At 44.6% G+C, this 43,987-nt stretch carries 41 protein-coding genes and 1 pseudogene; 37 read left to right on the top strand and 5 right to left on the bottom strand.

Annotated elements, in window-relative coordinates:
• Positions 1-93 precede the first annotated feature (93 nt).
• Entirely contained in the window at positions 94-1,308 is a 1,215-nt protein-coding gene (locus ACTO17_RS13640; protein WP_172535376.1) for an IS256 family transposase, read from the top strand.
• A gap of 520 nt (positions 1,309-1,828) precedes the next feature.
• On the opposite strand, the pseudogene ACTO17_RS13635 reads toward ACTO17_RS13640, so the two are convergent.
• Positions 1,829-1,954: pseudogene (locus ACTO17_RS13635) on the bottom strand (YgiT-type zinc finger protein); the annotation flags it as partial.
• 2 nt (positions 1,955-1,956) lie between these two features.
• Positions 1,957-2,220 (bottom strand): DUF4258 domain-containing protein, encoded by a 264-nt coding sequence (locus ACTO17_RS13630; RefSeq protein ID WP_172535653.1) that lies wholly within the window; start codon positions 2,218-2,220, stop codon positions 1,957-1,959.
• 582 nt (positions 2,221-2,802) lie between these two features.
• Between ACTO17_RS13630 and carB the strand changes: the two genes are divergently transcribed.
• From carB to ACTO17_RS13580, 10 genes are all read left to right on the top strand, one after another.
• Entirely contained in the window at positions 2,803-6,021 is a 3,219-nt protein-coding gene (gene carB / locus ACTO17_RS13625) for a carbamoyl-phosphate synthase large subunit (RefSeq protein ID WP_482558315.1), read from the top strand.
• Positions 6,022-6,096: 75 nt separating this feature from the next.
• Entirely contained in the window at positions 6,097-6,975 is an 879-nt protein-coding gene (locus ACTO17_RS13620) for a YicC/YloC family endoribonuclease (protein ID WP_482558314.1), read from the top strand.
• Between the two features lie 11 nt (positions 6,976-6,986).
• On the top strand, positions 6,987-7,625 hold the full coding sequence (gene gmk / locus ACTO17_RS13615; protein ID WP_482558313.1) for a guanylate kinase: 639 nt from the start codon (positions 6,987-6,989) through the stop codon (positions 7,623-7,625).
• A gap of 7 nt (positions 7,626-7,632) precedes the next feature.
• Positions 7,633-7,917 carry a DNA-directed RNA polymerase subunit omega gene (gene rpoZ, locus ACTO17_RS13610; protein WP_482558316.1) on the top strand — a complete coding sequence of 95 codons (285 nt, stop codon included), beginning with the start codon at positions 7,633-7,635 and terminating at the stop codon, positions 7,915-7,917.
• Positions 7,918-8,084: 167 nt separating this feature from the next.
• Entirely contained in the window at positions 8,085-9,410 is a 1,326-nt protein-coding gene (rimO, locus tag ACTO17_RS13605) for a 30S ribosomal protein S12 methylthiotransferase RimO (RefSeq protein WP_482558312.1), read from the top strand.
• Complete coding sequence (pgsA, locus tag ACTO17_RS13600; RefSeq protein WP_482558311.1) at positions 9,407-9,949, top strand: CDP-diacylglycerol--glycerol-3-phosphate 3-phosphatidyltransferase; 543 nt, start codon at positions 9,407-9,409, stop codon at positions 9,947-9,949. Before rimO ends, pgsA begins: the two co-directional genes overlap by 4 nt.
• Positions 9,950-9,981: 32 nt before the next feature.
• The gene (locus ACTO17_RS13595; RefSeq protein ID WP_482558310.1) at positions 9,982-11,229 is read left to right on the top strand and encodes a competence/damage-inducible protein A; all 1,248 of its coding nucleotides are present in this window, start codon (positions 9,982-9,984) and stop codon (positions 11,227-11,229) included.
• Between the two features lie 41 nt (positions 11,230-11,270).
• Positions 11,271-11,843, top strand: a complete 573-nt coding sequence (gene rsmD / locus ACTO17_RS13590) for a 16S rRNA (guanine(966)-N(2))-methyltransferase RsmD (protein WP_172535645.1) — start codon at positions 11,271-11,273, stop codon at positions 11,841-11,843.
• Positions 11,840-12,322, top strand: a complete 483-nt coding sequence (coaD, locus tag ACTO17_RS13585; RefSeq protein ID WP_172535644.1) for a pantetheine-phosphate adenylyltransferase — start codon at positions 11,840-11,842, stop codon at positions 12,320-12,322. Before rsmD ends, coaD begins: the two co-directional genes overlap by 4 nt.
• A 14-nt stretch (positions 12,323-12,336) precedes the next feature.
• Positions 12,337-12,948 (top strand): ATPase, encoded by a 612-nt coding sequence (locus ACTO17_RS13580; RefSeq protein WP_482558309.1) that lies wholly within the window; start codon positions 12,337-12,339, stop codon positions 12,946-12,948.
• Between the two features lie 7 nt (positions 12,949-12,955).
• Here the strand turns inward: ACTO17_RS13580 and ACTO17_RS13575 are convergent, their stop codons facing one another.
• On the bottom strand, positions 12,956-13,888 hold the full coding sequence (locus ACTO17_RS13575; protein ID WP_172535642.1) for a hypothetical protein: 933 nt from the start codon (positions 13,886-13,888) through the stop codon (positions 12,956-12,958).
• Positions 13,889-13,993: 105 nt separating this feature from the next.
• On the opposite strand from ACTO17_RS13575, the gene ACTO17_RS13570 reads away from it, so the two are divergent.
• From ACTO17_RS13570 to ACTO17_RS13535, 8 genes are all read left to right on the top strand, one after another.
• The gene (locus ACTO17_RS13570; RefSeq protein ID WP_482558308.1) at positions 13,994-15,442 is read left to right on the top strand and encodes an aminoacyl-histidine dipeptidase; all 1,449 of its coding nucleotides are present in this window, start codon (positions 13,994-13,996) and stop codon (positions 15,440-15,442) included.
• A gap of 138 nt (positions 15,443-15,580) precedes the next feature.
• A complete protein-coding gene (locus tag ACTO17_RS13565) occupies positions 15,581-16,420 on the top strand; it encodes a M23 family metallopeptidase (protein ID WP_482558307.1) in 840 nt (279 codons plus the stop codon).
• A 143-nt stretch (positions 16,421-16,563) separates the two neighbouring features.
• On the top strand, positions 16,564-17,862 hold the full coding sequence (locus ACTO17_RS13560) for an RNA-binding domain-containing protein (RefSeq protein ID WP_482558306.1): 1,299 nt from the start codon (positions 16,564-16,566) through the stop codon (positions 17,860-17,862).
• A 179-nt stretch (positions 17,863-18,041) separates the two neighbouring features.
• Positions 18,042-18,764: a pseudouridine synthase gene (locus ACTO17_RS13555; RefSeq protein WP_482558305.1), complete on the top strand. Its 723-nt coding sequence runs from the start codon at positions 18,042-18,044 to the stop codon at positions 18,762-18,764.
• Between the two features lie 32 nt (positions 18,765-18,796).
• Positions 18,797-19,525, top strand: coding sequence for a hypothetical protein (locus ACTO17_RS13550; RefSeq protein ID WP_482558304.1), 729 nt, complete (start codon positions 18,797-18,799; stop codon positions 19,523-19,525).
• The gene (locus ACTO17_RS13545) at positions 19,494-20,150 is read left to right on the top strand and encodes an HAD family hydrolase (RefSeq protein WP_172539296.1); all 657 of its coding nucleotides are present in this window, start codon (positions 19,494-19,496) and stop codon (positions 20,148-20,150) included. The genes ACTO17_RS13550 and ACTO17_RS13545 overlap by 32 nt, the downstream gene beginning before the upstream one ends.
• 9 nt (positions 20,151-20,159) lie before the next feature.
• Positions 20,160-22,040, top strand: a complete 1,881-nt coding sequence (locus tag ACTO17_RS13540) for a YgiQ family radical SAM protein (RefSeq protein ID WP_482558303.1) — start codon at positions 20,160-20,162, stop codon at positions 22,038-22,040.
• Between the two features lie 26 nt (positions 22,041-22,066).
• Positions 22,067-23,038, top strand: coding sequence for an RluA family pseudouridine synthase (locus ACTO17_RS13535; protein WP_482558302.1), 972 nt, complete (start codon positions 22,067-22,069; stop codon positions 23,036-23,038).
• A 98-nt stretch (positions 23,039-23,136) separates the two neighbouring features.
• Here ACTO17_RS13535 and ACTO17_RS13530 read toward each other — a convergent pair whose 3' ends face one another.
• Positions 23,137-23,520, bottom strand: coding sequence for a GntR family transcriptional regulator (locus ACTO17_RS13530; protein ID WP_482558301.1), 384 nt, complete (start codon positions 23,518-23,520; stop codon positions 23,137-23,139).
• A gap of 402 nt (positions 23,521-23,922) precedes the next feature.
• On the opposite strand from ACTO17_RS13530, the gene rhuM reads away from it, so the two are divergent.
• The 18 genes from rhuM to ACTO17_RS13440 all read left to right on the top strand — a co-directional run bounded on the left by rhuM (position 23,923) and on the right by ACTO17_RS13440 (position 43,522).
• Positions 23,923-24,705, top strand: a complete 783-nt coding sequence (gene rhuM / locus ACTO17_RS13525; protein WP_482558300.1) for a RhuM family protein — start codon at positions 23,923-23,925, stop codon at positions 24,703-24,705.
• A gap of 376 nt (positions 24,706-25,081) precedes the next feature.
• On the top strand, positions 25,082-25,786 hold the full coding sequence (locus ACTO17_RS13520) for a DUF4367 domain-containing protein (protein ID WP_482558299.1): 705 nt from the start codon (positions 25,082-25,084) through the stop codon (positions 25,784-25,786).
• Positions 25,787-26,258: 472 nt separating this feature from the next.
• Positions 26,259-26,693 carry a hypothetical protein gene (locus ACTO17_RS13515; RefSeq protein ID WP_172539303.1) on the top strand — a complete coding sequence of 145 codons (435 nt, stop codon included), beginning with the start codon at positions 26,259-26,261 and terminating at the stop codon, positions 26,691-26,693.
• A 406-nt stretch (positions 26,694-27,099) separates the two neighbouring features.
• Positions 27,100-27,828 (top strand): DUF4367 domain-containing protein, encoded by a 729-nt coding sequence (locus tag ACTO17_RS13510; RefSeq protein WP_482558298.1) that lies wholly within the window; start codon positions 27,100-27,102, stop codon positions 27,826-27,828.
• A gap of 855 nt (positions 27,829-28,683) precedes the next feature.
• On the top strand, positions 28,684-29,475 hold the full coding sequence (locus ACTO17_RS13505; protein ID WP_172539305.1) for a LytR/AlgR family response regulator transcription factor: 792 nt from the start codon (positions 28,684-28,686) through the stop codon (positions 29,473-29,475).
• A 103-nt stretch (positions 29,476-29,578) separates the two neighbouring features.
• Positions 29,579-30,826, top strand: coding sequence for a 6-phosphofructokinase (locus ACTO17_RS13500; protein ID WP_172539306.1), 1,248 nt, complete (start codon positions 29,579-29,581; stop codon positions 30,824-30,826).
• A 346-nt stretch (positions 30,827-31,172) separates the two neighbouring features.
• Positions 31,173-31,697: a hypothetical protein gene (locus ACTO17_RS13495; protein ID WP_482558297.1), complete on the top strand. Its 525-nt coding sequence runs from the start codon at positions 31,173-31,175 to the stop codon at positions 31,695-31,697.
• A gap of 68 nt (positions 31,698-31,765) precedes the next feature.
• On the top strand, positions 31,766-33,220 hold the full coding sequence (miaB, locus tag ACTO17_RS13490) for a tRNA (N6-isopentenyl adenosine(37)-C2)-methylthiotransferase MiaB (RefSeq protein ID WP_172539314.1): 1,455 nt from the start codon (positions 31,766-31,768) through the stop codon (positions 33,218-33,220).
• Positions 33,221-33,240: 20 nt separating this feature from the next.
• A complete protein-coding gene (gene ruvA, locus ACTO17_RS13485) occupies positions 33,241-33,846 on the top strand; it encodes a Holliday junction branch migration protein RuvA (protein ID WP_172539315.1) in 606 nt (201 codons plus the stop codon).
• Between the two features lie 25 nt (positions 33,847-33,871).
• Complete coding sequence (gene ruvB, locus ACTO17_RS13480) at positions 33,872-34,864, top strand: Holliday junction branch migration DNA helicase RuvB (protein WP_172539307.1); 993 nt, start codon at positions 33,872-33,874, stop codon at positions 34,862-34,864.
• Positions 34,865-34,935: 71 nt separating this feature from the next.
• Entirely contained in the window at positions 34,936-35,634 is a 699-nt protein-coding gene (locus ACTO17_RS13475) for a cell division protein ZapA (RefSeq protein WP_172539316.1), read from the top strand.
• Positions 35,635-35,695: 61 nt separating this feature from the next.
• Entirely contained in the window at positions 35,696-38,074 is a 2,379-nt protein-coding gene (locus ACTO17_RS13470; protein WP_482558296.1) for a peptidase U32 family protein, read from the top strand.
• Between the two features lie 3 nt (positions 38,075-38,077).
• The gene (locus tag ACTO17_RS13465) at positions 38,078-39,559 is read left to right on the top strand and encodes an FtsW/RodA/SpoVE family cell cycle protein (RefSeq protein ID WP_482558295.1); all 1,482 of its coding nucleotides are present in this window, start codon (positions 38,078-38,080) and stop codon (positions 39,557-39,559) included.
• A complete protein-coding gene (locus tag ACTO17_RS13460) occupies positions 39,516-40,979 on the top strand; it encodes a peptidoglycan D,D-transpeptidase FtsI family protein (RefSeq protein WP_482558294.1) in 1,464 nt (487 codons plus the stop codon). Before ACTO17_RS13465 ends, ACTO17_RS13460 begins: the two co-directional genes overlap by 44 nt.
• A gap of 100 nt (positions 40,980-41,079) precedes the next feature.
• Complete coding sequence (locus ACTO17_RS13455) at positions 41,080-41,532, top strand: NUDIX hydrolase (RefSeq protein ID WP_135989025.1); 453 nt, start codon at positions 41,080-41,082, stop codon at positions 41,530-41,532.
• A gap of 108 nt (positions 41,533-41,640) precedes the next feature.
• Entirely contained in the window at positions 41,641-42,003 is a 363-nt protein-coding gene (locus ACTO17_RS13450; RefSeq protein ID WP_172539311.1) for a hypothetical protein, read from the top strand.
• Entirely contained in the window at positions 41,979-43,085 is a 1,107-nt protein-coding gene (locus ACTO17_RS13445; RefSeq protein WP_482558293.1) for a hypothetical protein, read from the top strand. Before ACTO17_RS13450 ends, ACTO17_RS13445 begins: the two co-directional genes overlap by 25 nt.
• Before the next feature lie 14 nt (positions 43,086-43,099).
• On the top strand, positions 43,100-43,522 hold the full coding sequence (locus ACTO17_RS13440) for a GerW family sporulation protein (protein ID WP_172539317.1): 423 nt from the start codon (positions 43,100-43,102) through the stop codon (positions 43,520-43,522).
• Positions 43,523-43,695: 173 nt separating this feature from the next.
• Here ACTO17_RS13440 and ACTO17_RS13435 read toward each other — a convergent pair.
• On the bottom strand, positions 43,696-43,987 hold a 292-nt coding region (locus ACTO17_RS13435), incomplete at its 5' end, for a hypothetical protein (protein ID WP_482558292.1).

Below are 43,987 nucleotides of genomic sequence, written 5' to 3'. Positions count from 1 at the left end.
GGTAGTGTAAATAAGTTTGTGTTTTTGGAAATAAATGGCTCCTTTTTGGTAAGAATTAGGATATGGAAATTCTTATCGAAAAGGAGTGTTTTTATGCCAGTAGCAAAGGAACAAATTCGACAGATTATCTCAGAAAACAACTTAAGCAGCGTCACCGATGTCTATGCCCTCCTTCGGGACAGTTTCAAAGACATCTTGCAGGAACTCATGGAGGCAGAGCTGGACGCCACCCTCGGTTATGAGAAAAACCGTAAGGGGGATTTACAGACAGACAACAAACGCAATGGGCATTCCCCAAAGAACCTCAAGAGCCAGTATGGGGAGTTCCAGATTGACGTGCCTAGGGACCGGAATGGGGAGTTTGAGCCAAAGCTGATACCAAAATACCAGCGCGACATCTCCGGGATTGAAGAAAAGGTGATCTCCCTGTATGCGCGGGGGATGAGCACCAGGGACATCCACGACCAGCTGAATGACCTGTATGGAATCGAACTGTCTGCAGAAATGGTCAGCAAGATCACAGACAAAATCCTCCCGCAGGTCAAAGAATGGCAGTCACGCCCCCTGAACCCGGTATACCCGTTTGTATTCATGGACTGCATCCATTACAAAGTCCGGGAGGATGGGCGGATATTAAGCCGTGCAGCCTATGTTGTGCTGGGTGTGACGGCAGAGGGTTACAAGGAGATACTGAGCATTACTGTCGGGGCAAACGAAACGAGCAAGTTCTGGCTGGGAATGCTGAACGACCTGCATAACCGCGGAGTGAAAGATGTGCTGTTTTTCTGCGTGGACGGGCTGCCAGGGTTTAAAGAGGCAATACAGGCGGTATTCCCCAAAGCGGAGATACAAAGGTGCGTCATCCACATGCTGCGCAACTCATTCAAATATGTCAGTTACAAAGACCTGAAGAAATTTGCCTCTGATTTTAAAGCCGTCTACAATGCCCCGAACGAGTCGGCCGCCCTTTCAGAGCTGGAAAACATAAAAGAGATGTGGGGAAAGAAATACCCTTACGCCATCAGCAACTGGGAAAACAATTGGGAAGATGTCAGCTCTTTCTTCCAGTTCCCGGATGACATCCGCCGGATCATGTACACCACGAACATCATAGAAGGGCTGAACCGCCAGTACCGTAAAGTGACCAAGACAAAAAGCGTATTCCCCAGTGACACGTCCTTGGAGAAAATGCTGTACCTGGCGAGCCAGAATGTAACAAAGAAATGGACCCAGAGATACCGGAACTGGGATCAGGTCTTGAACCAGCTGATTGTCCTATATGGGGAACGTCTCACGGAATATCTGTAAAAAAGACCGGGATGGCAACATTTGAAAACCCTGCCATCCCAGCCTTATTCCATCGGCATTTATATTATTGCCAGAATATCCCATCCTTATTCCGGAGGCCGGGTGTGGGCAGAGCCCACGGAAAGGGCAATAATAAAATGCCTGTTTGCCATATAAAAAAACGAAAAAAATGTATAGGTTTCGTCTGAATGGTTATACTATAAATAGAAGAAATAATTCGACAGTCCCAAAAACATAAAACCGACAAAAACCTCTTACATATCTAATTCTTATCAGGAAAGTCTAAAATCCATAGACACAAGATTTTTTACAGCCTCCTGAATAAAAATTATAACAAACACATTCTAGAAGCTATAAACGAAAATGGGGAAGCTCCTGATTCGTTTTAATCGCCATGTTTTTATTTTTTGTACGTTCATGCAGCTTTAGTATAATCAATGATCATAACTTCACTAATAATCTTTTCGGCCTGTTTGCTTAATTTCTCAATCTCTTTCATGATTGCCATTGAAAAAAACTCCTCGCCACATTGGGAACACTTCTTGCATGGTACATTTTTTACAATCAGAATCCCATTCTCTAATTTTTCAACATAGATTGTAGTTGTTTCAATCATATAGTTGCTGCCACAAGTAAAACAATTCATATTTAACGCCCCTTTCTGGTTTTAAAGTCCGGTTCCCACTCGTCAACATTCGGATAGTATGCCGTTATTATATGCAAATTGATGGTATCACTTGCAACAACAACATGTAAGTATCTGTCATTTACTGACATTCCCAATAATAGACAACTGGGAAAGGGCTTATCATCTTCATACTGCTTTATAATTTCGCCATGTATAATAACATTTATTATACTATTTGAATCAATGTTTCTTTCTTTACACCGTTTTATTACATGTGCAGTCATTATAATAGCGTCGTCTGTACATAGCTTCCTTAATTCTTCAATATGTAGAGCCACTCTTTCACCTACTTTCTATATAAAAATTATACCATGAACCGGCAGAAATAGAAAGCAAAAGGGAATTTATTTTGTATCGGGCGGAAGGAAGGACCGGTCATCAGTATGCGGGGCTGCCCGATGCTAGAAGAGAAAGCAGGCGCTTGATGGGTTGCCGCAATGCGGGCAGTTCCGTTAAAATTTATATCAAAGCCAGCCAAAGAATATTGAAAAACTGGCTGCATACTTATATTTTACACCAACAGCCGGATGTTTCGAAGTCCGGCTGTATTTTTTCACAGAAAAGGAACTGCGCACTAATTGCTTAGTGCGACGGCCCCTGAACGGATCAAATTCAGTTTTTTGTGTCGGATTATAAATTTTCATTGCTACCGGAAGCATTTTCCTGTATAATGAAGCATTAGGAAGAAAGCAAAGCGAAGCATTTCTATCATGCTTTCTGACGATTTGCCGCCGAACCGAAAGGGAGGGGGCGATACCTTATCAAAGGAAGAAAGCAAATGCATTTTATTGACAGGAGGAACAAGAATGTCTCAAAGAAAAGATATCCATAAAGTGCTGATTATCGGTTCCGGTCCCATTGTGATTGGGCAGGCATGTGAATTTGATTATTCCGGTACACAGGCGTGCAAGGCGTTGAGAAGCCTTGGCTACGAGATCGTATTGGTGAATTCCAATCCTGCTACTATTATGACAGATCCGGAAACAGCGGATGTTACTTATATTGAACCTTTAAATGCAGAACGAATGGAGCAAATTATTGCAAAAGAAAGACCGGATGCATTGCTGCCGAATCTGGGCGGGCAGTCGGGTCTTAATTTATGCTCAGAACTTGCCAAAACAGGCGTTCTGGATAAGTACCAGGTACAGGTCATCGGCGTACAGGTGGACGCCATTGAGCGGGGCGAAGACCGGATTGAATTCAAGAAAACCATGGACAGCCTGGGAATTGAGATGGCAAGGAGCGAGGTGGCTTATTCTGTGGAGGAGGCCATGGAAATTGCAGACCGGCTGGGCTATCCGGTGGTGCTTCGTCCGGCCTATACCATGGGCGGCGCCGGAGGCGGACTTGTATATAATATAGAAGAACTGAAAACAGTCTGCGCAAGAGGGCTTCAGGCCAGTCTGGTGGGACAGGTGCTTGTGGAAGAATCCATTTTAGGATGGGAAGAGCTGGAGCTTGAAGTGGTGCGGGATGCAGACAATAACATGATTACCGTGTGCTTTATTGAAAATATCGATCCCCTGGGAGTGCACACCGGAGATTCCTTCTGCTCTGCCCCGATGCTGACAATTTCAGAAGAAGTGCAGAAACGGCTGCAGGAGAAATCCTACAAAATCGTAGAATCCATCCAGGTGATCGGCGGCACCAACGTACAGTGGGCGCACGATCCCAAGACCGATCGGGATATCGTCATCGAAATCAATCCAAGGACTTCCCGCTCCTCCGCACTGGCTTCCAAAGCCACCGGATTCCCCATTGCCCTGGTGTCGGCAATGCTTGCCACCGGGCTGACCCTTGCAGATATTCCCTGCGGAAAATACGGTACATTGGACAAATATGTGCCTGACGGAGATTACGTGGTAATTAAATTTGCCCGCTGGGCCTTTGAAAAATTCAAAGGAGTAGAGGACAAGCTGGGCACTCAGATGCGCGCGGTGGGAGAGGTCATGAGTATTGGAAAGACTTTTAAAGAAGCCTTCCAGAAAGCAATCCGTAGCCTGGAAACCGGACGGTACGGTCTGGGACATGCCAAAGATTTTGATGAAAAATCCAAAGAAGAGCTGCTGAAGCTGCTGATTACCCCATCCAGTGAGCGTTATTTTGTCATCTACGAGGCCCTGAGAAAAGGAGCTTCCGTAGAGGAAATCCATGAAATTACCAAGGTAAAACATTATTTCCTGGAGCAGATGAAAGAACTGGTGGAGGAAGAGGAAGAGCTGAGCTCCTCCAAAGGCAGCCTTCCGGCGGATGAAGCGCTGATTGCGGCTAAAAAGCATGGATTTTCTGATAAATACTTAAGTCAGATTTTAGAGATTACAGAGGATGAAATAAGAGATAAGCGGATTGCCCTGGGACTGGAAGAAGCCTGGGAGGGCGTTCATGTCAGCGCAACCAGGGACAATGCTTATTATTATTCCACCTATAATGCCGAAGATAAAAACCCGGTGTCAGAAGGAAAGCCCAAAATCATGATTTTAGGCGGAGGTCCCAACCGGATCGGACAGGGAATCGAGTTTGACTACTGCTGCGTCCATGCGTCTCTGGCATTGAAAAAGCTGGGCTTTGAAACCATTATTGTAAACTGCAATCCGGAAACAGTGTCCACAGATTACGATACCTCCGATAAACTTTACTTTGAGCCGCTGACTTTGGAGGATGTTTTAAGTATCTATAAAAAGGAAAAGCCGGTAGGCGTCATTGCCCAGTTCGGCGGGCAGACTCCTTTGAATCTGGCGGCGGATTTAGAGAAGAACGGAGTGAAAATCCTTGGAACTTCTCCTTCTGTCATTGATTTGGCAGAAGACAGGGATCTGTTCCGGGCCATGATGGAGAAGCTGGAGATTCCCATGCCGGAATCAGGCATGGCGGTCAATGTCAAAGAGGCGCTGAAAATTGCAGAAGAGATCGGCTATCCGGTGATGGTGCGTCCCTCCTATGTGCTGGGCGGAAGAGGAATGGAAGTGGTCTATGATGCAGAGAGCATGGAAGGCTATATGAATGCGGCAGTGGGCGTAACTCCGGATCGACCCATACTGATTGACCGTTTTCTGGGCCATGCCACGGAATGCGAGGCAGACGCCATCAGCGACGGAACCCATGCCTTTGTGCCGGCTGTGATGGAGCATATTGAACTTGCAGGGGTTCATTCCGGAGATTCCGCATGTATCATTCCTTCCAGGCATATTTCCGAAGAAAATGTGGCGACTATTAAGGAATATACCAGAAAGATTGCAGAGGAAATGCATGTGAAGGGCTTAATGAACATGCAGTATGCCATTGAAAAGGGCAAGGTGTTCGTATTAGAAGCCAATCCCCGGGCGTCCCGTACGGTGCCTTTGGTATCGAAGGTCTGCAACATCCGTATGGTGCCTCTGGCCATTGACATTGTAACTGCAGAACTGACAGGGAGACCTTCTCCGGTTCCGGCTCTGGAAGAGAAAGAGATTCCTTATTATGGAGTGAAAGAGTCAGTATTCCCCTTTAATATGTTCCAGGAGGTAGATCCGGTTTTAGGGCCGGAAATGCGTTCCACCGGGGAAGTGCTGGGACTCTCCCGGTCTTACGGAGAGGCGTTTTACAAAGCCCAGGAGGCAACTCAGATGAAGCTTCCCTTAGAGGGTACGGTATTGATTTCCGTCAGCGACAGGGATAAGCCGGAGGTTGTGGAAGTGGCAAAGGAATTTGCGAAAGCAGGCTTTCAGATTATCGCTTCCAAAAACACCTGCAGTCTGATTCAGGAAGCCGGCATTGAAGCGGAAATGGTGCATAAACTGAAAGAGGGAAGGCCGAATATGCTGGATCTGATCACCAACGGCAAAATTGATTTGATTATCAATACGCCGGTGGGGCAGGAACGCCATGCAGACGACAGCTATTTAAGAAAAGCGGCCATTAAGAAAAAAGTGCCCTATATGACAACCATGGCGGCGGCAAAGGCCACAGTCAGCGGAATTCTTTCCCTGAAAAAACACGGCAGCAGCGAAGTGCAGTCTTTGCAGAACCTGCACGGAGAGGTGAAATAAGAAAAATAGCAAGTTGACTAATCCGGACAACTGATTTATAATGTAAACATCTATGCAGTTCACCAGGAGGTTCTTATGATAAAAAGTATGACCGGCTTTGGATGCTGCGAGATTGCAGACGGAGCATACCGGGTTACCGTGGAGATGAAATCGGTCAACCACCGGTATCTGGATATTGCGGTGAAGATGCCAAGAAAGCTGAATTCTTTTGAACATGCCGTCCGTAATCTCCTGAAAACATACATCCAACGCGGAAAAGTAGATGTTTACATTAATTTTGAAGATTGTACGGAGAATCAAATCGATTTAAAATATAACGAAGCTCTGGCAGCAGAATATGTAAGATATATCCGGCAGATGGCAGAGACGTTTTCTCTGCCCTGTGAGCTGGATGCTGCGGAGCTTTCCAGATATCCGGAGATTCTGACCATGGAGGCCAGGGCCGTAGATGAAGAGGAGCTTTGGAACATTTTAGAGCAGGCAGTTTCCGGGGCTGCAGAGAAGTTTGTCAATGCCCGTATACAGGAAGGAGAACTGTTAAGGGAAGATTTGATGCGCAAGCTTACGGAGATGTCTGGGTATGTGGAACAGATCGAGGCGCGTTCACCGGAGATTATAGAAGAATACCGCCGGAAGCTGACAGACAAAGTGAATGAGCTTTTAGCGGACGCCAAGGCAGATGAGAACAGAATTATGATGGAAGCCGCAGTGTTTGCAGACAGAATCTGCACAGACGAAGAAACGGTGCGGTTGAAAAGCCATATCGCCAACACAAAAGATACGCTGACAGAAGGCGGAAGCGTAGGAAGGAAATTGGATTTTCTGGCGCAGGAGATGAACCGGGAGGCCAATACAATTCTTTCCAAAGCAAATGATCTTACCGTTTCCGATATTGCCATCAATTTGAAAACAGACATTGAGAAAGTGCGGGAGCAGATTCAGAATATTGAATAGGGGAAACACAGATGAATAAGAGAAAAGGTATCTTAAGCGTGGTTTCCGGATTCTCCGGTTCCGGCAAAGGGACCATTATGAAACAGCTTTTGAAGCAGTATCCGGATACGTATGCCCTCAGCATTTCAGCCACCACCAGATCTCCCAGATCAGGAGAAGTGCACGGAAGAGAATATTTTTTTGTGTCTCAGGAAGAATTTGAGGCAATGATAGAAAACAGCGCGCTGCTGGAATATGCCCAGTACGTCAATCATTATTATGGAACCCCCAGGGATTATGTGTTTCAGCAGTTAGAGGCGGGGAAAGACGTGATTCTGGAAATTGAGATCCAGGGAGCCCTGAAGGTGAAAGAGGCATATCCGGACACACTGCTGCTTTTTGTGACGCCGCCGGACGCGAAAGAACTGAAGAAACGCCTGACAGGGCGGGGGACAGAAGATGAGGCCACAATAGCTTCGCGGTTAAGCCGCGCCTGGCAGGAAGCCCAGGGCGTGGAACAGTACGATTATCTGGTTGTGAATGACAATCTGGAGGAATGCGTACAGGAAGTGCATGGGATTATCCAGAGCCGGCATGCCCGGATTGAAGAGAATTTCCCGCTGATTGAGACAATAAGGGCAGAGTTAAAGGACTTTGCGAAAGGAGAATGATATTATGATGCTTCATCCGTCTTATACAGATTTAATGAAAGTAGTAAACAGCGATGTTGAAATTGGAGAGGAGCCGGTGGTAAACAGCCGTTACTCCATCGTTCTTGCAACGGCCAAAAGAGCCAGGCAGATCATTGGAGGAGAAGAACCTCTGATTGACAACATTTCCAATAAAAAACCTTTTTCCATTGCAGTGGAGGAGCTGTACAGCAGCAAAGTGAAAATTGTCGGGGAAGAAGAAGTCCCGGAAGAGGAATTGGAAGAAGATTCAGAAGAGGATATGGAAATCTGAAAATAATAGTTTCAGGAAATAATTTACCACATTGTCTGCAGGGTGCAAACGGTGTGGTAATCTTTGGTTATACTAAAAGAGCAGCCTGATTTGCCGGAGGATTCCCGGGGCATGGGACTCTGCCGGCAGAATATCCGGCTTGCAGGCATTAATGGAATGGAGAGAATATGAAGATTTTATTTGTTTCACTGGGATGTGACAAGAACCTGGTGGATACGGAATTTATGATTGGGGCTTTGCGGGAACAGGGGCATACCTTTACCAATGAGGAAGCAGAGGCAGAGGCCATCATCATCAACAGCTGTTGTTTTATTAACGACGCCAAGGAAGAAAGCGTAAATACGATTCTGGAAATGGCGGAATACAAAGATGCCGGAAGCTGTAAGGCGCTGATTGTGGCCGGATGCCTGGCGGAGCGTTACCGGGAGGAAATCTGCAAAGAGATTCCCCAGGTGGATGCTGTAATCGGAACGAATTCCTTCAGTGAGATTGCAGCGGCGCTTGCGGAAGTAAGCCAGGGCAGGGATTACAGGCTCTTTCGGCCCTTAGAGGGGCTTCCGGAATTGAAATCCGGACGTTCTCTCACCACAGGCGGCCATTATGCCCATTTGAAAATAGCAGAAGGATGCAATAAGAACTGCCAGTACTGCATCATTCCGAAGATTCGGGGCAGATACCGGAGCGTGCCCATGGAGGAGCTTTTAGCGCAGGCGAAGGAGCTGGCAGCGCAGGGCGTCAGGGAACTGATCCTGGTGGCCCAGGAAACCACCCTATACGGCGTCGATCTGTACGGGGAGAAATCCCTGCACAAGCTGCTGGATGAGCTGAACCAAATTTCAGGCATCCGCTGGATACGCCTGATGTACTGTTATCCGGAAGAAATTTACGAAGAACTGATTCAGTCCATAAAGAGAAATCACAAGGTCTGCCATTATCTGGATATGCCCATTCAGCATATCAATAACGATATTTTAAAACGGATGGGGCGGCGCGCCACGAAAGAAGAATTGACGGAGCGCATCCGGCATCTGCGGGAGGAAATCCCGGATATTACCCTGCGTACTACATTAATCAGCGGTTTTCCGGGGGAAACCCAGGAAATGCATGAAGAACTGATGTATTTTCTCAATGAGACGGAGTTTGACCGTCTGGGGGCGTTTACCTATTCCCCGGAAGAAGGCACGCCGGCGGCAGAATTTCCGGATCAGATAGACGAATACCAGAAATCAGTCTGGCAGGAAGAAATCATGGAGCTGCAGCAGGAAATCATTTTCGATAAAAACGAAGAAATGAAAGGCCGCTGCCTGTGGGTGATGATTGAGGGAAAAGTCGACGGGGAACAGGCTTATGTGGGCAGAACAAGCCGGGACGCGCCGGATATTGACGGTTATATCTTTGTGAATACGGAGGAGACACTGATGACCGGCGATTTCGTGAAAGTAAAAGTAACCGGAGCATATGAATATGATTTGATTGGAGAGGTGATTGTATGAATTTACCAAATAAACTGACGATTCTCAGAATGATTTTAATTGTGCCTTTTGTGGCGTGCATGCTGATTCCGGGCCTTGGAGATACGGGAATGTATGCGTCCGTGGTTATTTTTATTATCGCAAGCCTTACGGATCTTCTGGACGGAAAAATTGCAAGAAAGTACAATCTGGTGACAAATTTCGGGAAATTTATGGACCCTCTGGCTGATAAACTTCTGGTAGCGGCTGCATTGATCTGTCTGACTGCCCAGGGAAGCCTGGCAGCCTGGATTTCCATCATTATTATCAGCAGGGAGTTTATTATCAGCGGATTCCGTCTGGTAGCTTCAGACAACGGGATCGTAATTGCTGCAAGTTACTGGGGGAAATTTAAGACCACCTTCCAGATGATTATGATTGTAATGCTGATTTTGAATTTCGACAATCAGGCGTACCAGATTTGTGCAGTGGTTATTACCTATGTTGCGTTGATTCTGACCCTTGTGTCCCTGATTGATTACATTATTAAGAATAAAGATGTGCTGAAAGAGCAAAAATAATATACTGTAAATCAGAGAAAAGGACGATAAAGATGACAGTAGAATTAATTTGTGTGGGAACAGAACTGCTGCTGGGGAATATTGTGAACACCAATGCGGCATTCATTTCAGAAAAATGCGCCATGCTTGGATTATCCATGTATTATCAGAGCGTGGTGGGGGATAATCCGGGACGTTTGGAGCATCTGCTGCGGACGGCAAAGGAGCGCTCCGATGTAATTATATTGTCCGGCGGCCTTGGCCCCACCCAGGATGATCTGACCAAGGAGACAGCCGCGGAAGTGATGGGCAAAAAACTGGTGGAGGACGCCAGGGCAAGAAATGAGATTCAGGAATTTATGGCGAAACGGGGACGGGGGATCACAGAAAATAACTGGAAGCAGGCGCTGGTGCCGGAAGGCTGCAGAGTACTGTACAATTCCAACGGCACCGCTCCCGGGATTATTATGGAGGATAAAGACAGCCGGATCATTCTTCTGCCGGGGCCTCCCAACGAACTGGTTCCCATGTTTGAGGAGCAGGTGTATCCTTATCTGCGCGGACTGCAGCCGGAAATTATCTGCTCTAAAATGGTAAAGCTCTGCGGAATCGGTGAAAGCTCGGCAGAGACGAAAATACTGGATTTAATCAGTGAGCAGAAAAATCCCACAGTGGCTCCTTATGCCAAGACAGGGGAGGTTCATCTGCGCATTACGGCAAAGGCGGAAGATGAGAAAACAGCGTTTGCCATGATTGAGCCTGTGGAGGAGATTTTAAAACAGCGGTTCGGGGACTGCGTTTACACGGATGATCCCCAGGTGACCCTGGAACTGGCAGTGGCAGAGCTTCTGAAAAAACATTGCCTTACTGTGACCACGGCGGAGTCCTGCACCGGCGGGCTTCTGGCCGGCAGACTGATTAATGCGCCCGGTATTTCCGGACAGTTTCGGGAAGGATATATCACCTATTCCAACGAGGCCAAAGAGAAGCTTCTGGGCGTTTCCCATAAAACACTGGAAACCTATGGGGCAGTCAGTCCCCAGACGGCCGCTGAGATGGCAGAAGGCGGGGCCGGGGCTGCCGGAGCTGATGTCTGCATTGCAGTAACCGGAATTGCCGGGCCTGACGGCGGCACAGAGGAAAAACCGGTGGGCCTTGTTTATCTGGGATGCTGCCTGCGGGGGAACGTTTACACAGAGAAAAATCTTTACAGCGGCAGCCGCAGTAAAATCAGGGAATATTCCGTGGCCAGCGCATTGACGTTTTTACGGCGGGTGGTTTTAAACGAACTGGGAGAATAGGAAACGGATTTTTCCGGGATGACTGAAAAAGAGGTAGAGAGATGAGAATTATAGCAGGAAGCGCCAGAAGTCTTCCGCTGAAAACAGTTCCGGGCATGGAGGTAAGGCCTACCACAGACCGGATTAAGGAGACGCTTTTTAACATTTTAAACCCTGAGCTTCCAGGATGCAGATTTCTGGATCTGTTCGCAGGCAGCGGACAGATGGGGTTAGAAGCGGTCAGCAGAGGGGCAGAAGCGGCAGTATTTGTGGAAAACAGCAGGAAAGCGGCGGCCTGCATTGAAGATAATATTAAATTTACGAAGTTTACAGACCGCTGCACACTGCTTGTAAAAGATGCGGTATCAGCCATTCGCTGGATGAACGGAAGAGAAAAATTTGACCTTGTGTTTTTAGATCCTCCTTACGGACAGAAATTGGAAACAGAGGTTTTGTCTGCATTGTCAGAGTCATCTCTTTTAGAAGAGGGGGCCCTGATCATAGCAGAGACAGCATTAGATACAGATCTTTCCCGGGCAGAAGAACTGGGATATCGGATTACAAGAGAAAAAACCTATAAAACCAACAAACATATATTTCTGCGGTTTGAATCAGGTGACGGGGGAAACAGATGAGAAGAGCAATTTATCCGGGCAGTTTTGATCCGGTGACTTTCGGACATATTGATATGATGGAACGTTCTGCGAAGGTTGTGGACGAGCTGGTGGTGGCAGTTTTGATTAATAGTGCAAAAAAGCCATTGTTTTCTGTAAAAGAACGTGTTAGTATGTTAGAAGAGATCGCAGGCCATATTCCAAATATCAGAATTACGTCTTTTCACGGACTATTAATTGACTATGCCAGGGAAGTGGATGCTTCCATTATTATTCGCGGACTTCGGGCGGTAACAGATTTTGAATATGAGCTTCAGATTGCCCAGACAAATCGAATTGTGAACTCAGAGATAGACACGCTTTTTTTAACTACAAGTCTGGAATATGCCTATCTGAGTTCTACAATAGTGAAAGAAGTTGCTTCTTATGGAGGAGATATTTCTCATTTTGTACCGGAGCAGCTCATAGAAAGAATTTATGCAAAATATAGCCGAATATAAGGAGCGTTACATATATGAGTAGCAGAATCGAGCAGATTATTGATGAGATCGAGGACTATATTGAAAGCTGTAAATATCAGCCCCTTTCTAATACAAAAATTGTAGTAAATAAAGATGAGTTGGAGGATTTGCTGTCGGAACTTCGGAGAAAAACACCAGATGAAATCAAGCGTTACCAGAAGATTATCAGCAACAAGGAGGCAATTCTGGCCGACGCCCAGGCCAAAGCGGACGCCATTATTGCCCAGGCGGAAGTGCAGACCACAGAGTTAGTCAGCGAGCATCAGATTATGCAGCAGGCGTATGCCCAGGCCAATGAAGTGGTAGTGATTGCCACCAATCAGGCCCAGGAAATTCTGGATAATGCCACCAATGATGCAAATAATATCCGTATGGGAGCCATTCAGTATACAGACGGCGTGCTGAAAACCTTAGAGGATATTATTGGACATGCCATGGACACCACCAAGGCCAGAACAGAGAATCTGTTAAGCTCCCTGCAGGGCTGCTATGAGCTGGTGAATGCCAACCGGGAGGAATTGTTCCCGGAGGGCCAGGAGCCGGAGGGAGCTTCCCGGGAAGGCGCCCAGGGCAAAGTGCAGGAGCTGCAGGTGACAGAGATTTAGTCCCTTTTCAGCAGACCAGTAACAGCGCCAGTAAGAAGGCAGCGGCTGTCTGGAAAACTTTCATGAAAAAATACGGCGTCATGGAGAAATGGCATTCTTTTACCATGGAGGCTGTCTGGGCGAACCCGGATAGGCCCCCGAAGGCAGTATATGCCATCATCAGCGGATAGGTAATCCGAAAATCCATATTCTGTCCTGCTGTGTAGGAAATCCCGTTGGTGATTTCGGTGAATCCAATCAAAAGGCATTTGAGAATTGGGTGCGGCAGAAAAAGCAGAGCCGTCATCTGAGCCAGAATCGCAAAGAGGATAATGTAACCGCCCAGTTTTGCCAATGTTTCAAATCCGTTCATAATACCGGCATCTATGATTTGAAAGCTCATGGATGTCGTTTTTTTTAGAGATTTTCCTGACAAAGCAGGAGTTTCCAAAGGCGTTGTAAATTTTCGCCGGCCATTTTGCAGCATGTAGAGAATCAGCGGCGGCATATAGAGAATCAGGCAGCTTTTCACCTGCAGATCCGGCCGGTTCAGGCAGTCGCTCAGAATATAGCTGCTGATAAACACAGGGCTGATATTATTGCAGATACAGAAAAGCCGCTGTCCCTCTTCACGGGTCATTTTTCCCGCCGTAACCAGATCGGCGGTAATCTTGCTGCCCATGGGAAACCCGAACAGCAGACCGGCAGTCAGCGGGTAAATGCCGACGCTGCTGACAGGAAAAACATGCTTCAGCAGGCGGTGAACGGCCCTGGCAAATCCATCCAGAATGCCGGAATGGATTAATATGTAAGAGAGAATGGAAAAGGGCAGCAGCGTTGGCAGCATTTTTTCATACCACAGATTCAGGCCCAGGGTAGCTGCGCTTACCGCTTCTTCTGGCATTATTAAAATATAAAGGAGAAATCCAACTAAAATAATGGGGTAAATGATCTTTTTCATAGTTCATTTTATGAAGAGGAGGAAAAAATATGCCAGAAGGAAGGCCGTTCCGGCTTCCCTGGACGAGGTATACTGAGATAAAATAGAAAGGAACAGGTGATTTGAATGGGAGTTTGTGAAAATTTAGAGCCAAAGAGAGTATTTGCGTATTTTGAGGAAATCTGCGGGATACCCCACGGTTCCGGAAATACGAAGGCAATCAGCGATTATTGCGTATCTTTTGCAGAGAAACACAATTTGAAATGGATTCAGGATGAAAGCAATAACGTAATTATTTTTAAAGATGGCTCCAAAGGATATGAAACAGCGGAGCCGGTAATTATCCAGGGCCATATGGACATGGTATGCGAAAAAGAAAACCATGTGGAGATTGATTTTGAAACAGACGGGCTGAAGCTTTTGGTGGACGGTGATTTCCTGAAGGCAGAGGGAACCACTCTGGGCGGAGACGATGGAATTGCCGTTGCCTATGCGCTGGCAATCCTGGAAGACGACACGCTGCCCCATCCTCCGCTTGAGGTAGTGATAACCGTGGATGAGGAAGTCGGTCTGTTAGGAGCGGAATCCATCGATCTTTCCATGCTGAAAGGCAAAAAACTTCTGAATATTGATTCAGATGAAGAGGGGATTTTCCTGACAAGCTGCGCCGGAGGGCTGCGGGCAGACTGCAGGATGCCTGTGACCCGCACAGAGGCAGAAGGCATTGGATATGAGATTCAGGTGAAGGGGCTGAAAGGCGGGCATTCCGGCAGTGAAATCAACAAGGAACGGGGAAATGCCGTGATGATTCTGGGCAGAGCGCTGTATGAACTGAGACAGTCATGCCCTGTATCTGTGGAAACCCTTTGCGGCGGTTTAAAAGATAACGCGATTCCAAGGGAGGCCGGGGCTTTGGTTCTGGTGTCTGAGGAGGATGGCCAGGAACTGGCTTCTGTCATTGACAGGCTCAATGACACGCTGAAACAGGAGTACAGAAGTTCAGACCCCGGAGTGTCGGTCTGCTGCCGGAAACTGGATTCCAAAAAGACGCAGGTCTTGACGGACGCTTCTTTTGTCAGAATCCTGTTTATGCTGCGCACCATGCCCTGGGGCGTGCAGAATATGAGCACGGAAATAGAAGGACTGGTGGAAACGTCCTTGAATCCTGGCATCATGAATCTGACAATGGAAGAATTCTGTCTGTGCTTTGCGGTGAGAAGCAGCGTCACAAGCAGAAAATATGAATTGACGGAGCGGTTGGCGTTTATCACAGAATTTTTAGGCGGGGAACTGGAAATGCATGGAGATTATCCCGCCTGGGAATACAAACCGGAATCTTCAGTACGGGGGCTGATGACGGAGGTCTACCGGGATTTATTTCAGGAGGAGCCAAAACTGCAGGCCATTCATGCGGGCCTGGAGTGCGGGCTTCTGTCCGGTAAAATAGCAGATTTGGATGCAATTTCCTTTGGCCCCAACAACTATGACATTCATACGCCAAAGGAGCGGTTAAGTATTTCTTCCACGGAAAAAGTCTGGAAGCTGATTCTGGAATTTTTGAAACGCTGCAAATAGCAGGATGGATTTAAAGGGGTTTCGGGCCCAAGAACCGGCAGAACCTCAAAGCCCGGTTGAATGTCAGAAAGTAATTCTGGAATTTTTAAAACACTCCCGGGAATATATTGGAGTGATAATAAAAAGTAAAAGGATACTATGAAAAAACAGGTATGGATATGGCTGATGATTCTGGCGGCAATGGTCTGTTTTCTCACCGTCCTGACCAGTCAGATACAGCAGTTTGCCAGGATTACCCATCTGCTGACAGGACAAAATACCAAAGAACTCCTGCGGCAGCAGGAAGTTCCTGCAGAATTGTATGACATGTTTTGCAGTTACGAAAAAGATTCCGAATATTCCAGATACGATTACCTGTTGGGATATCTGTTTACAGAGCAGCAAAAACAGCAGGAACTGGAAACGTATCTGGAACTGCTGTACCAGTATCAGGGCTCGCAGCTTCAGGAATTGTCCCGGATGGAGCAGGCTGTCTGGGCAGATTTGGAATATTTTCCGGTGCCCTTGTCCTGGAAAGACAGTTCACTGGTCACTTCCTTTGAAAATTCCTGGATGTTTGACCGGAGCTTCGGAGGAAACCGGGGGCATGAAGGAACAGATATTATGGCCTCTTTTAAGGAACGGGGGCATTATCCGGTTGTCAGTATTACAGACGGAACCGTGGAAAAAGTGGGATGGCTGAAGCTGGGCGGCTATCGGATTGGCATACGGTCGCCGGGCGGCGGGTATTTCTATTATGCCCATCTCAATGATTACGCCCGTGAATTTCAGGAGGGAGACCAGATTCAGGCAGGAGAGCTTCTTGGGTTTATGGGAGACAGCGGTTACGGGGAAGAAGAGGGCACAGTGGGGAAATTTGCAGTGCATCTTCATCTCGGGATTTATGTGAATGATGAGAACGGATCTGAAATAAGCGTGAACCCTTACTGGGCGCTGAAATGGTTGGAGGAGAAGAGGCTGAAGTATCAGTTTTCTTAAGTAATTTTAACGGATTCAGTGATTCTGGGAATACTAAATTTTAATAATCACTTTATTCATCACTAATGTGATGAATAAAGTGATTGTTGTGTATTGATTAAAATGGTGAAAAATGCTTATTTAAGAAAAGGAGGTGTATCAATATGAATTTTGGAATGGAAACGGAATTGGTTGAATTCAAGAAAACAACAGGTGAATTAAAAGAAGGGATGATATCTCTTGCTTCTATGCTGAACAAAAACGGAAAGGGAGTATTGTATTTTGGGGTAAGGAATGACGGAGAAGTTTTGGGTCAGCAAATTGGAGACCGTACCATGCGCGAAATTTCTCAAGGAATTGCAAATGCAATTAAACCGCAGATTATCCCGACAATTATAATAGAATTGTGTGATGATAAAAATATAATAAAAGTTACGGCCGAAGGTGATGAAAAACCTTATTCAGCATATGGAAAATATTATATGAGATCAGCCGATGAAGACAGAGAAATATCGCCGCAGCAGCTGCGGAATTTAATGCTCAGCGTATCAGACTCCATTGTAAATATTGAAGCTAATAATCAGGAATTAACTTTTGAACAGTTGAAAACATTATATGCCGGAAATAATCTGACACTTCGAGAAAATACGTTTAAACAGAATTTAAATCTTTTAACGCGTAATGGAACTTTTAATTTGATGGCCGGACTTTTGGCAGACGTTAACAGTTATTCTCTTAAGGTGGCAGTATTCCGGGGAACAGATAAAACGGATCTTATCAAGAGAAATGAATATGGCTATAAGTGTATGCTCGTGGCAGTGAAACAGGTATTGGATTATATGGAAGCATTGAATGATACTGCCGTGGACATGGGCGGAAGTCTCAGAAAGGAAAGCAGGATGTTTGATTTTTCATGTTTCAGAGAAGCATGGCTGAACGCATGTCTGCATAATCGCTGGTCAAGACAAACACCGCCTGCAGTCTATATGTTTGATGACCGCATTGAGATTATTTCAGTGGGAGGTTTACCAGATGGGCTTGCATTGGAAGAGTTTTTTGAGGGAAAAAGCAAACCGGTGAATCTAGAACTTCAACAGATTATGGGGCAGTTGGATTATATTGAGCAAACCGGGCATGGAGTTCCTTTAATCGTGTCCAGATATGGAAAAGAAGTGTTTGACATAACGGAAAATTTCATTACTGTAACAATCCCCCTGAATAAAAAAGATTTATATTTAAGAAAGAAGGAAGGCGTAAGGTTGGATGACAGTGATGAAAAAATTCTCATGCTTATGCAGGAGAATTGCGATATTAGAGTGAGCGAAATCAGCAGGCAGATTGGGTTAGGTTTGACTACAATTACAAAACGAATCCATCGGCTGAAAGAGGAAGGGATTCTTGACCGGAAAGGCTCTAAGAAAAAGGGACAGTGGATAGTAAATGACATATGGCAGAAAAAATAAGAAAGGTTAAAAATCGGCTCTGTTTTGTAAGTTTATCAGCTTTTTGTAAATTCAGTTTTTGCATGAGAATCAGGAAAATAAAAACATGATCTTCTCAGTTTTAAAGAATCATGATATACTGAAACCATTCAAAAAGAGACGAATTCCTTGAGAAAGCCGTATTGGGAGGATTTTCAAATATGCAGATCAGATTGGACAAATACCTTGCAGACATGGGAGTCGGAACCCGAAGCCAGGTAAAACAGTATATACGCAAAAAACAGGTGTTGGTAAACGGCAGTATTCCCAAGGGGCCGGAGCAAAAAGTAGAGCGCAGGGATACCGTATCTTTTCTGGGAAAGGTAATTTCCTGGCAGGAGTATGAATATTTCCTGTTTTATAAGCCGGCTGGCTGCGTCAGCGCGGTGCAGGACAATTATCATAGAACCGTGCTGGACTATTTTCCCAAAAACCATAGAAAGGATTTATTTCCGGTGGGAAGACTGGATATTGACACAGAAGGGCTGCTTCTGATTACCAATGACGGAGAGCTGTCCCACCGTCTGCTGTCCCCCAAAAAACATGTGACCAAGACTTATTTTGCCAGAGTTTCCGGCAGAGTTACAGAGGAAGATGTGCAGAAATTTGCCGGGGGCCTGGAAATTGGAGAAAAGAAACCCACCCTTCCGGCCTGCCTTAAGATTTTATCTTTGGAAGCGGAGGCTTCTCTGGTGGAACTGACAATTACAGAAGGCAAATTTCACCAGGTCAAACGGATGTTTGAGGCGGTGGAAAAAAAGGTACTGTATTTGAAGCGGATTGCCATGGGCGAACTGAAACTGGATGAAGCACTGCAGCCCGGCGAATACAGGGAATTAACGGAAGAAGAGCTGATGAGTCTTAGAAAAAGTACGATGCAATGAGAACTTTGGCAGCAAAGAAAGGAGATGAAGCCATGCTGGCAATTTTTGGAAAAGTGCAGAAGGAACTTCATATTTCCGGCCGGAACAGGCAGGACATTCAGCGGGAAGAACGGGAAGAAAAGGCGCAGCAGAAACGTCTGGCCGATATGGACCCTCTGGTGCGTCAGTTAAAGCAATACCGGGAGGATGCAGCGCATATGCGGGAGAACAATCAAATGGCCTCCGTTGACACAAAGCTAAAGTCCGGCGAGGAGCTGACGCCGGAGGAGCAGGAATACTTAAAACAGAACGATCCGGACGCTTATCGGGAATATCAGGAAATCAGACAGGAGCGGGAGGCTTATAAGCGGCAGTTAAAGTCCTGCAGGACAAAAGAAGATGTGGAAAAGCTGAAATTGAATAAAATGGGAAGTTTTATGGCAGAGGCAAAAAAGATTGCAAACAATCCGGTGATTCCCAAGGGTAAGAAAAAAGGACTGATGGAAAAGCTGTTGAAAAAGGCTGTGGGAGTGGAGGAAGAGCACATCGCTTTTGTAAAAACTGCAGAGTATCAGAATCTTTCCACAGAGGAAGAATTGACAGAAAAAGTAAAAGAGAAAACGAAATCCTCCGAAACAGAAGAAGCAGAATTTGAAGATGTAAGCAGGGAAATCAGGAAGTTTCTTATTACAGACAGACCCAGCGGATATGGGTTGGAATATTTCAATATGGATACAGGGAGCAGAAAAAATGTTGGAAAAGATACAGTCGGTGATTTTTGATTTGGACGGAACACTGGTAGATTCCATGTGGCTGTGGCATGATATTGATGTGGAATTTCTGGAGAAACGGGGATTGACTTTGCCGGAAACTTACCAGAGAGAAATTGAAGGGATGAGTTTTACAGAGACGGCAGTCTATACCAAAGATCTATTTCATCTTTCGGAAAGCGTAGAAGAGCTGAAAGAAATATGGAACCGGATGGCAATTGAAAAATATACATACGAAGTGCCCTTTAAGCCAGGCGCAGAAGAATTTTTAAAGTATTGCAGAGAACATAAGATTTCCGTGGGCATTGCCACCAGCAATTCCAGAGAATTAGTGGACGCTGTGGCGCTTTCCCTTCATTTTGAAGATTATATTCAGGAAATTGTGACCGCATGTGAGGTAAAACAGGGAAAACCTGCGCCGGACGTCTATCTGGAGGCGGCCAGCCGCCTGGGCGTGCAGCCGGAGCAGTGTCTGGTGTTCGAGGATGTTCCCATGGGAATACTGGCCGGAAAACATGCAGGAATGCGGGTCTGCGCAGTGGAGGATGAATTTTCCAAAGAGCAGCGGGAAGAAAAGCAAAAACTGGCGGATTATTATATTACAGACTACCGTCAGGTATTTTTAGAAAGGCAGTGAAACATAATTATGGAAGGAAAATTTCTGCCCGTATGCAGAGAAGAGATGGAAGAGCGGGGAATTGCAAAATTTGATTTTGTCTATGTGATCGGGGACGCCTATGTGGATCATCCCTCCTTCGGGCATGCCATTATCAGCCGTTTGCTGGAAGCCCATGGCTATACCGTGGGCATTATTTCCCAACCGGACTGGAGGGATAAAAAAAGCATAGAAATTTATGGAGAACCCCGTCTGGCGTTTCTGATAACCGGCGGAAATATGGATTCCATGGTGAATCACTACAGCGTTTCCAAGCGTCCCAGGGAAAAAGACGCATTTACCCCCGGCGGAGTGATGGGAAGGCGGCCGGATTATGCCACTGTGGTGTATGGAAACCTGATCCGGCAGTCCTATAAGAAAACGCCCATTTTAATCGGCGGAGTGGAAGCCAGTCTGAGGAGACTGGGGCATTACGATTATTGGAGCAATAAAGTGAAGCGTTCCATTCTGTTAGACAGCGGCGCGGATATTCTGATGTACGGAATGGGAGAACGCAGCATGCTTGCTCTGGCAGAAGCCCTGGACAGCCAAATTGCAGTGGAGGATATTACGTTTGTAGATGGAACGGTCTATAAGACCCGGAAGAAAGAAGATATTTACGACGCTGTGTTTCTGCCGGAGTTTGAAACGATCCGCCAGGAGAAGGAAAGCTATGCCAGAAGCTTTTACATCCAATATTGCAACACCGATCCCTTTTCAGGAAAACGTCTGGTGGAAGAATATCCAAATCAGGTTTATGTGGTGCAGAATCCGCCCTCAAAACCGCTGACCCGGCAGGAACTGGACGATGTGTACCAATTGCCCTATCAGCGGACCTGTCACCCCTCTTATGAAGCGTTGGGCGGGGTGGAAGCCATTTCTGAAGTGAAATTCAGTCTTAGCAGCAACCGGGGATGCTTCGGAGGCTGCAGTTTTTGCGCTTTGACCTTTCATCAGGGACGTATCCTGCAGTCCCGAAGCCAGGAATCCCTGATTCGGGAAGCGGAAATTCTGACAAAAGAAACAGACTTTAAGGGATATATTCATGATGTGGGCGGCCCCACCGCCAATTTCCGGTTTCCGGCCTGCGAAAAGCAGCTGCAAGAGGGAGTCTGCCCCAAAAAGCAGTGTTTATTTCCGGAACCCTGTAAAAATTTAAAGGCCGATCACCGGGATTACCTGTCTCTGCTTCGGAAGCTGCGCAGCCTGCCGGGAGTCAAAAAAGTATTTATCCGTTCCGGTATCCGCTTTGACTATCTTCTGGCAGATTCAGACCGGACGTTTTTAAAGGAATTGTGTGAATATCACGTCAGCGGACAATTAAAGGTGGCGCCGGAGCATATTTCAGATAAAGTGCTGAAGTGTATGGGCAAGCCGAAAGCGGCCGTGTATCACCAGTTTGCCCGGGAATACCGGGCCATGAACCAGAAACTTGGGAAAAAGCAATATCTGGTGCCTTATCTGATGTCCTCCCATCCCGGCTCCACGCTTAAGGAAGCAGTGGAACTGGCGGAATTTCTGCGGGAACTGGGATATATGCCCCAGCAGGTGCAGGATTTTTATCCGACGCCTTCCACAATTTCCACCTGTATGTATTATACAGGGCTGGACCCGCGCACCATGCAGCCGGTGTATGTGGCCCGCAATCCACACGAAAAAGCCATGCAGCGGGCATTGATCCAATACCGTGATCCGAAAAATTATCATCTGGTGAAAGAAGCCCTGCTTAAAACCGGAAGGCAGGACTTGATTGGCTATGATAAGAACTGTCTGATTCGGCCCGGGAACGAAACCGAAATCCCAAGAAGGCAGGAGGCGAAGGGGAAAGGTAAGCGTAGGAAGATTCGGAATGTCCATAAGAAGAAAAATTGAATTTGCATAAGAAGGAGGACTTGATAATGCCTCAAATGTTTAATATCGGAAAAAATGAAAAAGACCAGCGCTTCGATAAGTATTTAAAGAAGCTGTTATCAGACGCCCCAGGCAGTTTTATTTACAAAATGCTTCGGAAGAAAAATATTACGCTGAATGGAAAGAAAGCAGACGGCTCTGAAAAATTGATGCTGGGAGATGAAGTGAAATTATTTCTGTCTGATGAGACTTTTCAGAAATTTTCCGGAAAGGTATCAGAGGTTTCCAGCCAGTACCCGGATAATCCGTTGGATATAATTTATGAAGATGATGATATTCTGGTAATCAATAAGCCCGTGGGAATGCTTTCCCAGAAAGCCGCGGCAGGGGATGTGTCAGCCAATGAATATGTCATCGGCTATTTGCTCCGCCAGAAAAAACTTACAGAAACAGATCTGCGCACCTTCCGGCCCTCTGTCTGCAACCGTCTGGATCGGAACACATCGGGCCTGCTGATTGCGGGAAAGAGCCTGAAAGGTCTGCAGGATATGGCGAAACTGCTCAATGACCGTTCGGTGGAAAAATATTATCAATGTCTGGTAAAGGGGCAGGTGACAGAACCCAGAAGGGCGGAAGGATGGCTGTCGAAAGACCAGGAGAACAACCAGGCAGTTATTTCCGGACGGGAGCTGCCCGGCGCCAAGTATATCAAAACGGAATACACGCCGAAAGCAGTTTTTACCTCTGAACATCAGGCTTATACTTTACTGGAGGTTCATCTGATTACCGGCCGTTCCCACCAGATTCGGGCGCATTTGGCTTCTTTGGGATATCCGGTTGTGGGAGATGGAAAATATGGAGACAGGCAGGTGAACCTGCAGTTTGCGCGGAAACTGAAAGTTCACTTTCAACTGCTTCATGCTTCCAGGATAAGGTTTCCGGACGGAAGGGAACTGAAAGCTCCTTTGAATGGAGAATTTCAGAGGGCAGTGGAGTATCTTTCGAACAGAATGGCATAACTCTTAAGGCTGCGGTCTGAGGACTGCCCCAAATAAAAGTTTGTGTGTTAAAGGGCAGTCCGGTAGTTTGGTCTGTATCCAAATATAAAACGTTCGCTCTAGCAGCCTGGCGGCTGAACAGCTGCTTCAATTAGTTCTGTCAGCAGAGAAAGGGTTTCTTTTTTCTGATATCCAAGTTTCTGCATATCTGCTAAAAATTCCATAATTATTTCTTCTGCAAGTTCTGTTTTGAGCCGCTCAATCATTCCCGTGTCCTCTGTGATAAACCTTCCGCTGGTTCTCTGGGAATAAACCAGTCCAGTGCGTTCCAGTTCAGCAAGGGCTTTCTGCATGGTATTGGGATTGACAGAGGCTTTCTGGGCAAGTTCCCGGACAGACGGCAGTTTATCTCCGGGGGGATACCGTCCGGAGATAATGTCTATTTGAATCTTTTCAATAAGCTGAATAAAAATAGGCCGATCGGAATTTAAATTCCATGGCATGTGATCACTCCCTCTCAATTTCTATGTATCATTGTACTATCTAAGTGATACAATAAATGGTTTGTCAGGAAAAGTCAAGAGTCAGAGAAATTTATTGTCCTATAATTTCTTTGTTCTATTGGCACAATGATTTACTGGTGATATTTAACCGCCGGAGTAATAATGTAGATTTTTCATACATGGATGAAACCAGATAAGGAGAAAATCAAAAGTTTAATGGAAGGAGATAATTTATACATAGGAAAAGAAACAAATGTTTTGGATGTAATAATTGTATTTTCCATATTAGCGATGTATAATTTAATTCAGACAGCTATATAAAAGAAATAGTGAGGCAGAATATACGGCAAAAAACGCATAGGAGAGAAATATTTGCAAATATTGCAGAAAGGAATATTTTAGATGTCCAAAAAGAAAATAAATCAAATAACAATCCGTTCAAGCGCTGCAGAATATCTTACCTATGTTGCTTCGGTGGGTGGAGAAGAAAGCAGCGTAGAAATGCGATATGAAGATGAAAATATCTGGCTGACACAAAAGATGATGGCCGTTTTATATGGTGTATCAGTCTCTGCTATCAATCAACATTTAAAAAGAATTTTTGTTGACGGGGAATTAATAGAAGCGGCAGTTATTAAGAAATACTTAATAACTGCCGCTGATGGGAAAAAATATAAAACAAATCACTACAATCTTCAAGCCATTATTGCTGTTGGATTTAAAGTAAATAATGAGCGTGCAGTGCAGTTCCGAAAATGGGCGGAACTTATTGTAGAGCGTGCTGACGCGCAGAAAGAACATATGGGATTGACTTCGTGGGAAAATGCGCCTGATGGAAAAATTGTAAAAAGTGATGTGTCCATAGCAAAGAACTATCTAACCGAAAAGGAACTGTCTTTTTTGGAAAGGATTGTTTCCTTGTATCTTGATTATGCCGAACTTCAGGCAGAACGCCATATACCGATGAGCATGGAGGATTGGGCAAAACGTCTGGATGGCTTTCTTGAATTTAACGGTACGGAAATACTGACTGGCCCTGGCAAGATAAGCGCAGAACAAGCCAAATTGTATGCTGAAACAGAATATGAAAAATATCGTATTATACAAGATAGGCTTTTCATGTCCGATTATGATAAATTTATGTTAAAACTTGAGGAGCAGACAAAGAGCTTATCGGAAGATTGATGTGGTTAGGTTAAGAGAGAAAACTTGCGATACTGTGTCTACAGAAATAGCGAGCATCAGATTGTGTCAGCCAACAATCCAAATTTCTCCTTATCTGGTTTCATCTATGAGCTACCTCCCAATTTTTTTATCCATATTATACTTGAAAATCAGGAAAAGTCAATAATTTCAGACTTATAAGTAAGAAACTTTAGCAATCCTTTTATATGCTAATACGCTGATTTGATACATCTCTAACATGAATATTATTTTTTGCAGAAAAAGTGTCATGAAAAAGAAAGGGTAATTGTCAATATATAATGGAAATGTCCCAGAGTGAACAATTATTTTGAGGAGGGGAACCATGGATGATATGGACAAGCTGTTAAAGCAGGCATTGGAAGGGATAGTAAAAGAGGATTATGAGAACCGTCCCCAAGATATACCGAAGCACCGGTTTTCTGCAGAATTCCGAAGAAAGATAAAACAGGCAGTCCGGATGATGGAAGCGCCGGGAAAAAATGATGCGGGCCGTTCCGGCAATTCTCTGTTGGAATTATATCACCCGATTCGTTCAAAAAGAAAGTGGGCTGTTCTTGCTTTGCTGATACTGATGTTGATAGGAGGAAGCGCGATTGCGGCGGAACCGATTAGACATTGGCTGAAGGGATTTCGGGTTGAGCAGAATAGTGACCATGTGAGAATACAGAATGGGACGGAGCAGACAAGTGCAGGAGAGAACAGAGGAGAATTCAGGAGGTATCGGTTGGGGGAGGTTCCGGAAGGATTTGTTTTGATATCAGAAAAGTATGATAGGGAGTTTCAAAAGTATTATATTGCTTATGCTAATTCAGAAGAGGTATTGTATTTAAAGCAAATTTGGCAGGAAAATAGTGATCCAGAAAATCTTACTTCTGATGTAGAACCTTTGGAAAATATTATTTTGAATGCTTTTACTGGATATTATGTAGAAGATAATGGTGTAGGTTCCTTAATTATATCTAATGGTGTCTATAAATTGATATTAAGTGGAAGTTTTTCTAAAGAAGAATTAATAGAGTTAGCAGAAAAGTTGGAACTTGTAGATGAACCTGTTCATTAATTTGGAATTATAAAGGGAGATGTTTTAGCAATTATGTATGCAAAGTGTTGTTATTTTTCAAGAAGTGAAGGTATTACAAAACTATACAGTTGATATTTCAATAAAATGATAGGGTAACGGTTTTCAGAAAAGGTGCATTCTTTGAGAATGCACCTTTTTTGAAAGGAAAAATCATTAATTTACTGTTCAAAATTCAAAAGAAGAATCTTCAAACTGTACTGACACGCAGTTTGAGGATTCGTTTCTTTTTCATCATGGAATTTTCATTTCTTTTTGCGTGTTGGCTTTATGGTATATGAAGAAATCTTGTTTCAGTATGTTTGTCAAAAAAATATCTTTTTCTTGCTTCGATGAAATAAAAAAATAAAAAATATTAAAAATGTGTCATATTTTTCCAGTCTCAGTTGTTATTATATTTATGGGTTTTACCCAATATTACTTTTACATAAGAGAAATGGAAGGAGAAAGATTTATGAAGAGAAAAATTTCTATGGTATTGGCAGTAGTGTGTATGGTATTGAGTATGTCAACGGTCAGCAATGCGGCGGCAAATGAGAACACAGCGGCTCATACAAATGCAGCTGGAGGAGTTGGCGGGATACAGCCTTATTATATCAATACATCTACTATTAGTTCAGGGATCAAAATTGAAGGAAATACGGCATACTGTATTGCAGATGTTTCTGCGAAGAAGTTATGTACAATTACCATGGTAATGAGATTACAGAAAAAAGAGGGAAGCTCCTGGAAAACCATAGTTTCCTGGATTAGCACTTCTGAAAATGTAGGCATGAAGGTTATGAGTAAATCACATACTATATCTGCCAGAGGAACTTACCGTACATATGCAGTTTGTACAGTGGGCGGTGAAGAAGTAACTTGTGCAAGTAATTTGGCAACTTATTGAGATTGAGGAGAATGAAAGATTTTTTAAAGGGATGTTTGATTTTATTTATCAGCTTTCTGGGGATTATATTTTTAGATTTTCTTGGAAAGATTTTTTCATAGGAAAAGATATATGATGTTAAAAAGTGGAACATGCAGAACCGAGAGTGAAAACTCTCGGTTTTTATGATGTTTCTTAGATATTAATTTGGAATCAATCTGCTGTAAATTTGCATGGAAATATAGTTGCGGGTGGCGTATTATAGTTGTTATAATAAAAATGGAAACAAAAATTGGGGTATAGTAATCTGGCAAACTGGAATATTTGCAGGTTGTCAGAAGTGAGTTGAAAAATTTGTGCAATAAGTAATACAAAGCAATGTGCAAATTATGCAAAAAAGAGATAATTTTGGGAAAGGGAATAAAAAATGGATGAATTATTGGCATTAGCTTTTGAAGAGACTGCAAAGGACGGATATAACAGTCGTATGAAATCTCTTCCAAGGCACAGGTTTACGTTCAGGTTTTATCGAAACATGTATAAAATTTTCCGGATGCCGGAAATACAGGAAAAGTACAGAAAGAAACGGGCGCAGGGTTCTGTTTTGGAATTATATCGTCCTATTCATTCTAAAAGAAGGTTGGCAGTGATTGTCTTATTGCTTCTGATGATTATAGGAGGTAGTTCTTTTGCATCAGAGCCTTTGATCCGTTGGTTAAATAGTTTTAATATGGAACAAAATGAGGATCATGTTATGTTTCAAAATGATAAAAGTGATATGGGGATAGGTTCCAGAACTGTTTTTAGAAAGTATTGTTTTATTAATATTCCAGAGGGATATACATTTGTGTCAGAAAAGTATGATAAAGAATTTAAAAAATATTATGTAAATTATGCTGATTCAGAGGGAAAAATATTATATTTAAACCAAGTTTGGCAAGAAAATGAAAATCCGCAGAATCTTACTTCTGATGCAGAGATAATAAAAGATATTGAAATAAATGGTTTTACTGGTTATTTCATAGAGGATGATGGAGTAGGCTCTTTGATAATTTCTAACGGAACATACAAATTAGTATTAAGTGGCCCATTTTCCAAGAAAGAACTGATAGAACTGGCAGGCAAATTAGAACTTTCTGATGATCCGATTGAGTGACGAAAGAGGATGATCCAATTTCGAAAGTAAGAAGGATGAAAAAGGTTGGAAATGGGTGAAGCTATGTGAAAAATATTTAATGTCAATGGGAACTGGCAGGCATGCAATTACAGCGAACAATCTATATTTCGATACACAGGAACTGCCGCATTGCCCTTTGACTAAGCAAACGGTGTATGGGCGTATTGTGTGGAGGTGAAATCCACTGCTTACGGAGACTTAGGAAGGAAGGCTTTCCTGACTTCCTTAGCCGACGTTAGCAGTTAGTTCGCCGGAACGCTGCCCGGTTTGTGTGTCAAAGGGCAATTCGGTAGTTCCGTCCGTATCCAAATATAAAAAGTTCGCTTTGGGAAGAATCGTCGTTTTATAAAAAAGAAATGTATCTTACAATTAAGAGTTGCATATGCTATAACGCCATTAGGCAAAAAGTAATGATGCGTCCATTTGGACAAAAGACCGAATCCCTCGTCTGCCATTGCAGCCGGGGGATTCTTCTTTTCTTTTTACAGTAGCAAGCGATAGCGAACAATCTATATTTCGATACACAGGAACTGCCGGATTACCCTTTGACTAAGCAAACGGTGTATGGGCATATTGTGTGGAGGCGAAATCCACTGCTTATGGAGTTTTAGAAGTGACGGCTTTCCGGAACTCCTTAGACGCAGTTAGCTGTTAGTTCGCCGGAACACTTTTGGTGATTTAAAAGTGTTATTTTCTAAAATGGCAGATGTGCTAAAAAAGCTGTTTTTTGCGTTAATTTTGGTGCGATTCTTGTAAAATTATTTTTTGGTGCCTATGATAAAGTGAGGGTTAAACGGTAAAAATAAATTTTAGAAAGTAACGCGGGAGGAAGACATGTATTTAATTGCCCATTGTGACGATGAAACAGCAGAACTGAATAAAATAGAACAGATGTTGACAACTTACAGAGAACAGTATGCAGTCTGTGATTTTCAGATAGAGCGTTTTCAGAGTGCGGACGACCTGCTTCGCATGGTGAGGGAAGAGGAATATATGCCGGATTTGCTGCTGATGGATATTTATATGCGCGGAAAACTGGGGACAGAAGCAGCCAGGGAGCTGCGGGAAATGGGAAGTCACTGCAGGATTATTTTTCTTACTGCTTCCCAGGAACATGCATTGGAAGCTTTTCAGGTGGATGCGATGCAGTATCTTCTGAAACCGATTTATGAAAAAAATCTGTTTCCTGTTCTGGATCGGGCGTTGGAAGAGATAGAGCAGGAAAAGCGCCGTTATCTGCTGCTGAGAATTGACAGCAGTATCCGGAGAATTGCCCTGAATGATATGATTTACTGTGAGGCTAAGAAAAAGCAGCAGAGTATCTGTCTGGCAGGAGGAGAGCAGGTTTTGCTGCGTATGACGATGACAAAACTCTATGAAATGGTTTCCGGATACCAGGAATTTGCGAAGGTGGGCATTACCTATATTGTAAATCTGGAGCATATTGTGAGCCTTAATGGTCAGATCATGCAGATGGATAATGGAGATAAGCTTTATTTGCCGAGAGGTTCTTATCGGCATTTGCGGGAGCAGTATTTTGAGTATTATGGCGTTGCAGACTGCCGTTTTTCAGACATGGGTGCGTCTGCAGCGGACAGTTGGCGGAACGAAGCATTTTTTCGGTAAAGATTAAAAGGAAAATGAGGAAGGATATACTTGTACAACAGGTATTTTTTTGGTATAATAAAAGCTATGAGTTTGCGTAAACAATAAATTTGGAGGTACAAATATGAAACACAATGTAATCGTAGGACAGTCAGGCGGTCCCACCGCCGCAATTAATTCCAGTCTTGCAGGGGTATATCGGACAGCTAAGGATCGCGGAGCCAAGAAAGTGTATGGTATGCTTCACGGTATCCAGGGACTTCTTCAGGAAAGATATATCGATCTCTCAGAGCATATTACCAATGAATTGGATGCAGAGCTTTTGAAACGTACACCGGCTGCTTATCTGGGTTCCTGCCGTTATAAACTGCCGGAAATCCATGAGGACATGGGTGTGTATGAAAAGATTTTTGAGATTTTGAACAAGCTTGATATTGAAGCGTTTATCTATATCGGCGGAAATGATTCCATGGACACCATTAAGAAATTGTCTGATTATGCAATTATTACAGGACAGACCGTACGGTTTATCGGATGCCCCAAGACCATTGACAATGACCTGGCATTGACTGATCATACGCCGGGGTATGGAAGCGCAGCGAAATATATCGGAACTTCCGTGAAAGAAATTATCTGCGATAGTTTTTGCCTGGAATACAATAAGGGACTGGTTACCATTATTGAGATTATGGGCCGTAACGCAGGCTGGCTGACAGGAGCAGCAGCGCTTGCAAAGGGAGAGGACAGCATGGGTCCCGATTTGATTTATCTTCCGGAGCTGTCTTTTGACGTTGAGAAATTTATTGCAAAGATCCGCAAGCTGTTGGAGAAGAAATCTTCTGTGGTAGTGGCCGTTTCCGAAGGAATTCGGACGCCCGATGGGAAATATGTATGTGAACTTGGAAACAGCGTGGATTTCGTAGATGCATTCGGACATAAACAGCTTTCCGGAACAGCCGCTTACCTTGCTAATTTTGTGGCAGGAGAAATTGGATGCAAGACCCGTGCCATTGAGCTGAGCACATTGCAGCGTTCTGCTTCCCATTCCGCTTCCCGGGTGGACATTCTGGAAGCTTATCAGGTTGGCGGCGCAGCAGTGAAAGCAGCCGACGAAGGCGATACCGGCAAGATGGTAGTATTAGAAAGAATTTCAGACGATCCTTACCAGAGCACAACAGCAGTCAAGGACGTACATAAGATTGCAAATGATGAAAAGCTTGTGCCGAGAAACTGGGTAACGAAGGATGGAACTTATGTGACAGACGAATTTGTAACTTATGTGAAGCCTCTGATTCAGGGTGATGTTTCACCGGTTATGGTAGACGGAATTCCGCGTCATTTGTACAAGCCTGGGTTTCAGGAACAGTTGTAAGATAAATTTTTGAGAAAATATGAAGTTGAACCCTTGAAAGTATTCATGGTACATTCAGGGGTTCTTCTTTTACAGAACAATGCCGGTATTAGATAGAAAGGAAGAAAAGTCAAGGAAAATGTATCATGAGATCGACTTAGATAAAATAGACAGAAATTCAGAGCCGCCGACAGAGGAACCGGCTTGTCAATATTACTTCATGGCAAAATGCCGGAACTGGGTTTAGAATTTTGCAGAGCAAAACGGCCGCTTTCCCGTTGCCTGCATTCAGACTTTCGGCTGCCCGTTCGTGTGAGTAAAAAAAGATTCTGAAAAGTTATTGCAGGGTAGCGTACAAGGGAGGATTATGGAAAGAAACATAAGCGTTATCAAGGATGTGAACGGGAACCAGATTGTTATTGTGAATGATATTCGGTTTAAAGGGAAAAGAAACATAGACTGGGATGAGGTTGAACAATATTTAAAACAGTATATTGGAGAATTTATAGAAATCGCAGAAAGTAAAGAAATCATATATATTGGCAGTGATCTTCCTGATGAATATTCTGGTTCAAATTATACTGCAAAATTAAAAGGAGCATTGGCAAAGGCAAAAGCAAATGCTGCACAAGGAATTCCAGAGATGATAGAAATTGCCCAAAATAAAAGATTTCAGGAAAATCTGGAAAGAAAACATGATAAAAATGCAAAATATGGCTGGTATCGATATGATTCCAGATTTGCAATACCAATTTTTGATGAAAATAATGATGTTTTGCGGTATAATATATTTCATGCAGAACTGGTGATAAGACATTCTGAGAATAGAAAACTGTATTTATACGATATCATAAACATAAAAAAAGAAACGAGCACCCCGCTTGAGCCATAAAGCTGTACGGTAAAAAACCCGCTTCTTTTTGTATAGTATATGTTGGAAAGGAAGAAAAGTCAAGGAAAATGTATCATGAAATCGACTTAGATAAAATAGACAGAAATTCAGAGCCGCCGACAGAGGAACCGGCTCGTCAATATTACTTCATGGCAAAATGCCGGAACTGGGTTCAGAATTTTGCAGAGCAAAACGGCCGCTTTCCCGTTGCCTGCATTCAGACTTTCGGCTGTCAGATGAATGCCAGAGATTCAGAAAAACTGATGGGAATCCTGGAAAATATCGGATTTGAGCAGTCTGACAGTGAAGAGGCGGATTTTGTACTGTACAATACCTGTACGGTGCGGGAAAACGCAAATAATAAAGTCTGGGGTCGTCTGGGATATCTGAACGCTTATAAGAAACGTCATCCACAGATGAAAATTGCTCTTTGCGGCTGTATGATGCAGGAACCGGAAGTGGTTGAGAAGCTGCAGAAGAGTTATTCCTTTGTCAATCTGGTATTTGGCACCCATAATATTTATAAATTTGCAGAACTGCTGGAAACCTCACTGACGCAGCAGGGAATGGTAATTGACATCTGGAAGGATACCGATAAAATTGTGGAGGATTTACCGGTTGAAAGAAAATATAATTTTAAATCAGGAGTTAATATTATGTTTGGATGCAATAATTTCTGCAGTTATTGCATTGTTCCTTATGTGCGGGGAAGGGAGCGGAGCCGAAAGCCTGAGGATATTCTTTTGGAAATCCAACAGCTTGCGGCAGACGGCGTTGTGGAGGTTATGCTTCTGGGACAGAATGTGAATTCTTATGGAAAAAACTTAAAAGAACCGATAACTTTTGCAGAATTACTCAGAAGAATAGAGAAAATCGAAGGAATTAAACGTATCAGGTTTATGACCTCGCATCCTAAGGATCTGTCCCCGGAATTGATCGAAGTAATGCGGGATTCAAAAAAGATCTGCCGTCATCTGCATCTGCCTCTTCAGTCCGGCAGCAGCCGGATTCTGAAAGAGATGAACCGTCATTATGACAAGGAACAGTATTTGTCTCTGGTGAAGAAAATACGGGAAGAGGTGCCGGGGATTGCTTTAACTACGGATATTATCGTGGGATTTCCCGGTGAAACAGAAGAGGATTTTCTGGAAACCATGGATGTGGTGAAGCAGGTGGGATATGAAAGCGCGTTTACCTTTATTTATTCCAAACGCACCGGAACGCCGGCGGCAGCCAAAGAGGATCAGGTTTCGGATGATGTGGTGAAGGAGCGGTTCCAAAGGCTTTTAAAAGAGGTGCAGCGAATTGCAGCTGAAAAAGCGGAGGCTTACACAGGCAAGACGGAGCCTGTTCTGGTGGAAGAGGTGAATGAGCAGGATGAAACGCTGGTGACCGGAAGGCTCAGCAGTAATTTTATCGTGCATCTGCCTGGAACTGAGGAAATGATCGGCAGGATTGTGAATGTGAAGTTAAAGGAATGCCGGGGATTTTACTTTTACGGAGAAGCAGTAAACGTTATGTGATAGAAGGGATAAAAGTTACCATGTATTCTTATCTGAAAGGGGAACTGGTTGAGATTTTGGAGGATACCATTGTAGTTGAAGTGAACAACATTGGCTATAACATTCATATACCGGCCAGTATGATTGACAATTTTACCGGAACCGGGCAGACTGTGAAGATTTATACTTATCTTCATGTAAAAGAAGAGCTGATGGAGCTGTATGGCTTTCAGACCCGGGATGACTTAAATATCTTCCGGCTTCTTCTTTCGGTCAGCGGCATCGGACCCAAAGGCGCTCTGGCGGTGCTGACAGTGATGACGCCGGACGACCTTCGCTTTGCGGTTCTTGGTGAGGATGCCAAGGCCATTGCCAAAGCGCCGGGCATTGGCAATAAGACAGCCCAGAGAGTGATTCTGGAATTAAAGGACAAGTTAAAACTGGAAGATGTTTTGGAACAGAAGCTGACCAAAGCGGCGGAGGATACCGGCAATTCTCTGTCCGGCGTAAAGAGTGAAGCAGTGCAGGCCCTGACTGCTTTAGGCTATTCATCTTCAGAAGCCTTAAAGGCAGTGAACCGTGTGGAGCTGACGCAGGATAGTACGGTGGAAGAAGTGCTGAAAGCCGCCTTAAAGCAGATGCTTTAACCCTAGATAGAAAGGAAGTTTTCTCATGGAAAAACGTGTCATTTCCACCCAGATTCAGGAAGAGGATCTGAAAATAGAAACCAGTCTCCGACCTCAGAGGCTGGAAGAGTACATTGGACAGGAAAAAGCGAAGAAAACGCTGAAAATTTACATCGAAGCGGCAAAACAGCGGGGAGAATCTCTGGATCATGTGCTGTTTTACGGGCCGCCCGGACTGGGAAAAACCACACTGGCGGGAATTATTGCCAATGAAATGAATGTACATATGAAAATCACCTCCGGGCCTGCCATTGGAAAACCCGGGGAAATGGCGGCGATCTTAAGCGGCCTGCAGGAAGGGGATATTTTATTTGTGGATGAAATTCACAGGCTGAACCGTCAGGTGGAGGAAGTTCTCTATCCCGCTATGGAGGATTACGTCATTGACATTATGATTGGAAAGGGAGCCACAGCCCGGTCTATCCGGTTGGATCTGCCCCATTTTACCCTGGTGGGGGCCACCACCAGAGCAGGGCTTTTGTCTGCCCCCCTGCGGGATCGGTTTGGGGTTGTGGATCATCTGGAATTCTATAATCCGGAGGAATTAAAGACAATTATTCTGCACTCTGCAGTGAAACTGGAGGTGGAAATTGATGAGGAGGGCGCCTTTGAATTGGCAAGACGCTCCAGAGGGACGCCGAGGCTTGCCAACCGGCTGCTGAAACGGGTGCGGGATTTTGCCCAGGTGAAATACGAGGGGAAGATTACCAGGGAAGTGGCAGTTTTTGCGCTGGATTTGTTGGAGGTGGACAAGTTCGGATTGGATCAGAATGACCGTAACATCCTGCTGACGATGATTGAGAAGTTCCAGGGAGGGCCGGTGGGCCTGGATACCCTTGCCGCGTCTTTGGGGGAAGATGCGGGAACCATTGAAGATGTATATGAACCTTATCTGGTGAAAAATGGGTTTATCAACCGTACGCCAAAAGGCAGGGTTGCCGCTGATTTTGCCTATCAACATTTTGGAATTGTAAAATAGTATTTGTTTTTCTGGAAAAATCAGTTATAATGAAACACATGGAACAGATTAAATCAGGAGAGGATGAATATATGTCAGCGAAAACCAGTGCCGATGTGTTGATTGGAGGAAAAATTTACACATTAAGCGGTTACGAAAGTGAAGATTATCTGCAGAAAGTGGCTAATTATATTAATAGTAAAATAAACGAATTTGATGAAATGGAGCAGTTTCGCCGCCTTCCGGGAGAAACCAAGTCTACATTAGTGGAGCTGAACATTGCAGACGATTATTTTAAGGTAAAGGAACAGGCAGAGAAGCTGGACCAGGATGTAAAAGAAAAAGAGAAAGAACTCTATGAATTAAAACATGAATTAATTTCTCTGAGGATTAAGGCGGAAAGCAGCGAGAAGGAAGCAACGGAATTGTCAAGAGAAAACCGCAGGCTGCTGCTGCAGAAATCAAAGCTGGAAACTGCCCTGGAGGACGCATTGCTGGGAAAAGTAAAAGGACAGGCAGTGTCGGAACCCCAGACCGGTTCCGCTAAGAATACTGCGGAGAAGCAGAAGAATTCCCGCGGAAACAATGCAGAGAAGCAGAATAACTCTAACAGGGATAATGAAAGGAAACAGAATGATTTCAATGGGAATTTAGCAGAACAGCCAAATGATTCCGGCAGGGCTCACGAAGAGAAACGTCAGGATTCCAGTAAGAATTCTATGGAACTTGAGAATGTTTCTGATGAGAATGTGATACTGCCGGAACATCAGGATTCACATGATATCATTTAGAGAAAGACGGCTCAGGGCAAAGCAGGCTTCTTGAGCCGCTTTTCTCTTAAGGAGCAGGATTATGGACAAAAGTGTCAGAAACAACACAGAACTTTTATCACCGGCAGGCTCCCTTGCGATCTTAAAGGCCGCGGCAAATGCAGGCGCAGACGCTGTGTACGGAGCCGGCAGTAAATTTGGCGCAAGGGCTTATGCCGATAATTTTACGCAGGAGGAATTGGTGGAAGCTCTGGATTACCTTCACCTGAGGGGAAAACGCTTCTACCTTACCGTAAATACGCTGCTGAAAAATCATGAGATTCAGGAACTTCAGGAATATCTGAAACCTCTTTATGAAGCGGGCCTGGATGGGGTGATTGTACAGGATTTAGGGGCCCTTCGGTATATCCGAAATCATTTTCCGGATCTGCCCGTTCATGCCAGTACCCAGATGACGATTACAGGGGCCTATGGCGCAAAGCTGATTCAGGAAGCAGGATGCAGCCGCATTGTTTTGGCCCGGGAACTGTCTCTTCAGGAAATTTCCCATATTTATCAGGAAACCGGAGCGGAACTCGAATGTTTTGTCCATGGAGCCCTTTGCTATAGTTATTCGGGACAGTGTTTGTTCAGCAGTATGCTGGGCGGCCGGAGCGGAAACCGGGGACGGTGCGCGCAGCCCTGCCGCCTGCCCTATGAAATAACCGGGAAAGCTTCGGAAAAGTCCGGAAAATATCTGCTGAGCATGAAGGACTTATGCGCCATTGATCTGCTTCCTCAGCTGATTCAAAGCGGCGTATATTCTTTTAAAATTGAAGGCCGGATGAAGCAGGAAGAATATGCGGCCGGCGTGACAGGCATTTACCGGAAATATCTGGATCGGTATCAGACAGATCCCACGGGATATCAGGTGGAAGAAGAGGACAGAAAACGTCTGATGGATTTGGGAAATCGCTGCGGATTTACCGATGGATATTATACCAGGCATAATGGGAAAGATATGATTACCATCCGAAAGCCTTCTCATGAAAAAGGAAAAGACATTCTGAAAAATCCGAAGGAAGCATTGCCGGAGCCGAAAGAAAAAATCAAAGGAATTTTAAGACTTTATCAGGAAACGCCGGCTTACCTTATGTTAAACTATAAGGATATTCAGGTAGAAGTGACAGGAAAAACGGTTCAGTCAGCGGTCAAACAGCCGTTGTTGGAGGAAGCAGTTTTGGAAAGGATGAAAAAAACCGGAAACACCCCCTTTGTGTTTGAAGAATTAAAGGTGGAACTGGGAGAATCCGTATTTCTTCCGGTGGGAGATTTGAATCAGCTCCGCAGAGGCGGATTAGAGCGGCTGCAGACGGCAATTTTGGACCAGTACCGCAGGACAACTTTTTCAGAAAAAGCGGAAGATGGGAAGGAAAAACCGGAAGTTTGCACAACTAAAGAGGCTGAGAAGAAAAAACTGGAATATGATATAATAGAGGCTGAGAAGAAAAAACTGGAATATGATATGATAGAGGCTGAGAAGAAAAAACCAGAACAGCATAGGGATAAAGTAAAAGCTGGATTTAAACTTCATGTTCTGGCGGAAACTTCAGAACAGGCGGAGGCTGCGTTAAATCAGCCGGAAACAGACCGGATTTATCTGGAATCCTTTTTCTGTCCCAGAGAGACTTTGCCGAAACAACTGCAGATGTATTCTGCACGTATCCGGGAAGCGGGAAAAGAATGTTTTCTGGCCCTTCCCCATATTTTCCGTAAAACAACTGCCGGCTGGTTTTCCAGTCATTGGAATGAACTGGCGGGAGCTCTGGACGGATGTCTGGTGCGGAATCTGGAAGAAGTGCAGTTTTTAAGAGAGATGCAGTCTTTGAAGAATCTGAAAACGGAGGCTCGTTCTATTCAGGGAGAGGAGTCCAGGCAGCAGCAAGGTTTTACTGCGGAGCCGGAATTCTGTATACAGGGAGACTATCAACTGTACGGCTACTCCCGGGAAGCAGTTTTCGCCTGGAAGGAATTAAACCTGATGCATCAGACCCTTCCGGTGGAATTAAACCTTAAGGAGTTAAAGAAACTGGACTGTAAAAGAGAGGAAATCATACTCTATGGCCGGCAGCCCTTGATGATCAGCAGCCAGTGCCTACATAAAAATACGTTGAAGTGCGATGGCAAAGCAGGTGTGCTGCAGATGCAGGATCGTTATGGGAAATTATTTCCGGTGCGGAACCAATGCAGCGATTGCTACAATATTATCTATAATGTAAGTCCTCTGTCTCTGCTGCATCATCTTTCAGAGCTTGAGCTGCTTTGGCCGGAGGCAGTCAGAATATCCTTTACTACGGAGAACAGAGCCGAAGCAGAACAGATTTTTGCGTGTTACAGGCAGGCGTTGTCCTCCCGGGGAGAGAGCCGTGAAAAATATCTGCAGGATTATACCAACGGACACTGGAAACGAGGAGTAGAATAGTTTATGGTACATTTAATTACTGAAACATCCAAGTATACAATGATTATTCTTTTTGCGCTGTATACCTGGCAATGTTTTTCCTCATTGAAGAAAAATGTGGATTTGGAAGAACAGGCATGGAAATTCAGAAAACAGACAGGCTATATGTATCTGTTTCATCTGAATGCCTATGCCGTTCTGTTTCTGGCTACCAAAAATCAGGATTTGCTGAAATTTTATCTGGAGCAGGTAATATTTTTTACTGCGGTGCAGGTTTGTTACGGAATCTTTTATAAGCGGGTGTCCAGGCTGATTGTCAATAATATGTGTATGCTGATGTGTATTGGCTTTGTGATACTGACCCGCCTGTCTTACAAACATGCGGTGAAGCAGTTTGCCATTGCGGTGGTTTCTATGGCAATTACCATGCTGATTCCTTATCTGATCAGCCGCTGGAAATTTGTCCGGAGCCTTACCTGGATTTATGCGTTGGCGGGAATTACCATGCTGGGCGTGGTGGCTGTACTGGGAGCGGTTTCCCATGGCGCCAAGCTTTCTTTTTCCGTGGCGGGAATCGCAGTACAGCCTTCAGAATTTATTAAAATTATATTTGTTTTCTTTGTGGCGTCCATGTTTTACGAATCTACAGAGTTTATTCAGGTTGTGAAAGCTACGGTGGTGGCAGCGCTGCATGTAATTATCTTGGTATTATCCAGAGATTTGGGCGCAGGACTGATTTTCTTTATCGCCTATATGGTCATGCTCTATGTGGCTACCAGAAAACTGTATTATTTTGCAGGCGGAATGATTTGCGGAGCGGCGGCGTCGGTTGCGGCATATTTTCTTTTTAACCATGTACGGGTGAGGGTAGTGGCCTGGCAGGACCCGTTGGCAGTATTTGCAAATGAGGGAAACCAGGTGTCCCATTCCCTGTTTGCCATCGGAACCGGCGGCTGGTTCGGAATGGGATTGAATCAGGGAATGCCTTATAAAATACCGGAAGTAAAACAGGATTTTATTTTTTCAGCTATAGCGGAGGAATTAGGCGGAATTTTTGCCATTTGCCTGATTCTGGTCTGTGTGAGCTGCTTTCTGATGTTTCTGAATATCGCCATGCAGATGAAAGATTTCTTTTATAAGCTGGTGGCTTTGGGACTGGGAACCATCTATGGATTTCAAATCTTTTTGTCCATTGGCGGTGATATCAAATTTATCCCTTCTACGGGAGTGACCCTGCCTTTGGTAAGCTACGGAGGAAGCTCTCTTCTCAGTACGCTGATTATTTTTGCCGTGATTCAGGGCTTGTATCTGATGCGGGAACGGGAACAGGACGAGCCCCGGGGCAAAACAGGGTTAAAGGGGGATAAACACACCAAAGAGAAAAAGTTAAAAGAAAATATAATAAACGAAAAGAAACCGAAAGAGAAAAAACGTCCGAAAAAGAAAGGAGGGATCTCCTCTCATGAAGAAACGATCCACGGAACAAAGATCCAGGACTTCGACTAATGGAAACAGGGAAAAAAACAGGGAATTTGCAGTGATTACGTATCTGTTTGTGGGGATGTTTATTCTGATGATGGGATATTTTGTATATTTCCAGGTTTTTCGGAGTGAGGACTTTATTAACAGCCCTTATAATACCAGACAGGACACGTTTGCAGAACATGTCATTCGGGGAGAAATCCGTTCGGCAGACGGAAAAACACTGGCCCAGACTGTAGTAGGAGAGGACGGAAGCGAAAGCAGGTATTACCCTTATGGCAGAATGTTTGCCCATGCCGTGGGCTATGACAGCAACGGCAAATCAGGAATTGAATCTTTTGGGAATTTCAGTCTGCTGCGCTCTCACGCTTTTTTTCTGGAGCAGGTATTGCACGGCATTCAGAATCAGAAGAATCAGGGGGACAATGTGATTACCACATTGAATTATGAGTTGCAGGAGACGGCGTATCAGGCATTGGGAGATCGCAGAGGCGCCGTAGTAGTGTTGGAGCCTGCCACCGGAAAGATTCTGGCCATGGTGTCCAAGCCGGATTTTGATCCGAATTCCATAGCGGCGGAATGGGACAGTATTATTTCCAATACGGACAGCGACAATTCCGTGTTGGTAAACCGGACGACCCAGGGGCTGTATCCGCCGGGATCTACCTTTAAGATTTTAACTACCCTGGAATATCTTCGGGAACATTCAGATTATCAGAATTATGCTTATGAATGCACCGGAAGCATTGCTATGGAGCATACGGAAATACACTGTTACGACAATGCGGTCCATGGCGCGGAGAATTTAGAGCAGTCCTTTGCTAAGTCCTGTAATACGTCTTATGCCAATATCGGCCTGGGACTGGATAAAAAAGCATTTATGGAGCTTTGCGACAGTATGCTGTTTGGGAAAAATCTTCCGATTTCTTATCCTTTTAATAAGAGCAGTTTTGTGCTGAAGGAAAATTCGGATTCCGATGAAGTGACCCAGACCGCCATCGGCCAGGGGAAAACGCTGGTAACGCCCATGCATATGGCCTTGATCACCTCAGCCATTGCCAACCAGGGGGTCTTGATGCGGCCCTATGTGATTGATCATACGGAAAATTACAAAGGAGTTACGGTGAAAAGCTACCGCAGTTCCCAGTACGGATCTCTGCTCACAGAGGAAGAGGCAGGAAAGCTGCAGGAATTTATGTCTCTGGTGGTCAGTGAAGGAACCGGCTCAAAATTAAACGGACAGAGTTATCAGGCATTCGGAAAGACAGGATCGGCGGAATTCAGCAACAACAAGTCGGAAAGCCATGCCTGGTTTACCGGTTATGCTTCTGCAGAAGAGAAAGGAACAATTGCAGTTACCGTGATTGTGGAAAAAGGCGGGGCAGGGAGCACCACGGCGGTTCCAGTTGCAAAACAGGTGTTTGACAGGTATTTTGGCCAGTAGTTTGGGGCAGTTTTTGAATATTCTCAGAAAATTCTTGCAAGAAAATGGAAAAAGAGGTATACTATTACAAAGTTCTAAAAACCACATCGGAGGTATTGCAATGATTGAAGCAACGAGTTGTGGTGGTGTGGTAATATTTCGCGGGAAAATTTTGCTTTTGTATAAGAATTACAAGAATAAATATGAAGGCTGGGTGCTTCCGAAAGGAACGGTAGAACCAGGTGAAGAGTATCGGGATACAGCGGCAAGAGAGGTGCGGGAAGAGACAGGAGTAGATGCCTCGATTATTAAGTATGTAGGAAAGAGCCAATATACTTTCAGCATACCGGAGGATACCGTGGAGAAAGATGTACACTGGTATCTTATGATGGCAGACAGTTATTACAGCAAACCACAACGGGAAGAATATTTTATTGATTCAGGCTACTATAAGTTTCACGAGGCATATCATCTGCTTCGGTTTGCCAATGAGAAGCAGATATTGGAAAAGGCTTATAACGAATACCTGGATTTGAAGAAAAGCAATCTTTGGGGCAGCAGAAAATATTTTTAATGGACGGCGGCAGGGCATGACTGGTATACATTCTCCGGCCCGTTCATTCCTTACACGCAAGAAAAGGTGCTCATACAGGGCGCCTTTTTACCTTACAAGGAGAATGGTATGGACTGGTATCGGGAATTTTACGCAGGAGAGGGCATTGCGGCGCAAAAAGAGAAAATAAAACGGAAAATTCTCCGGAATAGGGGAATGATTAATATTTATATCATTGCCCTCAGCAGCAATCCGGAGAATTTACTGGATATTATTCCATCCTGGGAATTGATGCAGAAATATTATCCCAAATCAGAGCTTCTGGTTGTGGGGGCGGACAGGGGATATGAGAATGCCGTAGAACTGGCGGGAACAATTATTATGGATGTGTATCGGGAAACAGGGACATTTCAAGTCAGAGATTATTTTCTGGAAAAACAGAGAGAGAGTCAAAGGAAAGGGCATAAATGGAAATCCTTTTTATCATTTTAAAAATAATCGGCGTTCTTCTGGCAATTGTGCTTCTGCTGTGTCTGGCCCTGCTGCTGGTTCCAATCCGTTATCGCGTGGAGCTGAAAGCCCAGGATGAGATAGAAGGAAAAGCGGCGGTGCACTGGCTGTTTCATCTGCTGGATGTGAGGGTATTTTACAGAGAAAGAGATATTTCTTTTAAAATCAGAATTTTCGGCATTGCAGTTCCTCTGGATAAAGGGAAAAAGACTGAAGAAGCAGAACCCCGGGAGCCGGTGAAGCAGGCGGCCGGGAGAGAAAAAGCAGAACAAGGAGCCGGGAGAGAAGAAGCAGGAGAGAATGCAGAACAGACAGCCGGGAGAGAAGATGCAGGAGAGAAAGCAATACAGATAGGACAAGCACTACCAGAACAGAAGGCGGCAATGGAAGAACCGGAAGGAACAGAAGAACAGACGGCGGCAGTGGAAGGGCCGGAAGGAGCAGCGGAACAGACGGCAGTAATGGAAGAACCGGAAGGAACAGCGGAACAATCTAAAGTACCCGGCAGTCAGAGTCAGCGGCCCCGGAGTTTTAAGGAAAATGATTCGAAAGGTAAAAGAAGAAAGAAACATAGGAAAAAACCTGGATTATTTCATAAAATTAAATCGTCTTTTCATAATTTTGGAAAAAGAGTCAGAAAAACGCCGGGCAGAAAAGGACAGAGGCATTCCGGCGCCGGAACCGGGGCAGCTGCGGCAAAAGAACAGATTGGGAACATAAAAAACATGATTTTGGAAGAAACTAATCAAAATGCTTTTTTATGTATGATGCAGGAGGTGCGCTATTTGCTGAGCCACTATCTGCCGGGAAAGGTAACCGGAACCCTCAGATTTTCCATGGGAAGTCCGGATCAAACCGGGAAGGTGCTGGGAACTATAAGCTTGCTGCCTTTCTGGGCAAGGTCCAAATTAGTTGTGATGCCTGATTTTGTTTCAGAGGCTTTCTATATGAAGGGGATACTTTATATTACCGGACGTGTCAGGTTTTTACATGCGCTGATTTCAGGAATCCGCATGATCAGAGACAGAAATGTACGAAAATTAATTGCAAATATAAGAAGTTAACAGGAGGTCATATGATGCAGGAAAATAATTTCAACACAACCGTACAGTCGTTATTTAAAGGAATGGACAGTTTTATTACCACCAAAACAGTGATTGGGGATGCCGTTCATATCGGAGATACCATTATCCTTCCGCTGATAGAAGTGTCTTTCGGCGTTGGGGCCGGCGCGTTCTGCCATGATAAAAAGAATAATGCAGCCGGCGGACTGGGCGGGAAGATTACACCCAGCGCAGTACTGGTGGTGCAGAATGGATGCACGAAACTGGTAAATATCAAGAATCAGGACAGCATTACCAAGATTCTCGACATGGTTCCGGATTTGGTGAACAAATTTACCAGTAAAAAATCAGGAAAAGAGCCGTCGGAGGAAGAAAAAGCAGCGAAAGAGGCGGCTGCCCAGGAATTGGCAGAGCAGTTAAACGTGCCGGCAGAGTAAGCAACAGTGAGTATTTGTTTACTATGAAAGCTAAAGCTTCCATAGCATGGATGGCCATGCGGCCCGCCGGACGGCAGGCTGAGCAAGATGTAGGTTTATAATGAAAGCCTTTGGCTTCCAAAGTATGGATGGCCATGCGGCCTGTCGCACGGCAGGCTGAGCAAGATGTAGGTTTATGATGCAATCATTGGAAAACAGAATTCTGGAAGCTGAAACATGTATTTTTTCAGGAAGAGCGCATATATTAAATAGTAATATATGCGTTTTTCTGGTGGTGGCATGAGACGGCTCATAGGTTTTATATTATTTTGGATTGCGGTGGGAATGGCGATTATGATTTTTCTGCCCAATGAAGTGCTTGGAATCCTGATTATTTTTGTTCTGCTGTTGTTGGGATATAATCTGTTTTGCTGCGGAGGCTGCTGATTATAATAAACCCCCATCTTGCTTAGCCTGCCGTGCGAC

It is taken from the genome of Petralouisia sp. (assembly GCF_056822245.1).
Note: the sequence above shows the minus strand (reverse complement) of the source record. Positions and strands in the feature narration are given on the sequence as shown.

What these genes read in the sequence shown, in the direction of transcription:
- ACTO17_RS13640 (WP_172535376.1), top strand. Translation starts at nt 94, where the DNA reads ATGCCAGTAGCAAAGGAACAAATTCGACAGATTATCTCAGAAAACAAC.
- ACTO17_RS13630 (WP_172535653.1), bottom strand. Translation starts at nt 2,220, where the DNA reads ATGACTGCACATGTAATAAAACGGTGTAAAGAAAGAAACATTGATTCA.
- carB (WP_482558315.1), top strand. Translation starts at nt 2,803, where the DNA reads ATGTCTCAAAGAAAAGATATCCATAAAGTGCTGATTATCGGTTCCGGT.
- ACTO17_RS13620 (WP_482558314.1), top strand. Translation starts at nt 6,097, where the DNA reads ATGATAAAAAGTATGACCGGCTTTGGATGCTGCGAGATTGCAGACGGA.
- gmk (WP_482558313.1), top strand. Translation starts at nt 6,987, where the DNA reads ATGAATAAGAGAAAAGGTATCTTAAGCGTGGTTTCCGGATTCTCCGGT.
- rpoZ (WP_482558316.1), top strand. Translation starts at nt 7,633, where the DNA reads ATGCTTCATCCGTCTTATACAGATTTAATGAAAGTAGTAAACAGCGAT.
- rimO (WP_482558312.1), top strand. Translation starts at nt 8,085, where the DNA reads ATGAAGATTTTATTTGTTTCACTGGGATGTGACAAGAACCTGGTGGAT.
- pgsA (WP_482558311.1), top strand. Translation starts at nt 9,407, where the DNA reads ATGAATTTACCAAATAAACTGACGATTCTCAGAATGATTTTAATTGTG.
- ACTO17_RS13595 (WP_482558310.1), top strand. Translation starts at nt 9,982, where the DNA reads ATGACAGTAGAATTAATTTGTGTGGGAACAGAACTGCTGCTGGGGAAT.
- rsmD (WP_172535645.1), top strand. Translation starts at nt 11,271, where the DNA reads ATGAGAATTATAGCAGGAAGCGCCAGAAGTCTTCCGCTGAAAACAGTT.
- coaD (WP_172535644.1), top strand. Translation starts at nt 11,840, where the DNA reads ATGAGAAGAGCAATTTATCCGGGCAGTTTTGATCCGGTGACTTTCGGA.
- ACTO17_RS13580 (WP_482558309.1), top strand. Translation starts at nt 12,337, where the DNA reads ATGAGTAGCAGAATCGAGCAGATTATTGATGAGATCGAGGACTATATT.
- ACTO17_RS13575 (WP_172535642.1), bottom strand. Translation starts at nt 13,888, where the DNA reads ATGAAAAAGATCATTTACCCCATTATTTTAGTTGGATTTCTCCTTTAT.
- ACTO17_RS13570 (WP_482558308.1), top strand. Translation starts at nt 13,994, where the DNA reads ATGGGAGTTTGTGAAAATTTAGAGCCAAAGAGAGTATTTGCGTATTTT.
- ACTO17_RS13565 (WP_482558307.1), top strand. Translation starts at nt 15,581, where the DNA reads ATGAAAAAACAGGTATGGATATGGCTGATGATTCTGGCGGCAATGGTC.
- ACTO17_RS13560 (WP_482558306.1), top strand. Translation starts at nt 16,564, where the DNA reads ATGAATTTTGGAATGGAAACGGAATTGGTTGAATTCAAGAAAACAACA.
- ACTO17_RS13555 (WP_482558305.1), top strand. Translation starts at nt 18,042, where the DNA reads ATGCAGATCAGATTGGACAAATACCTTGCAGACATGGGAGTCGGAACC.
- ACTO17_RS13550 (WP_482558304.1), top strand. Translation starts at nt 18,797, where the DNA reads ATGCTGGCAATTTTTGGAAAAGTGCAGAAGGAACTTCATATTTCCGGC.
- ACTO17_RS13545 (WP_172539296.1), top strand. Translation starts at nt 19,494, where the DNA reads ATGTTGGAAAAGATACAGTCGGTGATTTTTGATTTGGACGGAACACTG.
- ACTO17_RS13540 (WP_482558303.1), top strand. Translation starts at nt 20,160, where the DNA reads ATGGAAGGAAAATTTCTGCCCGTATGCAGAGAAGAGATGGAAGAGCGG.
- ACTO17_RS13535 (WP_482558302.1), top strand. Translation starts at nt 22,067, where the DNA reads ATGCCTCAAATGTTTAATATCGGAAAAAATGAAAAAGACCAGCGCTTC.
- ACTO17_RS13530 (WP_482558301.1), bottom strand. Translation starts at nt 23,520, where the DNA reads ATGCCATGGAATTTAAATTCCGATCGGCCTATTTTTATTCAGCTTATT.
- rhuM (WP_482558300.1), top strand. Translation starts at nt 23,923, where the DNA reads ATGTCCAAAAAGAAAATAAATCAAATAACAATCCGTTCAAGCGCTGCA.
- ACTO17_RS13515 (WP_172539303.1), top strand. Translation starts at nt 26,259, where the DNA reads ATGAAGAGAAAAATTTCTATGGTATTGGCAGTAGTGTGTATGGTATTG.
- ACTO17_RS13510 (WP_482558298.1), top strand. Translation starts at nt 27,100, where the DNA reads ATGGATGAATTATTGGCATTAGCTTTTGAAGAGACTGCAAAGGACGGA.
- ACTO17_RS13505 (WP_172539305.1), top strand. Translation starts at nt 28,684, where the DNA reads ATGTATTTAATTGCCCATTGTGACGATGAAACAGCAGAACTGAATAAA.
- ACTO17_RS13500 (WP_172539306.1), top strand. Translation starts at nt 29,579, where the DNA reads ATGAAACACAATGTAATCGTAGGACAGTCAGGCGGTCCCACCGCCGCA.
- ACTO17_RS13495 (WP_482558297.1), top strand. Translation starts at nt 31,173, where the DNA reads ATGGAAAGAAACATAAGCGTTATCAAGGATGTGAACGGGAACCAGATT.
- miaB (WP_172539314.1), top strand. Translation starts at nt 31,766, where the DNA reads ATGTATCATGAAATCGACTTAGATAAAATAGACAGAAATTCAGAGCCG.
- ruvA (WP_172539315.1), top strand. Translation starts at nt 33,241, where the DNA reads ATGTATTCTTATCTGAAAGGGGAACTGGTTGAGATTTTGGAGGATACC.
- ruvB (WP_172539307.1), top strand. Translation starts at nt 33,872, where the DNA reads ATGGAAAAACGTGTCATTTCCACCCAGATTCAGGAAGAGGATCTGAAA.
- ACTO17_RS13475 (WP_172539316.1), top strand. Translation starts at nt 34,936, where the DNA reads ATGTCAGCGAAAACCAGTGCCGATGTGTTGATTGGAGGAAAAATTTAC.
- ACTO17_RS13470 (WP_482558296.1), top strand. Translation starts at nt 35,696, where the DNA reads ATGGACAAAAGTGTCAGAAACAACACAGAACTTTTATCACCGGCAGGC.
- ACTO17_RS13465 (WP_482558295.1), top strand. Translation starts at nt 38,078, where the DNA reads ATGGTACATTTAATTACTGAAACATCCAAGTATACAATGATTATTCTT.
- ACTO17_RS13460 (WP_482558294.1), top strand. Translation starts at nt 39,516, where the DNA reads ATGAAGAAACGATCCACGGAACAAAGATCCAGGACTTCGACTAATGGA.
- ACTO17_RS13455 (WP_135989025.1), top strand. Translation starts at nt 41,080, where the DNA reads ATGATTGAAGCAACGAGTTGTGGTGGTGTGGTAATATTTCGCGGGAAA.
- ACTO17_RS13450 (WP_172539311.1), top strand. Translation starts at nt 41,641, where the DNA reads ATGGACTGGTATCGGGAATTTTACGCAGGAGAGGGCATTGCGGCGCAA.
- ACTO17_RS13445 (WP_482558293.1), top strand. Translation starts at nt 41,979, where the DNA reads ATGGAAATCCTTTTTATCATTTTAAAAATAATCGGCGTTCTTCTGGCA.
- ACTO17_RS13440 (WP_172539317.1), top strand. Translation starts at nt 43,100, where the DNA reads ATGCAGGAAAATAATTTCAACACAACCGTACAGTCGTTATTTAAAGGA.